Genomic DNA, 57,671 nt, shown 5'->3' with positions numbered 1-57,671 from the left:
GTCGGCGCGCAGCTGGGCGTTCTTCGTTTGCGCTTCGAAGTTCGACCAGTCCGGGCCGATCAGCTTTTTCGGGTCGACCGCGCGCGGCAGCGTGATGACGCCATTGACGGCGGCCGGCAGCGCAATGCCGGCCTGCTCGGTCACGCGGCGGCGTTCGTATTCAAGGTCGGCTTTCAACAGCAGGCGACTGCTGACGCGCCAGTCAAAAGCGCCGGCAATAAAGCGCCGGTTGCCATTGCCCACATTATCGAGGTAGGAACCAAGCGTGCCGCCGGCGGCGTTGATGCGCACGCCGAACTGCTGCTGTTCGCCAAAGCGGCGGCCCAGGTCGACATTGGCCACAGCACTGCCGCGCTCGTCGACCGACAGGCCAACGCTCGTGACGGGCTTGCTGCCGGCGCGCTTGGTCACGAAGTTGACCACGCCGGCCGGCGACGTAAAGCCGTAGTACAGGGCCGAGGCGCCTTTCAGTACTTCGACGCGCTCCTTGTTTTCCAGCGCTACCTGCGAAAAATTCATGATCGGCATCGAACCGTTGAGGCGATAGTTGGTGCGGTTTTCCACCGCGATGCCGCGGATAACCAGCTGATCCCAGGTTTCGCCGCCATTCTGCTGGCGCGTCACGCCGGCCGTATTGCGCACGGCGTCATACAGGCCGCCGGCAGCCTGGGCATCGAGCAGCTCGCGCGTGATCACATTGACGGTGGACGGCACATCCATGATATTGGCGCCGCGAAAGCTGCCCGCCTCAGTCGTCAACGGCACCAGACCCTGCGCCCTGGCGCCCGTCACCTGCACCGCCTGCAACGTCTGCTCCTGCTCGGCGTTGTCAGTCTGCACTGCCGTTTGCGCCTGGGCAGCAGCAGCGGAAAAAGCCATCGCACACGCGGCGGCAATGGGGGTGAGGATGGGAGCGACAGCCATAATATCTTTCTGATCGGTAAAAGCAAGCCGACATCATACCGAGAACGATTATCATTCGCAACCAATAGTCGGCATCGAGCACGCCATCCGGCGGTGACAGGCTAGTCACAGCATTGCTATAATCACATTCTTCCGCCACGCTATTGCGGCGGCATTGCTACGGACCATCAAGTGAACAAGATTAACAAGAAAAGCGCGCAGCCCCGTCGCTGGAAGCGCTGGCAACGTTGGAGCCTGGGCGCCAGCTGCGTGCTGGCCGTCTATGGTGCTGCCGGCTTCTGGCTGGCGCCTGCACTGATTCAAAGCCAGCTGCCCCAATTCGTCGAGAAGCAGCTGGCGCGCCAGGCCAGCATCGGCAGCGTCAGTTTCAACCCGTTTACCCTGCGCATGGTGGCGCACGACATTGCTTTCAAGGAAGCGCCGGCGGCCGGCAGCGCGCCGCTGTTTGAGCTCAAACAGTTGGTGGTCCAGCTTGAATGGTCTTCCATCGCGCGCCGCGCCTGGAGCATCGCCGACATCCGCCTCACTGCCCCCAGCGCCCATCTGTCCATTGCGGCTGACGGCAGTTTCAACCTGGCCCAGGTGCTGGCGAGCTGGCAGCAGAACCATCCCGACAAGTCCGAAGGGGCCATGCCGCGCCTGCTGATCAAGCATTTCGCACTGGAGCAAGGCAAACTGGCTTGGCAGGACCGCCAGGCCGGCTACGCGGATGACTTCACACCCATCGACTTCACGCTCGATAATATTTCAACCTTGCCTGACGCCCATGGCAGCTACCGCTTCAGCGCCGACGCGGCGCACGGCGGCAAGCTGGCCTGGCGCGGCACGGCCTCGCTGAGCCCGTTGAAGGGTGAAGGTGAACTGGTGTTGAGCGACGCCGCCCTGCCCGGCCTGGCCGCCTATCTGAAAGCCTATACCCGCGCGACGGTGACCAGCGGCACGCTGTCGGCCAGCCTGCCCTATGCGTTTGCCTATGCCGACGGCAAGCTCGATGCCAGAGTGCAGCAGGCCAGCCTGGCGCTGCGCGAACTGGCCCTGCTGCAACCGGGCCAGGCAGCACCCTTCGCCAGCGTCAGCGCATTGAAGATCAACGGCGTCAACGCCGACCTGGCCAGCAGGCACGTCAAGATCGGCCAGGTCGCGCTCGATGGCGCCAGCCTGGCGGCCAGGCGCGACGCCAGCGGCCAGCTCGACCTGGCGCAACTGGCGCTGCCGCGCCCGGCTATCTCGCCTGCCAAGGCACCTGCCCAGAGCGGCAAGTGGCAGGTCGACCTGCAGCAGCTCACGCTGAAACAGGTGAATCTGACTGCCACCGACCAGACCGTACGCCCGGCGCTGGCTGTCAGCGCGCGCGATTTGCAGCTGACGACGCGCGTGCAGCTGCAGCAGACGGCCAGCGGCCTGCAGATCGTGGCCGACGATGCGCAGCTGCAACTGACAAAGCTGGCCATGCAGCGCGGCGCGCAGACGCCGTTCTCGCTGGCCCAGCTGGGCTTTACCGGCGGCCGGCTCGACCTGGCAAAACACAGCATTAAACTGGGCACGCTGAACGCCAGCGGCGCGCAGATCGACCTGGCGCGCAGCAGCGATGGCAAGTTCGCCATTGCCAGCAATCTGCCCGTGTTCGCCACGGCACAGCCGCCGGGTCAGGCCAGCGCGCCGTGGACCACGCAGATCGACAAGCTGGCATTGAGCGGCTTTGGCGCGCGCTTTGACGATGCAGGCACCGGCATCAAGGCCACGCTGCAGGACGCTTACCTGAATCTGTCGGGCATCAGCAACGACACCAGGCAAGCGCTGCCGTTCGAACTGGGCGTGGCCCTGCGCGAAGGCGGCAACCTGTCGGCCAGCGGCCGCTTTACGCCTGGCAGCGGCGCGCTCGAGAGCCAGCTCAAGGTGGCGCAACTGGCGCTGGCACCGCTGCAGCCCTTGCTGGCGCAGCATCTGAAACTGACACTGGCCAGCGGCACGTTGTCGGGCAATGGCCGCTTGACGCTTGGTGGCGGCGTGGCCAAGTCGCCCAAGGTAGCCTATGCGGGCGCCGTCGAGATCGCCGGCCTGCGGCTCAACGAAGACGATGGCGACCGCTTTGCCTCTTGGAAAAGCGTGCGCGCCGATAAGCTCACCGCCAGCGTGGGGCCGAACTTGCTGGACATTCCCGAACTGCGCGTGATCGAACCGAATGCCCAGCTCATTATCGAAAATGACCGCAGCCTGAATGCCCAGCGGCTGCTGGTGCAGGCGCCGGCCACCACGCCGCCGGCGCCTGAGGCTGCACCGGCGCCCGATGCGGCCTTCCCGGTGCGCGTGCGCCGCGTGCGCCTGCAAAACGCCAAGCTCGATTTTGCCGACCTGAGCCTGCGGCCGCAGTTTGCCGCAAAAATCGTTGAATTGAATGGCGTCGTGACGGGTCTGTCGACACGGCGCGACGCGCGCAGCCAGATCGAACTCGACGGGCGCGTCGACGACTACGGCATGGCGCGCGTGCGCGGCCAGCTCAACCCGTTTGCCCCGACCGACAATACCGAACTGAACGTGGTGTTCAAGAATATCGACATGGTGTCGGCCTCGCCCTACACCATGAAGTTTGCGGGCTACAAGATCGCAGAAGGCAAGATTTCGCTCGATCTGCAGTACAAGGTGCGGCAGCAACAATTGGAAGGGAGCAACCAGGTCGTGCTCGACAAGCTGACCCTGGGCGAACGCATTGACAGCCCCGACGCCCTCAAGCTGCCGCTGGAACTGGCGCTGGCGATCCTGAAAGACAGCGACGGCCGCATCGACCTGGCGCTGCCGGTGTCGGGCAAGCTGAACGACCCGCAGTTCAGCTATGGCGCGGTGGTGTGGAAGGCGCTGGGCAACGTCCTGACGCGCGTGGTGAGCGCACCGTTTCGCGCACTGGGCAATCTGCTGGGCATCAGCGCCGAGAAACTGGCCAGCGTGGACTTTGACGCCGGCAGCGCCGCGCTGCAGCCGCCCGAACGCGAAAAACTGCTGCAGGTGGCGCAGATACTGGCCAAACGCCCGCAACTAACGCTGGCGGTACCGGCGCACTACAGCGATAGCGACGCCACCGCGCTGCGCGTGCAGGCCGTGCGCCGCGCAGTGGCGCTGCAGGCCGGCATCAAGCTCGAAGCCGGCGAAGAGCCGGGACCGCTGAACCTGGACGGACGCAAGATGCGCAGCGCGCTGCGCGAGGTGTATGCGGCGCGCCTGGGCAAGGCCGCGCTGGAAGCGAAGAAAAAGGCAGCCGAGGCCGCAGCGCCAGCCACCGCTGAAAAAGTGCCGGTGCTGCAGCGGCTGGGCAAGCTGATCGAAGGCGAACCGCAGGTGGCCGATCCGAGCGCCTTTTACACTGGCCTGCGCACCGAACTGGAAGAGCGGCAGGCGCTGCCGGCGGACGCCATGGCCACCTTGGGCCGCCAGCGCAGCGCCGCCATCATGGCGCTGCTGGCGCAGCAAGGCGTGGCAGCCGAACGCTTGCAGGCGGGTGCGGTAGAAAAAACCGAGGCGGCGCCGGGCGCACCGGTAGCGCTGAAGCTGGAGTTGGCGGCGCGTAGGTCGGATTAGGCCCCGAAGGGGCCGTAATCCGACAACATTGTTGGCGTCAGCGGTGTTGTCGGATTACGGCCCGAAGGGCCTAGGCGGCCCCGCCTAATCCGACCTACGCCTCCTCCTATTTTTTCTCCGGCAAAGCAAACGCCACCAGACTGTCCCCCATCTTGGTACCCAGCGAGCCATGACCACCAGCCATCACCACCACATACTGGCGGCCGGTCTTGTCTGAGATATAGCTCATCGGCGTAGCCTGGCCGCCGGCCGGCAGGCGCGCTTTCCAGACGACCTTGCCGTTGCGCACATCGTAGCCGCGGATATAGTAGTCAAGCGTGCTGCTGAGAAACGCCACACCGCCGCCGGTGGTGCTCATACCGCCCAGGCTGGGCACGCCCAGCGGCAGCGGGATCGGCACGGGCGCGCTGTCCATGGTGGTGCCGTTCTTGTGCATCCACACCTTTTTCATGGTGCGCAGATCGACGGCGGCCACATAACCCCACGGCGGCGCCTGGCAAGGAAAGCCCAGCGGCGACAGGAAGGGCTTGATCTCCACGGCAAACGGCGTGCCGGTCTGCGGCTGCAGGCCCATTTCGGTGCCAGTGCCGCCGGGCGCCGTGGCCTGCGCACGCGGTACCAGCCGCTCCAGGAAGCCCATATAGTCGGGATTGACGATCAGCAGCTGGCGCACCGGATCGACGGTCGCCCCGCCCCACTCGAAAATACCGAGCGGGCCAGGGGAAATAATCGCGCCCTCGATCTTGCCGCTGGCCACCGTCTGCGGCGTAAACGGGCCTTCATAACGGTGCTGGCGGAAGATGATGCGGCAGGCCAGCTGGTCGAACGGCGTGGTGCCCCACATATCGGTTTCGCTGATATTTTTCTTGGGCAGGAACGTCAGCTCCGAGAACGGCTGCGTGGGCGAAACGCGGTCGCCGGGCGCCACGTTGGCGGTCGGCACCGGCTTTTCCGGCGCCGGCACCACCAGGCTGCCGTCGCGACGGTCAATCACATAGATATCGCCGCGCTTGGTGGTTGCCACCACCGATGGCACGCGGCCCTTGGGCGTATCGATATCGACCAGCGTGGGCTGGCCGCCGATATCCATGTCCCAGATATCGTGGTGCACGGTCTGGTAGACCCAGCGCAGCTTGCCCGTGGCCAGGTCGAGCGCGACGATGGCGCTATTGTATTTCTCGCCGTTGGGATTGCGGTTGCCGCCCCAGGTATCGGGCGTTTCATTGCCCATCGGGATATACACCATGCCCAGCTTTTCATCGACGCTCGACACGCCCCAGGAATTGGGCGAGTTGTTGGTATAGGTCTTGCCGTCGGCAATCGGCGCCGTTTCTTCCGGGTTGGCAGCGTCCCAGTTCCATACCAGCTTGCCGGTGACCGGGTCATAGCCACGGATCACGCCCGACGGCTCGTCGGTTGAATCGTTGTCGGTTACGCTGGCGGCCATCACCACCATCTTTTGCGACACGGCCGGCGGCGAGGTGGGCATCAGAAAACCGCGCTTTTTCATGCCCATGCCGTGGTACAGGCCGATCACGCCGTTCTCGCCAAAGCTCTTGCACGCTTCGCCCGTATCGGCGTTGACGGCGATCAGGGTGGCATCCATGGTGGGTGCAAAGATGCGGCGCGGGCACTCCATGCCGGCCGCTTCCGGCGCCGGATCATCTTTCGCCCGGCCCGCATTGACGTCCCAGTAGGCCACACCGCGGCAGATCATGTGCTGGTAGGTTTTCGCGTCACGGTTGATTTTCGGGTCGTGGCGCCAGATTTCCTTGCCTGTGTCCGGGTCTAGCGCAATCACGATACTGTGCGGCGTGCACAGGTACAGCATGCCGTTGACCTTGAGCGGCGTGACCTCATTGGCAATCTCGAACGGGTCGTTCGGCCCCTTGAAGTCGCCCGTATGGAATACCCAGGCCTGTTCGAGCTTGCCGGCATTGGCTGGCGTGATCTGCGCGGCCGGAGAATAGCGGTCGCCATAGCCGGAGCGCCCGTACTGCGCCCAGTCGTTATGCGCCACGCCAGGGGCAATATCGCCCTGCGGCTGGGCCGTCATGTTTTCTTCGGGTACATTGCCATGCAGGGTGTAATAGTCCTGGAACAGCGACAGCAGGCCCACGCCGGCCGTCAGTACCACCGCGCCCATCAGGGCGCCCTTGCCACGCCGGCTATGCGCTGCAGGCGCCAGGCGGCGGTGGACAAACGGCAGCAGCAGCCAGACACCGGCCGCAAACCAGATATCGAGCCGTGGCAGCAGCTGCCACCAGTCGAATTTCACTTCATAGATCGACCACAACAGCGTGGCCAGCAGCAGCACGGCCAGGAAATTGAACGCGGCAGGACGGCCCCTGGCCACCAGCACACCGGTCATCGCCATGCCGATGCCGGCGATAATGTAGTACCACGAACCCTGCAGCGTCAGCAGCCAGACGCCACCGCCGGCCAGCAGCAGGCCGAGCAGAATAAAGACAATGCCAGTAATGACAAGCAACGGCCCCGGCCGCGTGGAGGGAGTCATGATATTCCTTTGGCAATAATGGATGGACTATGCGGGCGTAACCAAGCCTCACCATGCCATTCTTGCACCAAAGGCCCAACCATGGCACACGCCACGACCGTGTGCAGCGCTACCGTCTCTAACCCTCCTTGCCGTCCACGCGTGGCCGCCACAGAAAAGGCGCGTAAGTTACGGCATACAGCACAAAGGCCAGCGACCATAATGCCCCGGCAGCCACCAGCGCCGGTACCAGCAACGGCGCAGGTCCAACGGCCGCCAGCAAGCGCGCCACGGCACCCAGCTGCACCAGCCAGTACATGCACGCCTCGGCCTTGCCCGCTTTCAGCGGCCGCCCGGTATGGCCCAGCGTGGTGCGCGTCATCATGCCGATAATCAATCCCGCCATCGAACCGACCGTCAGCGCATGAAAGGCCGCGCTGGCCGGCACGATATGCACGCTGGCGAGCGCCAGCAGCACAAAGCCGAGGCCGATCCAGGCATATGACAGATGCAGTATCCATAACAGTGGCACGCGCAACGTGCGCTGCGGCTGCCAGGCCAGCAGATTGGCCAGCGAGACGCCTGCCGCGCACAGCGCCAGCGGCGCCGTGACCACGCCCGGCAGGCCGGCCAGCCAGCTGATGCCGGCCGCCGCCATCAGCGCCACGGCCACCAGCGCGCGCCTCGGATTCGATACTGGCGTCGCGCCCGGCGCGCCATTGCGGGTAAACATGGGAATGACGCGCGCACCGATCACCGACTCGATCACCACAATAATCAAAATAGCCGCCTGCACCGGCACGGCGGGCGACAGGGCCAGAGCGCCAAACGCGGCCACGTGATACAGGCCATTGGCCAACGCCAGCAGGGCCAGCAGACCAACCAGAAACAGATTGCGATGGTTGCCAGAACGCTGCAGCACTAGCAGCAGCGGCCAGGCCGCCAGCGGCAAAAACAGCCAGTCAACGAAGGCGGCAAACAGGCCCGGCGTCGCATACAGCAGCACGCGCCCGGCCAGCCACAGGGCCACCAGCGCCATCAGGTGCGCGCCGCGCGGCGTATCGAGCCCGGTCCAGTTGCGCCCGGCAGTAAACAAAAAGCCCACCACCACCGCCACCGCAAAGCCGAATACCATCTCATGCATATGCCAGCCCAGCCCTACCTGCAACGCGCCCTGCAACACGCCAAAGTAGCTGAGCAGCCACAGCGGCACGCTGATGGCGGCAAACATGGCGGCCAGCAGATAGAACGGACGAAAACCCAGCTGCCAGACGGCATGGCCAGGTAGCCACGGCGCGGCAGTTTTTGCCGCTGGCGGCAAGGAAGGTTCGCTGATCGGAGTAATAGCCATAATGGACTCGCGCTTAAAAGATATATTTAATATGCTACTTTAAAGGCGGCGCTTTGGGTATTGGACAAAATGACTAGTCGTAGGTTGCCAGTACAGCCCTATATAATAAGCACATCGATAAGCACATCGTGACCCGACGCTGCCCCATGCTGACCATTGCCTTTGAAACGCCGGACCAGCCCGAAGTGCTGGCCCTGATCGCCGACCTCGACGCCTACCAACTGACGCTGTATCCGCCCGAGTCCGTCTACGCGCTGGACCTGCAAACGCTGCTGCAGCCGCATGTGCGCTTTGCCGTGGCGCGCAGTAGCGGCCATGCCGTCGGCTGCGCGGCCGTGGTGCTTCAACCCGCCTACGGGGAAATCAAGCGCATGTACGTCAAGCCCGAAGCGCGCGGCCTCGGCGCTGCAAAACAGCTGATGGCGCTGCTGGAACAGGCGGCCCGCGACGCGCACTGCCGCCGCATGACACTGGAAACAGGCCCATCCCAGCCGCAAGCCATCTCACTCTATGCGCAGCAAGGCTTCCTGCAATGCGGCCCGTTCGGCGACTACGCCGACGACCCGCTCAGCGTCTTTATGCACAAGCAGCTGGACTAAGCTGAGCTGATCTGCGCAAACTGCCCTGCAACTCAGGGTCAGTTCCGCCATTGCGACACAACCTCAGCAGTTTGACTTCGCATGCTGCAAATCCACCGCTGCCTGATTGTGCTTACTGCCACCTATCTTCAGGTATTTTGCTCACGGATCAGGCCGTGTCCAAATGGCGGAACTGACCCTGAGTCGCTGCGCATGCCAGGATTTATTGGTTTTGCCCATCATAGGTCTCCAGCGCCGCCGGAACGGCGCCGATCACTACCGCGCCGGCGGCAGGCAGGCCGACCAGTACGGCGCTGAGGACCTCCTGCCGGGTGGCGCCATGCGCTTTGGCCGACAGCACATGGAAGGCCAGCCCGGACAGGTTACCGGTGGCGGCCAGCACCGCGATATAAGCCAGCTCACCGGTCTTCTTGTCGAGCGCACTGGCCGCTGCCAACGCTGCAGCCGCCTGCGTCCACGCTGCTGCGTGCTGTGGTGCTTCGTGCATAAAGGTGGAAAATGCTGCTGAAACGCTCATCAAGTGCTCCTTGTCTGGCTGTAGGTGATGGTGGCTACTTCAGTTGCCGATGCTCGACCGCATACACGGCTGCCTGCACGCGGCTGTTGAGATTGAGCTTTTTCAGCACGTTCTGCACGTGGATCTTGACGGTGCTTTCGGCCAGATCCAGCGTGCGGGCGATGCCCTTGTTGCTTTCGCCGCGCGACAAGCAGTCGATAATCTCCTTTTCGCGCGGGGTGAGTTTATCGAGTTCCGACACCGGCTCTTCGCGCCGCGTACCGGCCTGCAGCTGGGCCACCAGCTTGCCCGTCATCGCTTCGGCGATCACCACTTCGCCGCTAGCTGCGCGGCGGATCGCGCGCACCAGGTAGTCGGCGTCGATATTCTTGATCAGGTAGCCGCAGGCGCCGGCGCGCAGGGCCGTGGCCAGGTCGTCAGCGTCTTCCGACACGGTCAGCATCACGATGGCGGTATCGGGACAGTCATGCTGCATCAGCTGCAGCGCTTCCACGCCCGACATGCCGACCATGTTCAGGTCCAGCAGGATCACATCTGGCTGCAGCTGGATGGCGCGCTTGATGCCTTCGACGCCATCGCCCGCCTCGCCCACCACGGAAAACTCGGCGTGGCGCTGCAGCAGCGAACGTATGCCGCTGCGAAACAGGGCGTGATCGTCCACCAGCATGACGGTAATCGGTTGATCGACAGTTTCCATATTCTGCTTCCCTGTAAAGATTCAAGCTGCGCGGCGCTGTTCACGCGCCAGATGCAGCTCGACGGTGGTGCCGCCGCCAGGCTGGGCGTGCACCTCGAAAGTGGCGGCGATGCGCTGTGCGCGTTCGCGCATGATGTGGATGCCGACATGGCTCTCTGCGCGTTCGAGCACCTCGGCCATGTCGAAACCCACGCCATTATCGCTGACCGTCAGTGCGAAGTCCTGGTCGTCTGCCAGGCGTACCTCGACATGCGTGGCCTGCGCGTGCTTGCGGATATTCGACAGCGCTTCCTGCACGATAAACAGCAGCTGCAGCTGCTGCTCACGCGGGAACGGCGCGCCGTCGACATCGGCCAGCAACTCGGCGGCAATGCCGGTCTGGCGGCGGAATTTGTCAAGCGCCGCACGCAGCGAGCCGATAAGGTCGTCTTCCATCAGCCGGCTGCGGAAATTGAGCAGCAACTCGCGCACATCATCATAGCTTTCCTTGATACCGGCTTGCAATGCCGGCACAATGGCCTCGACTTCGCCATAGCGCTCCTTCCTGACCGAGTCGTCCAGCATCTGCACCTGCAGGTTCAGGAAGTTGAGGCTTTGCGCAATGCTGTCATGCAGGCCTTGCGCGACCAAATTGCGCTCTTCGGAGATCGCCATTTCACGTTCGCGCGCGGCCAGGCGCAGGTTTTCCAGCGCCACGCCGAGCAACTGGCCCAGCGTTTCCAGCAGCGCCAGCTCGCGTGCGCTGAAGGCGCGCGCATGGCGAAAATGCAGATTGAAAAAGCCCAGTTGCTGCTCGTGCGCGTGGATCTGGAACACCGACACGGTGGCAAAACCTTCGCGGTGGCAGCGCAGCTCATGCGCCTTGTCGATGCGGCGCATGTCGTGGACCTTGGCCACTTTCTGCTCGACCGCCGTGCCGCACAGGCAGTCGCCCACCTTCAGACAGTGTTCGGATGCCACCAGCTCTTCCGACAGGCCGTGATGCACCACCATATGCAGGTTGCCACGGTCAAGGTCGAGCACGCGCACGGTCGAACCGTCAGCATCAAAATAGGCGACAATGCGTTCCATAAAGCCGCCGCACAGCGCCTCCAACGGCTGTGGGCGCTGCAAGAAGGCCGAGCTTTCATACAGCAACGCCAGTTCGCGGTTGCGGTATTCCAGCGTGGCCGTCTTGCTGCGCACCCCCTCTTCCAGGTTGCCATACAGCGCCTGCAGGCGGTCGGCCATCTGATTGAAGCCGCTGGCCAGCTGGCCGAATTCGTCATTGCTTTCCACCGCCAGGCGCACGCTGAAGTCGCGCTCCTTCATGCGCTGCATGCCCATCCGCAGGCGCGTAACGGGCTCGATAATGAGCATGAACATCAGATAGATCATGGTCACGGTGCCGACTATGGCCATGCCGACCAGCATCAGCTGCGAGCCGCGCAGCCAGAAGGTGCGCTGTTCGCTGTCCTGCTCGATCAGGCGCACCAGCTGGTTGACCTGGTTGACGAAGGCGGCCGCCTGCAGTTCAAAGGCATGCGCCTGGGTACTGGTGTTGCTGGCCAGCGCGGCCGGCCGCAGCTCGCTGTGCCAGCCATCCTTGATGCGCGCGAACTCCTGCTTGATGGTCGGTGTGGGCGGCAGGAACAAGGGGCGCTGCGGGTCGCCGCGGCCGATGCGCTCGAGCGAATCGTCGATCACGGCGACCTGCTGCTGCGCCGTGCCGCGGGCGTCGCCGGCCAGCAGCAGCGTAAGCTGATAGGTCTGCATGCGCAGCCGGCCCGTTTCATTGATGGCGGCCGAGCTGCCTTCGAGCTGCCACGACAGGTACAGCGTACAGGCAATCGCCGACAGCGCCAGGATCAGCATGCCCAGCAAGGCGCCAACGATCTTGGTCGACAGTTTTTGCCAGGAGGAGATCATCTGATGAAAACGCATGCTGTCCTTATATTTTGCATTCTGAACGTCCGTAGGTCGGATTAGGCCCCAAGGGGGCCGTAATCCGACACCATTGTTGGCGCCTGCGGTGTTGTCGGATTACGGCCCGCAGGGCCTAATCCGACCTACGATCCGCCATCCGCCCTGCAGAAACGCAGTCACTTTATCCCCCCGTCTGCGCCATAAAGCGCACGATCTTGTGCGGCTGCGTGTTGAAATCGTGCTGCTGTGGCTTCAGTTCGATGGCCGTGCGGATGGCCATCTCCAGTTCGGCGTCGCTGGCGCCGGCGCGCAGCATGGGGCCGAATTCAAATTTTTCCTCCTGCCCCAGGCACAGGTACAACGTGCCATCGACCGACAGGCGCACGCGATTGCAGCTGGCGCAGAAGTGCTGCGACATCGGCGTGATAAAGCCGATGCTGGCGCGTCCGTCCGGCGTGGCCAGGTAGCGCGCCGGCCCGCCGCCCAGTTCCTGCGCCTGCGCCACCAGTCCAAAGCGTGCAATCAGGCGCTCGCGCACGTCAGCGAGCGGCATGTACTGCGCATTGCGGCCGGTCGCACCCATCGGCATGGCCTCGATCAGGCGCAGCATGAACTGCTGCTCGATGCAGAAAGCCGCCATGTCTTCGATCTGGCCGTCGTTGACGCCGCGCATGGCCACCATATTGATCTTGATCGGATCAAAGCCGGCAGCCTTGCCGGCCATCAGACCGTCCAGGATCGGCTGCAGGCTGTCGCGCCCGGTAATTTGCTGCATGCAGGCGCGGTCGAGCGAATCGAGGCTTACATTGATACGGTCCACCCCGGCCGCGCGCAGCGCGCCAGCGTGCTTGCCCAGCTGCGTGGCGTTGGTCGACAGCGACAGGTCCTGCAGACCCGGCAAGGCTGACAGCCTGCCAGCGAGCTGCGGCAGATTGCGCCGCAACAGCGGCTCGCCGCCGGTCAGGCGCACGCGCCGCGTACCGAGCCGCACGAATACGGCCAGCAGGCGCTCGATTTCATCGAACGTCAGCCAGTCTTGCGGCTCCTCGAAGCCCCGAAAGCCCTTCGGTATGCAATAACTGCAGCGCAGGTCGCAGCGGTCTGTGACCGACAAGCGCAGATAATCGATAGATCGGCCAAAGCGGTCAACCAACATGGCCCTACTCCTTGCAACAGACACCCACTGTGAAGCCGATTGTAACGGCTGAAGAAAAAACTGGCTGTGCCCCAAAAGGGCTAGCGAACTAGCCCTTCTGGCCTATTGCACCAGCGGACTGCTTGTGCCTTCGAGCTCGACGCCTTCCACCCCGCCGCGCCCGACCAGCAGATGCAGGTACTGGTGCACGGCGCGCTGCCATGACGCGCGGCTCAGGCGATCGGCGATCTGCGCTTGCACCGCCTCATACGCGATGGCCTTGCCGTCCACACGGCGCAGTACCTGCACCACGTGGTAGCCAAAGCGCGTTTCAAGCAGATGGCCGGCCAGCTGGCCCTGTTCCAGGCGGAACAGCAGCGCATCGAATTCCGGCACGCTCTGCCCTGGCGAGAGCTGGCCCAGGCTGCCGCCGACTGCACCGGACGGACAGTTCGAGTACTGCGCCGCCAGTTCGGCAAAGCGTTCGGGCGACTTCTTGAGCTCGTCCAGCACCGCCTGCGCCGTGCCGCGCAACAGTTCCAACGGCGCCTCAGGCGTGACCTGGAACAGGATATGGCGCGCTTCGACCAGCGCCCCGCTGCGAAACAGCTGCGGGTTTTGCGTGTAGAAGGTGCGGCAGGCTGCGTCATCGGCCAGCGGCACCTTCACCGCGTGCTCGAACAGCAATTCGACCAGTGCGTCGTCGCTGTCGGCCGACAGGCCCAGGCTGCGCGCCTCGTCAAGCAGCAGGCGGCGCAGCACCAGCTCGTGCACGGCTTGTTTCAGCGGGTTGCCCGCTGCCTGGTGATGCGGCAGTTCCGATTCGATGGCGTCGTCATCGATGTCGACGCCGTTGACCGAGATTCCCATAATGATTCCTTTCTGCGGTTCGGTTAGCGGCGGCGTACCAGCTGCCAGGCCCGGCCAAGATAGGCGATGGCGCCAAAGCCGCTCCAGATATGCACCAGGCGGGTGAACGGGAAGATCACGAACAGCGACATGCCCATGAACAGATGCAGCTTGAATACCAGCGGTGCGTCAACGATAAAGCCGGCGGCATCGGCGCGCAGGGTCACGATATGCTGGGCCCAGTTCATCAGTTGCACCATCATATGTCCATCGAGGTGCGAGCTCGATGCAGCGATGGTCGACAGGCCCAGCAGCAGCGTGCCCAGGATCCACAGCATCACCAGCTTGTCGCCCGGCGTGGTGACGGCGCGCAGCCGTACATTGCTGAAGCGGCGCACCAAGAGGATCAAGATGCCAGCCAGACAGATGGCGCCCATGATGCCGCCGGCGGTCATGGCAACCACCTGTTTGAGGCTGTGCGTGACGCCCAGCGTATCCCACACCACCACGGGGGTGAGCAGGCCGACGGCATGGCCGCCCAACAGGCCGATAATACCGATATGGAACAGGATATTACCGAGGCGCAGGCTGCCGCGATGCAGCAGCTGGCTTGAATCGGACTTCCAGGTGTATTGTTCGCGGTCAAAGCGAACCAGGCTGCCGAGGAAAAAAATCGCCAGCGCGATGTACGGGTAGATCCCGAACACGAATTGTTCAACATAGTGGTTCATGGTGGACTCCATGTCAGGCAGCCGGCGCGTCGGTGCGCCTGGTCTGCGGGTGAAAATGCACGGGATGGACGCCGCCCGGGGCCTGGCGCAGCAGCGGCTCGACGCCATCGGCGCCGGGGCCAAAGGTTTCCAGCGCTTCGTCCATGTCGCGCACCGGCGGCTCGGACAGCATTTCAGCCGCCACCGGACTCAGTTGCTCAAGCAGCGCAAAGGCTGGTGCATACGGATTCGCGTTGGCCGCCAGCTTGCGCCCGATATGGGCCAGCACGTGCACCGCGTCGCCGAGCAGCGGCGCAGCCGCCTGGTCGCCAATCTGCGCCAGGAACTCGAGGAACAGCGGCACATAGTCAGGCAGGTCGTCACCGACCATCTGCAGGCCGTGGCGCTTGTATTCCTCCATCAGGTCGACCATGGCCTGGCCACGGTCGCGCGATTCACCGTGGATATGCTCGAACAGATGCAGCGAGTGCGACGGATTGCGGTCGAACGTGGCCACATATTGCTGCTGCAAATCGATCAGCCGGTTTTCATTCAGGTGCGCCAGCAAGGGGCGCAAAAGCTCCTGCTGCGCCGGGCTGGCCGCCAGCGCCGCGTCGATCTGCGGCAGGTGGGCAATCAGCTCGGGTTCCGGATACATCAAGAGCGTTGAGACGATGGTGTAGATATTCATGAGAATGCTCCTTATGCGCCGCTGGCGTTCTTGCGCGATTTGGGCATCTGCATGAAGATGGCCGAACCGTGTTTTTTCTTCCCAAACAGCGTCGCGTCGCTGACGCCGTCCGAGCAGCCGTTGCCAAAAGTGAAACCGCACGAACCCTTCTCGTTAAAGCTGTCCTCGACCACTTCCTTGTGGCTACTGGGGATCACGAAACGGTCTTCGTAGTTGGCAATGGCCATGATGTGATACATGTCTTCCACCTGCGCCTGGCTCAAGCCCACCTGTTTCAATACCGTCAGGTTTTCCACCTTCTCGACTGTTTTACTGCGCATATAGGCGCGCATGGCCAGCATGCGGTCGAGCGCCGAGATGATCGGCGGCTTGTCGCCGGCCGTCAGCAGGTTGGCCAGGTACTGCACCGGGATGCGCAGGCTTTGCGTATCGGGCAGCACGCCATTGACACCGAGCTTGCCCGATTCGGCTGCGGCCTGGATCGGCGACAGTGGCGGGATGTACCACACCATCGGCAGCGTGCGGTACTCGGGATGCAGCGGGAACGCCACTTTCCACTCGACCGCCATCTTGTAGACCGGCGACTTGACGGCAGCAGCGAGCCAAAGGTCGGGGATGCCCTGGCGGCGCGCTTCTTCAATCACGGCCGGATCGTGCGGATCGAGAAACAGGTCGAGCTGGGCCTGGTACAGATCGGCTTCCTGCGGCACCGAGGCTGCCGCTTCGATACGGTCGGCGTCATACAGCAGCACGCCCAGATAGCGGATACGGCCGACGCACGTTTCCGAGCACACGGTCGGCTGGCCGGCCTCGATGCGCGGGAAGCAAAACGTGCACTTCTCGGCCTTGCCGGACGACCAATTGTAGTAAATCTTCTTGTACGGGCAACCGGAGATGCACATGCGCCAGCCGCGGCACTTGTCCTGGTCGATCAGCACGATGCCGTCGTCCTCGCGCTTGTAGACCGAACCCGATGGACAAGAGGCCACGCAAGCGGGGTTCAGGCAATGCTCGCAAAGACGCGGCAGATACATCATGAAGGTGTTTTCAAAGGTGCCGTACATCTCTTTTTGCATCTTGTCGAACAGCTGGTCCTTGCTGCGCTGGGCAAATTCGCCGCCCAGGTCGTCCTCCCAATTCGGGCCCCACTCGATCTTGTCCATCTTCTTGCCGGTCAGTACCGAGATCGGACGCGCCGTCGGTGGCGTCTCCGACAGCGGCGCGTTCTGCAGGTGCTCGTAGTCGTAGGTGAACGGCTCGTAGTACTCGTCGATGGCCGGCAGGTTCGGGTTGGCAAAGATATTGGCCAGGATTTTCAGGCGGCTGCCCTGGCGCGGCTCGATCTTGCCGCTGGCCGTGCGGCGCCAGCCGCCGTTCCATTTTTCCTGGTTTTCCCACTGTTTCGGGTAACCGATGCCAGGCTTGGTTTCCACGTTGTTGAACCACGCGTATTCCACGCCATCGCGGCTGGTCCAGACATTCTTGCAGGTGACCGAACAAGTGTGGCAGCCGATGCACTTGTCCAGGTTCAGCACCATGCCGATTTGCGCTCTGATTTTCATACCATGCTCCCGTGTTCTGTCTTCAGTGGCCCTTCGAGCCAGTCAACCTTGTTCATTTTTCGTACCAGCACGAATTCATCGCGGTTCGAGCCCACCGTGCCGTAGTAATTGAAGCCGTAGGCCAGTTGCGCATAGCCGCCGATCATGTGGGTCGGCTTGGTGACCGCCCGCGTGACCGAGTTATGGATGCCGCCGCGCTTGCCGGTCATCTCCGCGCCAGGCACGTTGACGATTTTTTCCTGGGCGTGGTACATCATGGTCATGCCGGCCGGGATGCGCTGGGACACTACCGCGCGCGCCGTCAGCGTGCCGTTGACGTTGAACACCTCGATCCAGTCGTTGTCGACAATGCCCGCTTCTTTCGCATCGATTTCCGACAGCCACACGTGCGGGCCGCCGCGCGACAGCGACAGCATGCGCATATTGTCCGAATAGGTCGAATGGATGCCCCACTTCTGGTGCGGCGTCAGGAAGTTCAGCGCCAGCTCCTTGTTGCCATTCGGCTTGCTGCCCAGCATTGCCTCGGTGGTGCGGGTATTGATGGCTGGCTTGTAGACACAGAAGCCTTCGCCAAAATCACGCATCCACAGGTGATCCTGGTAGAACTGCTGGCGGCCCGTCAGCGTGCGCCAGGGGATCAGTTCATGCACGTTGGTATAACCTGCCGTGTAGCTGACTTCTTCGCTTTCCAGGCCGGACCAGGTCGGCGAAGAAATGATCTTGCGCGGCTGCGCCTGCACATCGCGAAAACGAATGCTGTCATGCTCGCGCGGCAGCGCCAGGTGGGTGTGATCGAGGCCGGTAATGTCGGACAAGGCGGCCCAGGCTTTCACGGCCACGTGGCCATTGGTTTCCGGTGCCAGCGTCAGGATCATTTCGGCGGCATCGATGGCGCTGTCGAGGCGCGGCTGGCCTTTCGAGACCCCCTCAGCCTGCACCGTGCGGTTGATGCCGCGCAGGACATCGACTTCATGGCCGGTTTTCCAGGAAATGCCCTTGCCGCCGTTGCCGATGGTTTCAAGCAGTGGGCCGATCGAGGTGAATTTCTTGTAGACGTCGCGGTAATTGCGCTCAACTACCGTCATGCTCGGCATGGTCTTGCCGGGCACCGGCTCGCATTCGCCGGCGCGCCAGTCTTTCGGATCGAAGGGCTGGCCCAGCTCACCGGGCGTATCGTGCATCAGTGGCGACAGGATAATGTCCTGCTGGGTGCCGAGCAGTTCACCGCCGATTTCCGAGAATTTCTCGGCCAGGCCCTTGTAAATCTCCCAGTCCGACTTCGATTGCCACAGCGGCTGCACGGCTTCGGACAGCGGGTGGATAAACGGATGCATGTCCGAGGTATTGAGGTCGTCTTTTTCATACCAGGTGGCCGTCGGCAGCACCACGTCGCCATACAGGCAGGTGGTCGACATGCGGAAGTCCAGCACCACCAGCAGATCGAGCTTGCCTTCGACGGCCGGGCGCACTTTCACCTGCTGCGGCTTGAGGCAGTCGGTTTCATCGCTGAGCAGGCCGTTCTGGGTGCCCAGCAGGTATTTCAGGAAGTACTCATGGCCCTTGCCCGAGCTGCCCAGGATATTCGAGCGCCACACAAACATATTGCGCGGGAAGTTGGCCGGATTGTCCGGGTCATCGCACGACAGTTGCAGCTGGCCGGACTTGATCTGGTCGAGCGCGTAAGCTGCCGGCGCCTGGCCTGCCGCCCTGGCCGCCTTGGCCACTTCGAGCGGATTGGTTTGCAGTTGCGGCGCCGACGGCAGCCAGCCCATGCGCTCGGCCTTGGCGTTATAGTCGAGCAGTGTCATCTGGCCGGTGGACTCGGCCGCCGATGGCGAAGCAATCTCGCCGGTGGCCAGCTTTTCATGGCGCCACTGGCTGGTGTGGGCATAGAAGAACGAGGTGCCGTTCATCTGGCGCATCGGGCGCACCCAGTCCTGGGCAAACGCCAGCGGGGTCCAGCCGGTTTGCGGACGCAGCTTTTCCTGGCCCACGTAATGGGCCCAGCCGCCGCCGCTCTGGCCGATACAGCCGCACATCATGAGCATATTGATAATGCCGCGATAGGTCATGTCCATGTGGTACCAGTGATTGAGGCCAGCACCGACAATCACCATGCTCTTGCCGCGCGTCTGATCGGCGTTTTCGGCAAACTGGCGCGCCACCGTAATCACATCGGCGCGCTTGACGCCCGTGTGTTTTTCCTGCCAGGCCGGCGTGTAAGGCACGTCGTCGTCATAGCTGTCAGCCACGTTCTCGCCGCCCAGGCCACGGTCGATGCCGTAGTTGGCCATGGTCAGGTCGAACACGGTGGCCACCAGCGCGGTGCTGCCGTCGGCCAGTGGAATGGTCTTGACCGGCACTTTACGCAGCAACATGTCGGAGGCGTCCTTGCCGCCGAAGTAGGCAAAGCCCACTTCGGTGACGGCGTCGCTGTCGTCGATCAGTGACAGCTTGGGTACGATCGGTGCGCCGCTGCCGCCGGCTTTCTGCTCCAGGTTCCATTTGCCCGACTCGCCCCAGCGAAAGCCGATCGAGCCGGCCGGCGCCGTGATGGCACCGGTGGTTTCATCGATGACCAGCGTTTTCCATTCGGGGTTGTTGGCTTCATCGAGATTGTTGGCCAGGTGCGAAGCGCGCAGGAAGTAGTCGGGCACCAGCGTGCCGTTGTGCTCCTTCAGCAGCACCAGCATCGGGAAATCGGTGTACTGGCGCGCATAGTCGCGGAAATAGGCGGACTGGCCTTCGCTGTGGAATTCCTTGAGAATCACATGGCCCATGGCCAGCGCCAGCGCGGCGTCGGTACCCTGTTTCGGGGCCAGCCAGATATCGCCGAACTTGACCATTTCGCCGAAGTCGGACGACACGGCCACCGTCTTGGTGCCCTTGTAGCGCACTTCCGTGTAGAAGTGGGCGTCGGGGGTGCGCGTCATCGGCACGTTCGAGCCCCACACCATCAGGTAGGTCGAGTTGTACCAGTCGGCCGATTCGGGCACGTCGGTCTGTTCGCCCCAGACCTGCGGACTGGCTGGCGGCAGATCGCAGTACCAGTCATAAAAGCTCAGCGCCACGCCGCCGATCAGCGACAGATAGCGCGTGCCCGAGGCGTAGCTGACCATCGACATGGCGGGAATTGGCGAGAAGCCGACGATGCGGTCCGGGCCGTATTTCTTGATTGTCAGCGCGTTGGCCGCTGCGATGATCTCGTTCGACTCATCCCAGGTGGCGCGCACGAAGCCGCCCAAGCCGCGGATCGATTTGTACTGTTTTGCGCGCTCTTCGTTCTGGCTGATCCAGTCCCAGGCGGTGACCGGGTCCATGGTCTTGCGCGCTTCGCGCCACATTTCCATCAGGCGGCCGCGCACCATCGGGTATTTTACGCGCTGGGCCGAATAGACATACCAGGAATAGCTGGCGCCGCGCGGGCAGCCGCGTGGCTCGTGGTTGGGCAGGTCGGGACGGGTGCGCGGGTAATCGGTCTGCTGGGTTTCCCAGGTGATCAGGCCATTCTTGACATAGACTTTCCAGCTGCACGAGCCGGTGCAGTTGACGCCGTGCGTGGAGCGCACGATCTTGTCGTGCTGCCAGCGCTGCCGGTAGGCGTTTTCCCAGGTGCGGTCTTCATCGACCACGGCGCCATGGCCGTTCGAAAACGGCTCGGCTGGCTTGCTAAAGAATTTAAGACGGTCCAGAAAGTGACTCATGCTACCTCCACACATGCGCTGTAAACAGCGCCAGGTCATTGATACTCAAGAAGCAACGCAACCAGCGCGATGGCTCTTGCGTCGATATATTCAGTCTATCGAGTGGACCTGCGCGGCGGTATTGGCAAGAAGTCGGTTTCGGCCACCAGGAGTGCATAGGCGGCTAGTCACTATTGCCTATGGGCGCGCCGGGCCTGCTGCGGTATACCTGTCAGCCTTCATCAGCCACAAGGAAACACCATGAGCATTACCGATTACGCCAGCCTGCTTGAACGCGCCCGCCAGCAGGACCAGCCGCAGCGATTGCTGTTCACCTTCACCCAGGCGCAGCCCCAGCCGGACGGCCAGGGCAAATCGCTGTCACCCGTAATGTGCGCCGACAAGCTGCCCGAGGAACTGGGCAGTTTCGAACAGCTGGTGGAAGAATCAAAACAGATGCAGACCCACTGGGACGTGGTCTTTGTCGGTGCGCTGGGCGGCAGCGCCGGCCAGGCGCCCGCATCGAAAGACTGCGAAGCGCCACTGCGCGCCATGGTTACCGCCATCGAACAAGGCAGCATCGGCCATTTGCTGGCGTTTGACCGGGATGGGGAGTTGCTGAGGTTTGGCTGACCATGTCGGGTTACGCGACTGACGCCAAAACAGTAGGTCGGATTAGCCGCGAAGCGGCGTAATCCGACACCACCTCGGTCAAGGCCAACAATGTTGTCGGATTACGGCCCGCATGGCCTAATCCGACCTACGTTTTGCGAGCGGATGGTCACCCATCCTTCCACGGCCGCTGATGCAGATGGCGCGCCCGCTCGATCGGGCACACCAGCGGCAGGAACTGCTGCTGGCGCGGTGAGTAGGCCATCAGGGCGCCGGTGTCGATGTCGAAATACCAGCCGTGCAGCTTGAGCGCGCCCTGCTCTACCCGCCGTTTTAGCCACGGGTAGGTCAGCAGGTTGTCGAGCGACTGCAAGATGCTGGCCAGCTCACAGGCATGGTGCTGCTCGCGTGGCGAACGGTGGCCCAGGTCGCGCCGCACGCGCTGCGCCACCGGTTCGGCAATGCGCATCCACTGGCCGACAAAGTCGGTCTCCTGGTCTTGCGGGCGCGGCTGCGGCTCCATTAACGCCCGGATGCCGCCGCAGCGCGCATGACCGAGCACGATCACACGCGCCACCTTGAGCTTGCAGACGGCAAACTCGATGGCCGAACTGACGCCGGGCGGCGCACCGGGCGTACAGGGCGGCACTAGGTTGGCGATATTGCGCACCACGAACATGTCGCCCGGGTCGCTGCCGGTCAGCAGCATCGGGTCGACCCGTGAATCGCAGCAGCCGATCAGCAGCGTGCTCGGATGCTGGCCATCGCGCAGGCTGTCATACAGCGTCTGCGGCTCGCCAAAATACTGCTGCTGGAACAGGCTGAAACCGTTGAGGAATTTTTCCAGTTCTTCCATCATCATCACACTTCAGCAAGGCATCGCCGCGTTTTTGCGTGCATAGCACCACCACGTGATCGCAATGCAGCTCACATAAAAGCCGATAAAGCACCACAGCGCTGCGTCCGGGCTGCCGGTGAGGGCAATCGAGGTGCCATAGCTTTTCGGGATAAAGAAGGCGCCGTAGGCTGCCACGGCCGAAGTAAAGCCCAGCACGGCGGCGCCTTCCTTGTTGGCGTCGACAATGGCTTGCTCCTGCTCGGCCTTGGACTTGCCGGCGGCTGCGCGCTGGCGCTCGGTCAGGAAAATCACGGGGATCATGCGGAAGGTCGAGGCATTACCGATGCCGGTGCCGGCAAACAGCAGCATGAACATCCAGAAAAAACCGGTGAAATTACCTTCGACGCCGCCCTGCGGCATAAACTGCAGCACGCCCAGCACGGCGGCGATCATCAGCCAGAACGACCAGAACGTGACGCGCGCGCCACCGAGCTTGTCGGCGATTACGCCACCGGCCACGCGCGCCAGCGCGCCGACCAGCGGGCCGAGAAACGCGTAGTCGAGCGGGCTGACGGTGGGGAACTGGATCTTGATCAGCAGCGGAAATGCGGCCGAATAGCCGATAAACGAGCCAAAGGTACCGGTATAGAGCCAGCACATCAGCCAGTTGTGCTTGCGCTTGAAGATCACCGCCTGCTCAGAAAACGAGGCCTTGGCCGAGGCCAGGTCATTCATGCCGAACCAGGCCAGCAGGGTCGACAACGCAATAAACGGCACCCAGATAAAGCCGGCGTTTTGCAGCCACATCTGTTTGGTGGCGCCAGCCTTGGTCCAGGTCAGCGAGTCGCCGCCCCACGCACCGAAAATGGCCATGGTGATCACCAGCGGCACCACGAACTGCACCACCGACACGCCCAGGTTGCCCAGGCCGGCGTTCATGCCCAGCGCAAAACCCTTGCTCGACTTGGGATAGAAGAAACTAATATTGGCCATCGACGAGGCGAAATTGCCGCCGCCAAAGCCGCACAGCAGCGCCAGGATCAGCATGGTCGGGTAGCCGGTATTGACATCCTGCACGGCAAAGCCGATGCCGATGGCGGGAATCAGCAGCGAACCGGTGGAAATGGCGGTCCAGCGGCGCCCACCGAAGATCGGCACCATGAACGAATAAAAAATGCGTAGCGTGGCGCCGGACAGGCCCGGCAAGGCGGTCAGCCAGAACAGTTGGTTGGTGCTGTAGGTAAAGCCGATATTGGGCAGGTTGACCACCACCACGCTCCATACCATCCAGACGGCAAAGGCCAGCAGCAGCGCAGGTATGGAGATCCACAGATTGCGCCCGGCGGTGGCCTTGCCGGTCTGTTGCCAGAAAGTCGGGGTTTCCGGCTCCCATGTGTTGATCAGATAACGGCTCATGATGTTGCTCCTGCAGGTTGTTGAGTTTTAAGAGTTGCGCCCTTGCCGAGCTTGGACGGCTTGAACGAGAAATGCATCCAGATCAGCGACACGCAGACGGTGCCGTACAACAGCATGAAAGCCGACGAGCGCACACCGGTCAGGTCAACCAGCGCGCCGAACAGCACCGGCAGCACAAAGCCGCCCAGGCCACCGGCCAGGCCGACCACGCCCGAGACGGCGCCGATATTGTCGGAAAAGTCGTCGCCGATAAATTTGAAAACCGAGGCCTTGCCCACTGCCATGGCAATGCCGACCACGAACAGCAGGACGGTGAACCACAACGGCGACAGGCCGACATGGAAAGCCAGCGGGCCGCTTACCGTCTCGATCACCATCTGCGTTTGCGGATACGACAGCAGGAAAAAGCACACCCAGCACACCCACATCACGGCCCAGGTCACCCTGGCGGCGCCGTATTTGTCCGAGATCCAGCCGCCCATCGCGCGCAATACACCGCCTGGCAGCGAGAAGCAGGCAGCCAGCAAGGCGGCGTGCTTGAGGTCGAAGCCGTATTCGGCCACGTAGTATTTGGTCATCCACAGCGCCAGCGCCACATAGCCACCGAATACCACCGAGTAGTACTGGCAGTAGCGCCACACGCGCGGGTCTTTCAGCACCTTCATCTGCGCCGTGAAGCTTTCGCCAGACGGCGCCAGATGCGACTTGTCGGTATAGGAAAACAGCCAGAAAATAATGGCCGTGGCCAGCATGGCCACCGCATACACCTTGGGCAGCATCTGCCAGCCAAAGGCGGCTACGATACCCGGGGCGACAAACTTGGTCAGGGCCGAGCCGGAATTGCCGGCGCCGAAAATGCCCATCGCCAGACCCTTGCGCTCCTTGCCATACCAGCGCGCCACATACGGCGTGCCAACCGAGAACGAGCCGCCGGCCAGGCCGACAAACATGCCCAGCAACAGGAAGTGCCAGTAGGCGGTAGCGTAGGCGATCAGGTAGATCGGCAGCACGCTGGCCAACATCAGCAGGAAGAACACGCGTCGTCCGCCGTATTTGTCGGTCCAGATACCGAGCGGCACGCGCACCAGCGAACCGGTCAGCACCGGCATGGCCGCCAGCAAGCCAAATTGTGTTTCGGACAGCCCCAGGCTGGCCTTGATGGGGATGCCCAGCACTGCAAACATCATCCAGATGGCAAAGCAGATGGTAAAGGCAAAGGTACTGCTGGCCAGCACCGAAAACTGCTTGCGTCCCAGGCTGGCGTCGTTGATAGGAATATTATTTTTATTACTGTTTAAGGTAGCCACGATGACTCTCCATGAATGCACCGGCCAGTTGGCCAGCCGTCCCGACCAGCTTACGTGGCGCGCACCTCCGGCACTATCGGCCACAGGGTGGTTTTGGCAAGGCAATCTGGATAGGCGACTAGATAGAAGTGACTAGTTGCGCTGTGCCTTGACGCCAGGGATGGTGAAAACGGCCAAAGGCGGCTATGCTGGCGCCTCTCACCAAAACAAGGCACGGCATGGATTACCTGGCTCTCAAACACTTCCATATGGGCTGCGCGGCAGCCAGCGGTGCGCTGTTTCTGCTGCGCGGCCTGTGGATGCTGCGTGCGTCGAGCGCGCTGCAGCAGCGCTGGGTCAGGATCCTGCCGCACCTGGTCGATACGGCCCTGCTGGTCAGCGCCATCACGCTGGCCGTCTGGAGCGGCCAGTCGCCAGGTAGCCAGCCGTGGCTGGTCGCCAAGCTGGTCGCGCTGGTCGCCTATATCGTGCTGGGCACCATCGCCATCAAGCGCGGCAAGACCCTGGCCGTGCGGGCGACCGCCTTTGTGGCGGCGCTGCTGGTGTACGCCTATATCATTATGGTGGCGGTCAGCAAGCAGCCCTGGCCGCTGTAACGGATTTGCTGTCAATCCGGCATCGCTTCGCATACACTAGCGCGCGCAGCATTGCCGGCAACATGGCCGCAGCTGCACCTGACTATTTGAAGGATGCAGATTGCCCGTGCCACTGACTTGCCGCCCTGTTAAACCCGTTCAACGCAGCCGCCACTGGCTGCGCACCCTGCTGCTGTCCGGCGCCGCCGCGACTTGCGAAGCAAGCGTGCCCGATGTGCCCAGTGTGCTTAGCGCGCCCACCCTGCCCGCCCTGCAGGCCCGGCTGACCGGCACCAGCACCGCGCTGCTGATCGACGGTGCGCTCGACGAATCGCTGTGGCGCGATGCGCCCGTCCACGATACTTTTTACGAATACCTGCCCGAGAACGGCCGCGATGCACCGCCCGCCTTGCGCACCACGGTGCAGCTGCTGATCGAGGACGGCGCGCTGGTGTTCGGCATCCGCGCCTGGGATTTGTCGCCGGAAAAGCGCCAGGGGCTGCTGGCGCGGCGCGACAAGGTGGCGATGGACCAGGACTTTATCGGCATCTGGCTCGACCCCAGCGGCCATGGCCGCGCGGCGCAGTTCGTGCGCGTCAATACGGCCGGCGTGCTGACCGACGGCATCTACCGCGCCGACGAAGACGAGTCCGACCTGGGGCCGGATTTCCCGATCGAGGCGGCCGTGCGCCTGCTGCCCGACGGCTACAGCATGGAAGTGCGCTGGCCGCTGGCCAGCCTGCGCTTTCCCTACAGCGACGGCAAGCCATGGCGCGTGATGATCGAGCGCAGTGTGCCGCATGCGGGCGGCATGCTGCTGACCAGCACACCGCTAAAGACCGGTGACCTCAGCCATATCGCTGCGCTGCAGCCCATAGGCGACATGGGCGACACGGTCGAAAGCGTGCGCGACCGGCGCTTTATCGAGCTGCGTCCCGAGCTGACGCTGCGCGCTAACGACGAGCGTAGCGACAGCGACCGGCGGCGCGCGCGCCAGGCCAGCCTGGGGCTGGACATCAATGCGCGTCCGCGCGCCGACTGGGTGCTCAACGCCACCATCAACCCCGACTACTCGCAGGTTGAAATCGACGAGCCGACCTCGAACGGCGCCAGCCGCATTGCGCTCAGCCTGCCGGAAAAGCGCGGCTTCTTCCTGGAAAGCGCCGACGTGCTGGCGCTGCCGCTGGCCGGCTTTTATTCGCGTACCGTGGCCGATCCCGAATGGGGCCTGCGCGCCACCTGGCGTGCCGCCACGCTCGACGCCACCGGCATGAGCCTGCGCGACCAGCCAGGCGGCGTGGTGCTGCGCGGAGGCCCTTATGAAACGGCCAGCTTCGAGCAGACCGGCCGCACACTGGCCAGCCTGCTGCGCGCGCGCTGGCATCGCGATGGCCTCTTGCTGGGCGCCTTTGCCTCGCAGCGCGGCTATGGCCGCGCCGGCGCCAACAACGTACTGGGCTTCGACGGCCAGTGGCGCGGCGACGGCCAGCAGGCCAGCTGGCTACTGATGCAGTCGAATACCAGCGCAGGATTTTCCGACGAAGCGCCGGCAAAACGCAGCGCGTTGCGGCGCGGCCTGTACGGCTCCGGTAAATTCACGCATATCAGCGATATCTGGTGGAACGATGTGCTGGTCGAGGCGAGCAGCGGCGGCTTTGTCAACGACAATGGCTTCGTGCCGCAGACGGGCGTCGTGAAGATCACCGGCAATCTGAACCGGCGCCTCGGAGCGCGCCACCCGGCCATCGGGCCGCTGGCGCTGGAGCTGTACGAGGTTGAGGCGCAACTGGGTCTGCATGAAATGCGCACTGTCAGCGACCATAGCGCTAATCAAGCCGGCGGGCAGGTGGTCGAGCGCAGGCTGCAGCCGGGCCTGTGGTTCCGCGGCCCGCGCCAGCTCGACTTCTGGAGCAAGCTGGGCTTCGACCAGCAGCGCGCCCACCGCGACGGCCGGCTGCACAACACGCCGGCGCTGCACTTCGGCTTTGCCTCGTCGCCACTGCCGTGGCTGTCCAAATTCAACGCCGAGGCCACGCTGGGGCGCCAGCTTGACGTCGACGCCGACCGCGTCGGACGTGGCGGCAACGTCACCGTCGAGACCGGCATGCGCTTTGCGCTGGCGCGCGGCTGGTCGGTCGAGCTTGATCAGCGAGTCAACCGCGCCTGGGTGCAAGGCACGCTGAGCCAGCCGGCCTTTGCCGACACCGGCTGGCGCTCGCTGGCCATGCTGCACCTGAGTGCGCGCGACTCGCTGCGCCTGCTGGCGCAAAACACCCGGGCGGCGCGCCGCGATGACGGCGTGAGTGGCCTGGCGCCGTGGGCCGACAAACAGGCCCACCGCTCGCTGCTGTACCGCCACCTGTGGCGCCATGGCCGCACGCTGTCGGTCGGCTTCACGCATGACAGGCAGCACCCGCCGTCGCTTGTCAACAAGGCGGTGACGGTGAAGTTTCAGTGGGAAACTTGAAGCTGCGCCCCTGTTCACACAATTGCTGCAGCAATCTCGCCGGCCTGCGCTAGAATCTGGCTGCGTCGCGCCGTCTGACAGGCGGCAGAGGCGACACGATAACAAACCCCTCAGGAGTAATAGTGAGCTTATTAAGAACCAAGAATCTGGATGAGATGATCGCCCACAGCAAGAAGCCGGGCGGTCTGGCCAAGGTGCTGGGGCCGTTCGATCTGGTACTGATGGGCATCGGCGCCATCGTTGGCACCGGTATTTTCGTGCTGACCGGCACCGGTGCGCTGACGGCCGGCCCGGCGCTGTCGCTATCGTTCGTGATTGCCGCCGTGGCCTGCTGCTTTGCCGCGCTGTGCTACGCCGAATTTGCCTCGACCGTGCCGGTAGCCGGCTCGATCTATACCTACAGCTATGCCACGCTGGGCGAGCTGGCGGCCTGGATGATCGGCTGGGACCTGCTGCTCGAATACGGGCTGGCGGCCGCCGCCGTGTCGGTCGGCTGGTCTGGCTACTTCCAGTCCTTTTTGTCCGGTTTCGGCCTGGATCTGCCGGTCGCGCTGACGGCCGCGCCCGGCGCCCTGCCCGGCGTGACCACCATCATGAACCTGCCAGCGCTGGCCATTATGCTGATCCTGACGGCCATGCTGGGCTGGGGCGTGCGCGAATCGGCGCGCCTGAACAACATCATGGTCGCCGTCAAGATCGGCGTGGTGCTGCTGTTTATTATCTTCGGCGCGCGCCATGTACAGCCAGCCAACTGGCAGCCGTATATGCCGTTCGGCATGAATGGCGTGATGAGCGCGGCCGCGCTGGTGTTCTTTGCCTTTATCGGCTTTGACGCCGTGACCTCGGCGGCAGAAGAAGTCAAGAAGCCGTCGCGCGACCTGCCGATCGGCATTATCGGCTCGCTGGCCGTGTGCGCCGTGCTATACGTGGTGGTGTCGGCCATCATGACCGGCATCGTGCCGTACCAGAAATTTCTCGGTGTCGACCATCCGGTTTCGCTGGCGCTGCAATACGCCGGTGAAGACTGGATCGCCGGCTTCGTCAACCTGGGCGCCGTGCTCGGCATGACCACCGTGATCCTGGTAATGGCGTTTGGCCAGACCCGCATCATCTTTGCCATGTCGCGCGACGGCCTGCTGCCGCGCCGCCTGTCGAGCGTGCATCCGCGCTTCCAGACGCCCTTCTTTGCCACCTGGCTGGTCGGCATCGTGTTCGGCCTGATCGCCGCCGTGATACCGCTCAACATCCTCGCTGAACTGATCAATATCGGCACGCTGGCGGCCTTTACCATGGTGTCGGTGGCGGTAGTGGTGCTGCGCAAGAAGCGCCCCGACCTGCCACGCGCCTTCCGCTGCCCGGCCGTGCCGGTAGTGCCGGCGCTGGCCGTCATCTTCTGCGTGGCGCTGATGAGCTTTCTGAGCTGGCACACCTGGCTGTTCTTCGGCATCTGGCTGGTGCTGGGTCTGGGCGTGTATTTCGGCTACGCGCGCAAGCGTTCGCTGTTGCATACAAAATAACGCAAACTGGCAAAAAGCGGGGTCAGTTCCGCCATCTGGACACAAGCTGAGCTGTAGCACGCGCCTATTCATCACCATAAAGATGAGGCTGTGTCGGATTGGCGGAACTGACCCCGAGTTCTCTAATCCGAGGCAACACCTGGGCACGCTGTTGCGACACGTGTTGTCGCCGCAAGCAGTTAAGATGGCAGGGTACCGATTCCGAAAGCTGCCATGCATCCCTTCCCCAAACTGATCAAACAGCTCGACCAGAGCGCAGACCAGCTGCAGCGTGCGCGCCTGCGCACCATGCAAGCGATTGCCGCCGGCCTGCTGCTCGTTGCCGCGCTGCTGTTCGTGCTGGCCCATACGCAGCGCGCGAGCCACCCGGCCTGGGGCTATCTGGAGGCGTTTGCCGAAGCGGCCATGGTGGGCGCGATTGCCGACTGGTTTGCGGTAGTGGCGCTGTTTCGGCATCCGCTGGGCATCCCTATCTGGCATACCGCCATTATTCCCAACAGCAAGGACCAGATCGGCCGCAGTCTGGGCGCCTTTGTTGAAAACCACTTTATTACCGAACAGGGCGTGGCCGAACGCATTGCCCAGGCCGACCCGGCCCAGCTGCTCGGCAACTGGCTGCGCCAGCCGGACCATGCAAAGCAGCTGGGGCAGTCGTCGGCCGGCGTGCTGCGCCAGTTGCTGGGCATGCTCGATCATGAACAGATGCGCCGCCTGGTGCAGGAGAAAGCCACCAGCTATCTCGGTGAACTCAATCTGTCGAGCGTGGCGGCCGATAGCCTCGACGCCCTGATTGCCGACGGCAAGCCGGATGATATGCTCGACTTCCTGCTCGACAAATGCGCCGCTTATCTGGAAGACGAAAGCCATCACGATACGATCGGCGACTTTGCGCTGGGCGCCTTCAAGATCGACAACGCTTTGTTGCGTCGTGCGCTGAAAGCCTACCAGCCGCGCATGATTGCCTCTTTGCTGGACTATACGGTGGCCATCGGCATCGACCGCCAGCATCCCATGCGCGAAAAAATCGCCGGCTGGATCGCCGACAGCGCGCTGCATCTGAAGGCCGATGAACACTGGCAGGCTACGGTGCGCCACTACCAATTGCAGGCGCTGGCCAGCGACAAGGTGCAAACCATGCTGGGCGAATTATGGGATACCGCCAGCGCCCGCCTGCTGGCCGATTTGAACAGCGAGCAGCCGGCGCTGGCCGCGACCATTGCACGCCTGGCGGAAAACACCGGCAAGGTGCTGGCCGACGACGCCAAAGCGCGCGACTGGCTTAACGGCGCCATCGTGAAAGGCAGCAGCAGCCTGGTGCGCCGCTACCGGGGCGAGGTGGGCGACTTTATCGAAGCGCAGCTGGCGCGCTGGACCCGCGAACAGATGAGTGATCGCATCGAACTGGCGATCGGCCGCGATTTGCAGTTTATCCGCATCAACGGCACGGTGGTGGGCGGCCTGGCGGGCCTGTTGATCTACACTATCACGCAGCTTTTGTAACTAATAATATTTTTATCATTTTCATTTCATGTAAGTAATCGTTTCCCAAAGCGCCTATAATGCGGAACCGCCCGGCATTCCGCTGCGCATCCAGGAGCACGGCATGAACCGACTTTCACTCGCAGGCACAGAACTTGACTACTTTCATATCTGTGCCTTTTTCAATAGCCGCGATGAGGAATACGCCGTACTGGGGCCGTATTACAAGGAAGGCATCGATCAGGGCGAAAAAAACCTGCACGTCGTCAATCCTGCCATGCTGAGCGATCACCGCTCGCGCCTGGAGTCTGCCGGCATCGATACAGCGCATTGCGAAGCGTGCGGCCAGCTTGAAGTATTGCGCTGGGAACAGGCTTACCTCGATGAAACGGGCAGCTTCAGCAAGCAGCGCATGCTTGACGCGGTCGACCATATGACCGGTGCCGGTCTCGACGCTGGCTACAGCCGCATACGCATCATGGGCGACATGGCCTGGGTCTTCGACAAGATTCCCGGCGCCTCTGCCATCCTGGAATACGAGGCGGAAGTCAATGATGTGCTGTCGCGCAACCGCCAGCCGGCGGTATGCGTCTACGATATCGCCAAACTGTCCGGCGCCATGATGATGGATTTGCTGCGCACCCATCCCCTGACGCTGATCGGCGGCGTGGTGCAGGAAAACCCGTTCTACACGCCATCGCATGAAATGCTCAAGGAACTGCGCGCCCGTGCTGCTGCCTGAGTCTGACAAGCCGGCCTGCCCTGCGGCCAGCCTGGAAGCGGAACGCGGCATGCGTGACCTGCTGGGCCTGCTGTCCCTGTCGGCGCTGTGGCAGGGCCGCGATGGCGCGACGGTGATGGAGCAGATGCTGAGCGCAGTCGAACGGCTGGTGCCGATCCGCTTCGCCTACGCCCAGGCGCGCCTGCTTGATGGCGAACAGCCCACGGTGACGGCGCGCGTGGCCGGTGTCCCCTTGAACCAGGAAGCGTGCCTGGTCTGGCAGCACAGCACCAGCGGCTGGTCCAGGACGGTCAATGTGGGACGCCCGGATGACTTGTTGAGTCCCACGCCGATCGGCGACATGCAGATTTCGCGCATGGAAATGGGCGTCAGCACTTTGCAGGGCACGGTGTGGTTCGGCTCGGATCGCCCCGGTTTTCCATCCACCACCGAACTGGCCATCCTGCGCGCCGCCACCTCGCTGGCTGCCACCGCCATCCAGGCGGCAAAAATTGCGCATGAACGCAACCAGGCCAACCAGGCCAAGGATGAATTCCTGGCCATGCTGGGCCATGAACTGCGCAATCCGCTCGCGCCGATCCGCATGGGCGCCAGCATGCTGCTGCGCGATGGCGTCACGCCTGAACAGGTCAAAAAAACCGGCCTGATCCTGGAACGCCAGGTCGGCCATATCACGGGCCTGGTCGACAGCCTGCTCGACGTGTCGCGCCTGGCCACGGGCGCCGTGGTGCTGGCCGAGAGCGAAGTGGACATGAAGGAGGTGGTGCGCGACGCGTTTGAGCAGATTTCACCGCTGATCCATGCCAAATCCCATCAGGTAGTGCTGTCGCTGCCCGAAGAGAATGCACCGGTGTTTGGCGACCGTAACCGGCTGGTGCAGGTGGTGGCCAATCTGCTCAACAATGCCGCCCGCTACACACGCGCTGGCGGACGTATCGCGCTCGACCTGACGCTGGTCGGCCAGCAGGTATCGATATGCGTCAGCGATAACGGCATCGGCATCGAAGCGGCCATGCTCAAGCGCGTATTCGAGCTGTTCACCCAGGCCAAGCGCTCGGCCGACCGCTCTGAAGGCGGCCTGGGCGTCGGCCTGGCGCTGGCACGCCAGCTGGTGGAACTGCATGGCGGCACGCTGCAGGCGCGCAGCCAGGGCCTCGGGCACGGTGCCCAGTTCGAGGTACTGCTGCAGCGCCGGCTGTTGCGGGCGCCGGTCGCGCCGCCATGCCTTCCTCTGCCTGCAACGGCAACAGCGCCTGCCTGCCAGTCGGGCCTGAACATCGTGGTAGTGGACGACAACCGCGATGGCGCCGATACACTGGCAGAAATGCTGCAATTGCTAGGCCATCAAGTGAGGGTCTGCTACCATCCGCGCGACGCCTTGCTGATCGCAGCCGACGTGGCAGCCGAGGTCTATCTGCTCGATATCGGCCTGCCGGAAATGGATGGCTACGAACTGGCGCGCCGGTTGAAACAGCAACTGGGCGGCAGGCGCCATACGCTGGTGGCGCTGACCGGCTATGGCCAGGCCGACGACCTGCGCAAGGCGCGCGAGGCCGGATTTGACCAGCACTGCGTCAAGCCGATTTCACTGGAAAAGCTGCAGGCGATACTGAGCCAGGCAGGATACTAAGTCAGGTAAACAGTTCGCCGTAAAAAAAAGGCTTGCGATCAGTCGCAAGCCTTTTTTCATGGTGCCGGCATGGCGCCGGCACATTTGGATCCGATCAGATGGTATCGAGCGCAGCGTTCAGGCTGGCGCTAGGACGCATCACGGCATCGGTCTTGGCAACGTCCGGCAGGTAGTAGCCGCCGATATCGGCTGCTGCACCTTGTGCTGCCAGCAGTTCTTCAACGATCTTCGACTCATTTTCGCTCAGGGCCTTGGCCAGCGGCGTGAAATGGGCTTTCAGTTCGGCGTCGTCGTTCTGCGCGGCCAGTGCCTGCGCCCAGTACAGGGCCAGGTAGAAGTGGCTGCCACGGTTGTCGAGCTCACCGGTACGCGGCGATGGCGACTTGTTATTGTCGAGCAGCTTGCCGGTGGCTTCATCGAGCGTCTTGGCCAGGATCTTGGCTTTTTCATTGCCGGTCTTGATGCCCATGTCTTCCAGCGACACGGCCAGCGCCAGGAACTCGCCCAGCGAATCCCAGCGCAGGTGGTTTTCTTCGACCAGCTGCTTGACGTGCTTCGGAGCCGAACCGCCGGCGCCTGTCTCGTACATGCCGCCACCGGCCATCAGCGGCACGATCGACAGCATCTTGGCCGAGGTGCCCAGTTCCAGGATCGGGAACAGATCGGTCAGGTAGTCGCGCAGGATATTGCCGGTCACCGAGATGGTGTCCAGGCCGCGCGCGACGCGCTCGAGCGTGTAGCGCATGGCGCGTACTTGCGACATGATCTGGATATCGAGACCCTTGGTGTCATGATCCTTCAGATATACCTGGACCTTCTTGATCACTTCGTTCTCGTGCGGACGGTACGGGTCGAGCCAGAATACGGCAGGCATGCCCGAGTTGCGTGCACGGGTGACGGCCAGCTTGACCCAGTCGCGGATCGGTGCGTCCTTGACCTGGCACATGCGCCAGATATCGCCCTCTTCCACTTCTTGCGACAGCAGCACTTCGCCGGTGGCGATATCGGTGATGTTGGCGGTACCGGCTTCCGACACTTCAAAGGTCTTGTCGTGCGAGCCGTATTCTTCGGCTTGCTGCGCCATCAGGCCCACGTTCGGCACGGTGCCCATGGTCTTCGGATCGAAGTTGCCATGCCATTTGCAGAAATTGATCATTTCCTGGTAAATGCGGGCAAAGGTCGATTCCGGCATCACGGCCTTGGCGTCTTTCGGACGGCCGTCGGCGCCCCACATTTTGCCGCCGATGCGGATCATGGCTGGCATCGATGCGTCAACGATAATGTCGTTTGGCGAATGGAAGTTGGTAATGCCCTTGGCCGAATCGACCATCGCCAGTTCCGGACGGTGTTCGTGGCAGGCGTGCAGGTCCTTGATGATTTCATCGCGCTGCGAAGCTGGCAGCGTTTCGATTTTTTCATACAGGTTGACCATGCCGTTGTTGACGTTCACGCCCAACTGGTCGAATACGGCGGCGTGCTTGGCAAACGCGTCCTTGTAGAAAATGCGCACGCAGTGACCGAACACGATCGGGTGCGACACCTTCATCATGGTCGCTTTCACGTGCAGCGAGAACAGCACGCCCGTTTTGTAGGCGTCGTCGATTTCTTTTTCGTAGAATTCGAGCAGCGCTTTTTTGCTCATGAACATGCTGTCGATGATTTCGCCAGCTTGCAGCGCAACCTTCGGTTTCAGGACGATGGTCTTGCCCGACTTGGTGACCAGTTCCATCTTGACGTCGCGCGCGGCGTCCAGAGTCAGCGATTTTTCACCGTGGTAGAAGTCACCGGCGTGCATGTGCGACACGTGGGTGCGCGAAGCCTGGCTCCACTCGCCCATCGAATGCGGGTGCTTGCGTGCGTATTCTTTGACTGCTTTCGGTGCGCGGCGATCCGAGTTGCCTTCGCGCAGGACCGGATTGACGGCGCTGCCGATGCATTTGCCATAGCGTGCCTTCAGGGCCTTGGCTTCGTCGGTTTTTGCGTCTTCCGGGTAGTCCGGCAGCTTGTAGCCCTGGCCTTGCAGTTCGCGGATGCACGCGGTCAGTTGCGAGACGGAAGCGCTGATGTTCGGCAGCTTGATGATGTTGGTGTCGGCGTTCTGGGTCAGTGCGCCCAGTTCGGCCAGGGTGTTGGGTACCTTCTGTTCATCCGCCAGGTATTCGGGAAACTCGGCCAGCACGCGCGCTGCAACCGAAATGTCGCTGGAAACGACGTCGACGCCAGCAGGCGCCGTGAATTTTTTGATAATAGGCAGCAGGGAATACGTCGCCAGCATCGGCGCTTCGTCCGTCAATGTATAGATGATTCTGGATTTTTGTGTTGCCATGTTGATTCCCTTGTCTACGGTGATGCTTGGTGGATAACTTGATTTAGTCCCTTGGTTCAGTCCGGACACAAAGTGACTCACTTTGCGCCAGACGGCTTGCATTGGCGCTAACGCCTTCCTTAGCCCACCACGTATTTTAGACTGTCCTTGTCAGATTTGTGTAATGCGGGGCGGCGATTCTTTCATCCAATTGCCAATTTTGCCTGGAAAACCTTTCATTTCGCCTGATTTCTCAAGCAGATTGATGAAAAAAAAGCGCCTGCTGATAGCAGGCGCTTGCGTCACTGACGACAAACTTATCAATCAATCCACTTTGCGGCGGCGCACCACAAGCCACGCCAGCAGCGCCAGCAGCACGATCACGACCGCAGCCATGCCGACACGCGCCAGCGCCAGCATGACAGGCGGCTCGCCGCCCTGGCGCAGCGCCTTGACGCGCGCCGCGTCGATACGCACCTTGCTGGCGCCAAATTCGCTGAGCACATAGTTGCTGATATCGGCCACCTGCACATCGCTCAGTTCATGCGCAAAACCGGGCATGCCCTGGCCATGTTCTGGCCAGACGCCTTCCATCACCGCCATGGCCAGGTTGTCGCCATTCGGGTAATGCAGCATCGGATGGTTGCGCAGCGCCGGCAGGCCGCGCATGCCGTCACCATTATTCTGGTGACAGGCGGCGCAGTTGTTGCGGTACAGCTGCTGGCCCGGTTTCAGCTGGCCGGCCATCTCGGCGATATCGCTGCCGCTGACCGGGGCCACAGGTGCCGACACAGCCGGCCTGCCAGCCGTCTGGCCATTACCACCGGGCAGCGTGCGCAGATAGGTCGCCATGGCCTGCACGTCCTGTACCGGCATCTGTGAAAAGCTCTTGTCGATCGCTTCAAGCATCGGACCGCCAGCCGTGGCGCCATTCGGTGCGTGGCCGCTCATCAGATAGGACACAATGGCCTGCTGGTCCCAGCTACCAATGCCGCTTGCCGGGTCCTGACTGATATCAGGCGCATACCAGGTGCCGAGCGAACTGCCGCGCAGGAAGTGCTCGATGCCGGTTTTTTCCGCCATCAGCGCATTGCGCGGCGTATGGCAGGTGCTGCAGTGGGCCAGGCCCTGCACCAGATAGGCGCCGCGGTTCCATTCGACTGATCGGGCCGGGTCGCTCTGGTAAGGCTTGTCGTCCAGATACAGCGCGTTCCACAGCGCCATCGAGAAGCGCAGATTGAACGGGAACGGCAGGCGCGTTTCGCGCGACGGGGTATCATCAGGCACCACGCCGTGCATAAAGTAGGCATACAGCGCCGCCACGTCTTCCTGGTTCAATTTGGCATACGCCGTATAAGGCATGGCCGGATACAGATGGGCGCCGTCAGCACGCTTGCCCAGCCGCACGGCATCGCTGAACTGCTGCAAGGTGTAGCTGCCGATGCCGGCCTTGACGGACGGCGTGATATTGGTCGCGTAGATCGCGCCCAGCGGGCTGGCTATGGCATGGCCGCCGCTGTACTGCGGCTTGCCGGTCTGCGTATGGCAGGCCATGCAGTCGCCGGCGATAGCCAGGGCCTTGCCGCGCGCGATCTGCTCGGCCGACGCTGCCGGGGCGGCCTGCGCTGTGACGCCGGCGCTGGCCAGCAGCAGTGCAGCAAATGCAGTTTTCAATAATTTATGCATGGCGGGCCTCCGCAAGAATCTTGTCGGCGGTACGCAGGGCCAGCGCCACGGCCGTCAGGGTAACGTTCGCCGTGCCGACGGTCGGCATCACGCCGGTGCCGGCCATAAACAGGTTCGGGTGGTCGTGGGCGCGGCCGTATTCGTCGGTCACACTGCTGGCAGCATCCTTGCCCATCGAGAGCGTGCCGGTAATATGCTGGCGGTTGCTGAAAGCGCCCTCCTTGCTGTGCTTGATATTGGTCGCGCCCAGCTGGGCGGCAATTTCATCGTAGCGCTGGCGCGTGGCGGCTGTGCCCTTGATGACGTACTCGTCCATATTCCAGTAGATGCTGGGCGTGGGCAGGCCCAGCGCGTCCTTCTTGGCCGACAGGGTCACGCGGTTGTCCGGGTCGGGCAATTGTTCAAGCGCGTTCTTGATGCTGACGCGGCGCGCAGCGCGCTCCATAATGATTTCTTCCATTTTTGCGCCGTAATAGCCAGCCTGGATCACTTCCTTGGTGACCGACGCGACCTGCGAGGCGTTCGAGATATCGATGCGGAACGGCGCATGCTCGCGGCGGAATTCGCCGTCGCGGAACTGGCCGATCGAACAGGGGCTGACAGGACCGCGGCCCGGCCAGACCGGCTCGTCCATGTCGAACGTCACGCCGATGGCCGGATGGTCGCACAGGTTGCGCCCGACCTGGTCGCTGCGGTTGGCCAGCCCGGTGGGGAACTGGTCGCTCTTCGACATCAGCAGCAGCTTGGCCGACTCGATGGCGTTGGCAGCGAGCACAAAGGTTTTGCCGGTCACGCGGTGGCTGGTCTTGTTCCAGTCGTAGTAGTGGACGGCCGTGATGGCGCCCTTGTCGTCGTGCTCGAAACGGTACACCACCGCTTCGGTGCGGATCGTCACGCCGGCCTGCTCGGCCGCTGCCGCTGACAGGCCGCCATGGTACTGGGCGTCGATCGGGCAAACCGGCATGCAGTTGTTGTTGCCGCAGCAGGCCGGGCGGCCGTCGAAACTGCGGCTGTTGCGCGCCGTGCAGTCGTCTTCGACCTTGAACTGGGGCGCCAGGCGCTCGGTAATGCGCTGCTGGTACCACGAGGCTGGCACGCGCTCCATCGGAAACGGTTTGGCGCGCGGCGAGCCGGTGTCGGGCGAGCCGCCCACGCCGGCAATCACTTCGGCTTCGTAATAGTACGGTTCCAGTTCGTCATAGCTGATCGGCCAGTCCTTGCCTACGCCATACTGGGTTTGCGTGCGGAAGTCGCTGGGCAAAAAGCGCCACATCTGCGCCGCCCAATGCCAGCTGGTGCCGCCCAGCATGCGGATATATTGCGCCTGGAACGCGTGCGGGCCGGTTTGCTCGATATATTTGTTCGCCTCCGGCGTAAATACCGGATGGGGCGCCATCTCCGAGAACGGATACGGCGCCATAAAGTCCGATTTGAAGGCCGAGTGGCGATAGCGCTCGACCAGTTCGGCGCGGCCCACGCGCGGGCCCGATTCGAGCATCAGTACGCTGTTGCCGGCCAATGCCAGCTTGCGCGCCAGCAGGGAGCCACAAATGCCGGCGCCGATCACGACGATATCGGCAGAGTCAGGTGTTTTCATGATTGTCTTCTTCAGTTCATTTCAGTCAGGGCCGCACTTGCCAGCTGCCGCAAGGGCCATAGGAGTAGCTTGGCGGCACCAGCTTGCCAGCCACCAGCAGGTTCGACAGGCCGTCGGTGTAAGTCACGCAGCGCGCCTTCTTGCCCTTGCCGACCGTGCCCAGATACCAGGCCTGCAAGATTGCGGCGCTCAGTGCCTGCTCGCCTTTCTGCTCTTCTGCAAACGCCAGCTTGCCGCCGTCGGCCAGGGCATTGAGCGCCAGCGCTGCCTTGAGCTTGCCCACACTGGCGGCAAAGTCCGGCGTGGTGTCAGCAAAGGCCTGGTACAGCGCCTGCGCCAGCGCCACGTTGACGGCCTGGTGGCCGCTGAGCTGCTGCGAGACGCTGATAAAATCATCGACAGCCGGGTCGCCCACCTTCAGGCCGGCCCTGGCCTGCTGCGACAGCAGCAGCTGGCCGGCGCCACCGGCCACCACCAGCGCGCCCAGGCCCAGGGCCTTCAGGGCACGCCGGCGCGCATTGTTTTCCAACTTCATGGGATCTCCTGTTTTATCGGATTGCCAGGCGCGTGCCTGGCAGTTTGAACACGCCCATCATCTCGCTCAAGCCAGCGGCCTGCTCCTGCATGGCCTCGGCAGCGGCAGCGGCCTGTTCGACCAGCGCCGCGTTCTGCTGCGTCACCTGGTCCATCTGCGTAATGGCCTGGTTGACCTGCTCGATGCCGGCGCTTTGCTCGGCGCTGGCCGCCGTGATTTCGCTCATGATGTCGGCCACGCGGGCAATGCCCGAGACAATATCGTCCATGGTGGCGCCAGCCTGGTCGACCAGGCGCGTACCTGCTTCGACCTTCTCGACCGAGTCGCCGATCAGCTCCTTGATATCCTTGGCAGCAGCACTGGAGCGCTGCGCCAGATTGCGCACCTCACTGGCCACTACGGCAAAGCCGCGGCCCTGCTCGCCGGCGCGCGCCGCTTCCACTGCCGCATTCAGTGCCAGGATATTGGTCTGGAAGGAGATACCGTCGATCACGGCAATAATGTCGACAATCTTTTTCGACGACGCATTGATCGAGGCCATGGTGCCGACCACTTCGCCCACCACCGCACCGCCCTGCACCGCCACCTGCGAGGCAGACAGCGCCAGCGTATTGGCCTGGCGTGCATTGTCGGCGTTCTGGCGCACGGTCGAGGTCAGCTCTTCCATCGACGAAGCGGTTTCTTCCAGCGAACTGGCCTGCTGCTCGGTGCGCGAGGACAGGTCGGCATTGCCGGCCGCAATCTCGGTCGAGGCGGTGGCGATGGTGTCGGTACTGGAGCGCACCTGGCCCACCAGGCGCTGCAGATTGGCGTTCATATGCGCCAGCGCATCCATCAGCTGACCGGTTTCGTCGTGCGAGTCATTGCGTATGTCAGCGCTCAGGTCGCCGGCGGCCACCTGGCGCGCCACCTCGACAGCACGCTGCAGCGGCACGGCGATCATGCGCGCAATAAAAAGGGCCAGCAGCACGCCGATCACGATATCGGCCGCCAGCAGGCCCAGCGTGATGTTGCGTGCCTGCTGGTACTGCGCTTCGGCGGCATCGCCGGCAGCGCGGCCCATCGCTTCGGTGCGATCGGCGATCTTGTCCATCACGTCGGCCAGCTGCGCCATGATATCGAAAGCCTTGCCTTCGGCCACCTTAATGGCCTGCTCCTTGTTGCCGCTGCGGGTCAGTTCCACCATTTTGGTACGCTCGACGGCGTAAGCAGCGCGCAGGTCGACCATGCGCGCATAGTCCTGGCGCGCCTCGTCGCTGATGACGGTCTCCTTGTATTTGGCCTGCAGACGGTCAACCTTCTTGACCATGCGCTCGACCAGCGCATCGAACTTGGTGGCGCGCTCAGGGTCGCTGGTCAGCAACTGCTCCATTTCATAACGGCGCTGAGTATTGACGGCCGACTTCATCGCCAGAATATGGCGCATCGACGGCAGCCACTGCCCCGACAGCTCGCTGGCCGCCGCATTCATGCGCCCCATCGCCACGATGGTCGAGCCACCAAGCAGCAGGGACAGCAGCAGCACCAGGCTGAATGACAGGATCAGTTTCCTGGCTATTTTTAAATCATAGAACCATTGCATGGTTTTTCCTTGTTATTTCACGTAGGTCGGATTAGCCGCGTAGCGGCGTAATCCGACAATATTGTTGGCGTCCGCGGGATTGGCGTCCGCGGTGTTGTCGGATTACGGCCCGAAGGGCCTAATCCGACCTACCGACCGTTCCGGATCTCAGCGGCGCCTGCGAAGAAACACTGCCAGCCCTATCAGCAGCACTACCGCCAACCCCATCCCCAACTGCGCCAGCAGCGGCAGATGCGACTGCGGCCCACCCTGGCGAATCACGGCCACGTCGGCCGGCTTGACGTTTGCAGCGCCGGTGCCGTAGCTGACCTGGATATAGTTGGCCAGTGCCGCGACTTCTTCATCATTGAGGCTGTTAAGCGCATTGGCCTGCTTGCCGAACGGCGGCATAAACACATGGCCTTCGGCCGTATGCCGATCCACACCGAGCAGGATGGTGGCCAGCAGGTTGCTGGTGTTGACGCTGGCCGAGTTATGGAACAGGCTCGGGTAGTAGCCGTCCTTTGTGCCTTGCGCATCAAAGCCATGGCAGGAAGCGCAGTTGGCCGAATAGAGCTGCGCACCCACCTGCTGGCCCTGCATGCCGGCCTGATAGCCCTTGCCGCGCAGCGCCACCAGCTCATTGCCAGGCTTGCCCTGGGCAAAGCGCGACACTTCTGCTGGCTGGCCACCATCGGTGGCAATCGCCGGCACGTCCTTGATATAGGCGGCAATCGCTTTGAGGTCATCGTCATGCAGCTTGCTAAAGCTCATGCTGATCGCTTCGGCCATGCTGCCCGCTGCCTGCGCCTTGCCAGGCACGCGGCCGGTACGCAGGTACTGCACAAGTTCCGCCTCGGTCCAGCTGCCGATGCCGGCCGTCGGATGCGAAGTGATGTTCGGCGCATACCAGGCGCCCACTTGCGCGCCACCGAGGTAGAGATCGCGCTTTTCCTGCATCAGCGCGCCGCGCGGTGTATGGCAGCTGCTGCAGTGGGCCGCACCTTCGGCCAGATAGCGCCCGCGCAGCCACTGGCTCGAGCGCTGCGGCTCGGGCTTCAGGGGCTGGTCGTCGAGGAACAGCGCATTCCACGCCTTCATCGAGGTGCGCACGTTCATCGGGAACGGCAGACTGGTGGCAGGCGTACCTTTTTCAACCGGCGTGACGCCCTGCATAAAGTAGGCATACAGCGCCTGCACGTCGTCGTCCGTCATGATGGCGTAGGCCGTGTAGGGCATGGCCGGATACAGCGGCGCGCCATCGGCGCGGATGCCCTTGCGCAGCGCATCGCTGAACTGCTGCAAAGTGTAGTTGCCAATGCCGTGCTCTTTTGATGGCGTGATATTGGTGCTGATGATATTGCCCACGGGGGAACTCATCACCACGCCACCGGCCATCGGCTGGCCCTTGTGCGCCGTATGGCAGGCCATGCAGTCCGAGGCAGTGGCCAGATAGCGGCCACGCTCGACCAGTTCGGCAGGGTATTGCGCCGGCGCCGCCATGGCGTTCAGCGAGGTCAGCGAGGTCAGCGACAACAGCAAGGCGGCTGCCTGCAAGGTTTTCAACAGTGCTTTCATTATGCCCCCCGCAGTTGACGCACCATCGCATCGGCGGCCTTGAAGCTGAGCGATACCATGGTGATGGTGCTGTTGCCGCAGGCCGTGCTGGCCATCGCGCTGCCGCCGGGCAGGAACAGGTTTTCATGGTCATGCGCGCGGCAGTCCGTATCGACCACCGAGTCGCGTGGGTCCAGGCCCATGATGGTGCTGCCCATAATGTGCTTGCTCTGTGCGAATTTCGGGCTGATCTTCATGTCGATCGCGCCCATCGCTGCGGCGATGCGCTTGCCGATCGGCAGCGAGTACTTTTCAGCCGCCCTGCGCGTATAGTCGCCCACGTCGTAATGAATGGCCGGCTTGGGCAGGCCGAGCCAGTCCTTCTTGTCCGACAGCGTCAGGCGGTTATTCGGGTCGGGCAGCACTTCGTGCGCCAGCACCACGTCGGCGGTGCAGGCGGTCAGGCGGCGAATTTCGCTGTCCAGCGCCGTGCCGACCAGGCCTTTTTTCAGCGCATTGAAGGTCACAAAGCGGTGGCGCGCAAAATTATTGAAGCGGAAATAGGCGCCCGCGTGCTCGGAGCGGAAGTCGCCCTGCGAGGTTTCCATAATGCCGCTGTTAACCACCGGCCCCACGCCGGCCCAGAACGGCTCGGCCAGGGTCAGCGTCATGGTCAGCTGCGGGTGATCCATCATGTTGCGTCCGACCTGGTCGGAACTGTTGGCCAGGCCGTTCGGGTTGCGCGGGCTGGCCGACATCAGCAGCAGCTTGGCCGTCTCGATGCCATTACAGGCCAGCACGAACAGCTTGCCGGTAATGCGGTGGCTCTGCTTGTGCTGGTCAAAATACTGTACCGCCTCGACGCGGTTGGCGGCGTTGGTCTCGACGCGATACACCACCGCATTGGCGGTAATCACGGCGCCTTTCGCTTCCAGGCGCGCCAGCGCGGTGGCGGCGTCGTACTTGGCGCCGACCGGGCAGACCGGTACGCAGTTGTTGTTGGCGCAGCAGGCCGGGCGGTCATCGTAGGGCATGCCGCTGTTGCGCGCCTGCGCGGTCGGGATATTGCTGTAGCCGAGCGTCTTGACGACGTCGGTAAAGCGCTGCTCGCCAGGGCCGAACGGCAGCGGCGGCATCGGGTACGGCTTCGAGCGCGCAATGGACGTGGCGTTTTGCGGCGGCCATTGCAGCTCCGGCTCGGCCGGGCCGCAGATGCCCAGCGCATATTCGGTGCGCGCGTAATACGGTTCGAGCGTCTTGTAGTCGATGGCCCAGTCGCGGCCTACGCCGTACAGCGTTTTCAAACGCATGTCTTCCGGCGTCAGGCGCCAGCAGGTGCCGGCCCAGTGCCAGGTCGAGCCGCCGGCATAGCGGATAAAGGTTTGCGCGTACTTGTCCGGGCCGCTCAGTTGCAGATAGGCGTCTTCCGGTTTTTCCGACGACGGCATCGGATGCGGCGCCCAGGGCGCAGGCGGGTAGCATGAAGAGGGATCGCCCTTCAGTGCCAGCGGCAGGTTGCGAAAGTTCTCCACCACCTCGGCGCGCGCCACGCGCGGACCTGCTTCAAGCATCAGCACGGACAGGCCGGCGTCGAGCAGAGTTTCGGCTATCGATACGCCGACCACGCCGGTGCCAACGATAATGACGTCGGCGCTAGTTGTATTGGACATAGTGATTTACTCTGTAAGTCGGTTAAAAGCTCGGCATCGGCGTAAGCGGCACGATAGGACGGCTCCACATATTCGGCCCCGAGAAGCCGTACGAGGGAATCGCTACGGCGTCGGCTGACAGCTTGTAGGTCAGCGCCTCTTCAAACGTGAACAGCTGCGCGTCTTTCTTCGGCGACGACGAGCCGCTGTACCAGGCCAGAATCACCCAGTGGGCGAAGTCCTGCAGCGGGCCTTCGGGAATATCGGCAAAAAAGTCTTCCACCGCGGCGGCCTTCTTGCTGGCGGCCAGCGCGATGATCTGCGTCATCATGCTGGCGCAGTCCGGGTACTGGGTAGCGGCAAAGGCCGCCATGCGCGCGCCGATACCGGCGTTGAGCCGGTGATTGACCAGCAGCTGCGACAGCTGCATGAACTGCGGTGTCAGCGGCGAAGATGCTGGCACGGAAGCGGCAACGCCCCACGCCGCCTGGCTGCCCCAGGTCACCCAGGCGCCGGAAATGGCCGCCGCGCCGAGTAAAAATTTACGTCTTGATAAAGCCATATTGTTCTCCCTGTTCTCCTGTGGTGGCCGGCGCAGGCCCCTGCCCGCGCCGGCAGCGGCTTAGAACGAGTGGCGCAGGCCGACCGTAAACACGTTCTGACTGCCGTTCGAGGACGGCGTGCCCACCTGCGAGTCGCCGACCACGGCCACCGCGTCAATCTGCGTGACACCGTTCGAGGCCAGCGTCTTGCCGCGTGCCTTCTGGTTTGCTTCCAGGATGTAGATCACCGTGCGCTTGGACAGCCAGTACGACTGCATCAGCGACAGCTGGCGGTAGCTGGCGCGGTCGCTGATGCCGTTGGCGCTGGTGGCGCGCGTGTAGGCGTAGCCGGCGCCCAGCAGCCACGGCGTGCCGGTCTGCCAGGTGCTGCGCACGGCAGCGGTATTGAAGATGGCGGTATCGGCAAAGCGCGACGACGCGTTCGGGCGGTATTGCACGTTACTGAGCGAGCCGCCCAGGCCCAGCGCGCCTTGCTGGTAGTGGACGGCAGCGGCCAGGTATTGCACTTCGCGCGCCGACAGATAGCCGGTATTGATCGGCGACTTCGAGAAGCTGCTCGACGACGACGGGTCCCAGGTAGCCTGCAGCGGACCGTTTTTCAGCACCTGGTAGCCCAGCGCGTAGCGCCAGTTGGCCACGTCATACTTGAGCGCCGCGCTCATGGCGCTGCCGCTGCCCTGGTGGCCGGCCTGCTCGCCCGATGCCACCATCAGGCCGAAGGCGGCGCCACGCCACTCGGGCGACATGTACTTGATCGAATTGTTGTTGCGCACGGTGATATCGAAACCGTCGATATCGCCGGGATGGGCGCCGGTCGCGCCGGTCACCACCGGCACCGGGCCGAGCGGATTGAGGAAGGTGAAGTACGGCGCGTACTGGCGGCCGGCCGTCAGGGTGCCCAGGCGCTTGTCGGACAGGCCGACAAAGGCGGCGCGGTTGAACAGACTGCCGCTTTGCGCTGCCGTGCCGTCATCGAGATTGAAACCGGCTTCGAGCTGGAACAGCGCCTTCAGGCCATTGCCCAGGTCTTCCGTGCCCTTGAAACCCAGGCGCGCGCCATCCTTGCTGCCGCTGCGCAGATAGGTGTTGGAGTTGCCCTTCTGATTGCTGGAATAGGCCACGCCGGCGTCAACCATGCCGTAGACGGACACGTTCGACTGGGCGGCAGCGGCGCCGCACACGCCGGACAGCAGCATGCCGCCCACGAGGGTAAATGTAGTGTGTTTCATATCAGTTATGCTCAAGGTCAAAAGCCGGATAAACCGGCCGGAAAACGCGCCAGAGTGCAGCGCAAAGTCAAGTCAGGTGGCCAGGCGCGAGGCGCCATGGAAAAACGTCGGGCAAAGCGGGCCCTGTCCGGCGGCTTCACGGAGGCGGCAATGCGAAAAAAATGGTGCGCCAGCGCGCTAAGCGCTGCTTTTGTACATCAGCTTTTCAGCCAGAATCACCAGCGGCGGAATCAGCAGCGCGACAAACATATTGTCGATGCCGTACGGGTTATCAAACAGATACCAGAATGTGGTCGCGACTGCGGCGGCCAGCAGCCCAACGGTGGCGCCGCGGTTGCTGGCAAAAAAAGGCAGATAGAAGCCGATAATGGCCACGATGGTGACCGACAGGCGCAGCGCGCGCGTGAAAAACGACAGATGCAGCAGGCCGGGCGCAAAACAGACGAACACCAGCGGCAAAAAGCCGATCACCACCGCCAGCCGGCGCGTGGTGATGAATTCGCGCTCGAGCGTCGGCTGGAAATGCGGCACATAGAAGTCGCGCACCACCAGCGAGGCGATCGCCAGCGCCACCGTGCTCACGCTGATAAAGATGGCGGCCACCAGCGACACGGCCACGAAGCCGGCCAGGTACACATTCATGCTTTGCAGGAAAATCGGCAGCGCATACAGGCTGGGCATGCCCGGATACAGATAGCGCGCCGCCACCCCGATCAGCCCGAGCGCCAGGCCGATCGGCACGGCCAGTACGGCCGCGATCAGGGTCGAGCGGCGCGCCGCATCGGCGCTGCGGGTCGAGGCAATGGCCTGGATAATATATTGGGTGGAAAAGATCGCACCGATATTGCCGATAAAGTAGGCGGCGATGGTCGAGGCGCCGATATCGCCGTCCCAGGTAAAGTAGAACGCCGGCAGCGCCTGCACGATGGGCTGCACGCCGCCCGTCATGGCCAGCGCCACCGCCAGCACCACCAGCACGCCCAGGTATTTGATGGTGCTGTGGACGATATTGACGTAAGCGAGACTTTTCATGCCGCCAAAGGCAAAATAAAAGGTGCTGACCACGGCAATCACCAGCGCCGCCATCGGCAGTTCGATGTGGAGCACGGTGGCAATCGCCGCCGCGCCGCTCAGGTAGTTGCCGACGTTGACCAGCAACAGCGCATAGATCATGATCAACGAGACGATCAGCTGGGTCGAGCGGCCAAAGCGTTTGGCAATCGCGCCCGAGATCGTGTATTCACCCGAGTTGTAGAGCTTGCGCGCCAGGAAAAACCCGAACAGCGGAAAGCCGATGGCGGCCGACAGCACGGCCCACGAAGCAGCCATGCCCGACTCGAACGCCGCCTGCGCCGTGCCGATGGTGGACTTGGCGCCGATAAATTCGGACAGCATCAAAATGCCCACCACCGCCGCCGGCATATTGCGCGCGCCGACCATGAATTCGCTTGAGGTCTTGCTGCGCGAACGCGTAGTCAGCCAGGCCGTCAGCACGATATAGCCCGTCACCATCGCAATGATGATGGCGGTATCGGTGGCGTCGAAGCTGTCCATTTCGTCTCAGGGCCAGGCGCTACAGCGAGGCGCCGCCGCAGATGGCGATCTGCTGGCCGGTAATGGCGGCGGCGGCCGGCGAGAGCAAAAAGGCGACCAGCGAGGCCACTTCCGCCGGTTCGATATAGCGCCCGATCGGCGGCAGCTGTGGCGGCGTGCCGGCGCGCGCCGGATCTTGCAGCATGGCCGTAGCGGTGGCGGCTGGCGCCACCACGTTGACGGTAATGCCGCGCGGCGCCAGTTCGGCCGCCCACGAGCGGGCCATGCCGGCCAGCGCGGCCTTGCAGGCCGCATACTGGCTGCGCCCGGCCGCGCCCTGCGCCACACGACTGCCGATCAGCACCAGGCGCGCGCCGTCGGGCATGCGCGGCGCCAGCGCATTGGCCAGCACTTCGGCCGCCTGCACATGCACGCGCCACATGGCCGCACCGTGTTCCGCATCGAGCTGGCCCAGCGGTGCCGTACGCATGAAACCGGCCGCATGCACGAGTGCGCCGACGACACCGGCGCTGGCCAGGCAACGCTTGAGCACATCGGTATCGAGCAGGTCGATCTGCAGGCTGGAAAAGCATGGATGGGCCAGCGTGGCCGGCGCCAGGTCCAGTCCCAGCACCTGCCAGCCATCAATCAGCAGCTGCTGCACGATGGCAGCGCCGATGCCGGCGCTGCTGCCGGTGACCAGCGCGCGCCGGTTTGCTGCCGGTACTGTGCTTGTTGCTACCTGTGGGTTCATGCTGCCTGCCTGTCAGGGATGAAAATGATGAGGCGTGTAGCCGCCGGTGGTCTGCAGCGACTTGGCCAGCTGCGCCGCCGCCTGCAGTACCGCCTCTTTGGTATCGGCCTCGAATTGCGACAACGTTGTGTGATAGGTGGGCGCCGCCACGCTGAGGGCTGCCACCGGCATGCCGTCGATATCGAACACCGGCGCGGCCACCACATAGACGCCCGATACGGTTTCCTGGTCCGACACCGCATAGCCAACGCTGCGCACATGGTCGAGGCGCGCCAGCAGCGCATCGATATCGGTTAGCGTAGTATCGGTCAGGCGCAGCAGCGGCTTGCCGTGCAGTACGCGCAACTGCACCTCACGCGGCATCCAGGCCAGGATCGCCTGCCCTACTGCACTGGAATAGGCCGGTACACGGCTGCCGATGCGCACATCGATGCCCAGCCTGACCAGGCCGGCCTGCACGCGCTCGGCATACATCACATCGCTGCCATCGAGCACGGCCACCGACGCCGCCTCATTGATTTCGCCCACCAGGCTGCGTAGGATGGGCCGCGCGCGCGTGCGCAAGTCCGAGCGCGCAATCGCGTGAAAGCCCAGATCCAGCACTTTGAGCGACAGGCGGAAATAGCGCGTGTCTTCAACCTTTTCAACATAGCCAATCGCCACCAGGGTATTAAGGAAGCGAAACGCGGTGGCGTTGTCCATATCGGCCTTGCGCGCCACTTCGGCCATCGTCAGTTCCGGCTCCTGCGCCGTAAATGCCTGCAGCACGCGAAAGCCCTTGGCCAGTGACTGCACGGTATTTTTCGCCTCGGCAGGCGCAACGGCGCCAGCGGCCGCCTTGGCGCCGCTTTGCTTGCTCAGCTCTATGTTCTTGTCCATGTCTATTGTTGCTCCATCAAAAATAATTCGGTATCCGAATTATAGTTTGACCGTAAGGCGGAAACGAAGCCTGGCTGGCGCTCGGCGCATGCGGCGAAAATTTCGCCTCCTGTCCGCATAACCGATCCATCACCTGCCACCTCACCGGGAAAAATTCGGAATGCGAATATTTATTCGATGAAACAATCAAACAGGACACGACACCGTTTTGCTACTGTAGTGGAAGAGTCTTGCTGCCGCCCCTGCCATATGGCAAGGTCAAAGCGGCATTGCATCGATGATTAATTCGGATTGCGAACTTTAATTTTTATTTTGAAAAAGTATAAGGGAGTTCGCAGTAAAGCTCAAGCAAAAAACTTGCCGAAGCTCAATAGGTAGACTAGGCAAGGCACTATTACTATGCTAGAAAATAATCGAACCATACCTGCGCGCGTCTGGCCAAAGAGGGGTTCGACGCCAAAGCAATAGTTCTTTTCTTGCAATTTTAATTTCCCCAATGTAATTATGCTGACATAATTCCTGCGTATGCTGCAGTTTTCATCTGCGGCCTGTCGGCTCACATCATGTCCATATCCAACCTGAAAACCGGTCCACGCGTGCTGTCTTCGTTTGTGATTGTGCTCTTCATCATGGCCTGCATTACCGGTGTCGCCCTGTGGCGGCTGCATGCAGCCCATGTCATGACGGAGTTTCTGGTCAATGACAAACTGGCCAAGCAACAACTGACTTCCGACTGGCTGGCAATGGCTGAGCTGAACGGCGTACGCGCCCTGTCGATCGCCAAGAGCGACAGCCTGGAAGTGGGCGAATATTTCCAGGCGCAGCTGACGAGCGGCGACAAGCTGGTCGGCGCCACCAAAAAACAGCTGCTGGGCCTGCCGCACACGCAGCAGGAAGACGCCCTGCTGCGCACAGCCGAAGCGCGCCAGAAAGCCTATCTGGACGTGCGCCAACAGATCTTCAGTTTCAAGGACATGGGCAAGACGCAGGAAGTGGAACAACTGGCCGAGTCGACTTTCAAGACCTCGTTTGCCGCCTACACCGGCGCGCTTGACAAACTGCTGGCCTTCCAGACCCAGCAAGCCAAAATGCTGGCCGGCGACTCGGCCACGCAGTACTACAGCAGCCGCGCCACCCTGCTCGCCTTTGGCGCGCTGGCGCTGGCATTGGGCGCGGGGCTGGCCTGGACCATTACGCGCAGCATCGTCGTCCCGATGCAACAGGCCGTCGCACTGGCCACCCGCGTGGCGCAAGGCGACCTGCGCGCGTTCAGGCTGCCGCAGCGCAACGATGAAATCGGCCAGCTGCTCAAGGCCCTGCATGAAATGACCACCCGCCTGGCCGACACGGTCAAGCAGGTGCGCGACGGCGCCCACACCATCGATGACGCCTCGAAGGAACTGGCGACCGGCAACCTTGACTTGTCGCGCCGCACCGAAGTACAGGCCGCCGCCCTGCAGGAAACCGCCTCTTCCATGGAAGAGCTGACGTCAGCGGTACAGCAAAACTCGGGCCATGCGCGCAGTGCCAATGAACTGGCGCTGTCGGCGTCGGCCGTCGCCAACAAGGGCGGCACCATGGTGGACGAAGTGGTGCAGACGATGGATGAAATCAGCGCCTCGGCCAGGAAAATTGTCGATATTATTTCCGTGATCGACGGCATCGCCTTCCAGACCAATATCCTGGCACTGAATGCGGCGGTGGAAGCGGCGCGCGCCGGCGAACAGGGCCGTGGCTTCGCCGTGGTCGCCTCCGAAGTGCGCAATCTGGCGCAGCGATCTAGCACGGCCGCCAAGGAAATCAAGACGCTGATCAACGAGTCGACCAGCCGCATCGAAGTGGGTGCCACGCTGGCCCACGCCACCGGTGACACCATGCTGGAAATCGTCGCCAGCATCGCCCGCGTGACAGCCATTATGTCGGACATCAGCTCGGCCAACGCCGAGCAGGAGTCGGGCATCCATGAAGTCAATACAGCCATCGGCGATATCGATTCCGTCACCCAGCAAAATGCGGCGCTGGTCGAAGAAGCGGCGGCAACGGCCGAAGCGATGCACAAGGAAGCCAATCAGCTGACGCAGCTGGTCAGTTTCTTCAAGGTCGACAACGGCTTGCAGGCAAACACCGGCGTGCAGCCGGCCATGCGCCTGGTCAGCAGCATCACTGCGCAACCGGAAAACATGGCGCCGTTGCAGCTGGCGCGCGCAGGCTGATCAACAGTTGCGCAGCCGGCAGGGGTGGTCAGGCTGGGTGCGCCGTTGTTTGATCAGCTGACGCCTGTGGCCTGGAGAACGTGCATCGAGAAAAGCCAGGCTGGTGATGCGGTCGATGGTACTCACTGGACGTAGGGATGCCACAATTTTACCGGCTCAGGCCAGCGGGTGATGGGTTTTTAGAGGTCGCCTCTGGCCACGGTTGGAGCGCGCAGCTTGAGTGATAAACGGCACGTGGCGACTAACGCTAATATTTAACCCACTTGCCCGCGTTCGATGGGCACGATATCGCACTAGGTCCTTTACTGATGGCGCTAGGCGAATTCACCGGGCCGGTCATATAACAAGTGGTTTTTCCCCTGATAGTTGTACTGTAGTAGATGATGCCCTCGGGTGTTACAAAGCGGCGATCTACTTCGTCATCTTTGGAAATGTAAGCGCTCGATAAGTCGTCTGAAAGTTTTTCGAAGCGGGATTTTGAAACTGGTAATGAAACAGCGATACCTGAACGCAGCTCCCTGTCAATCTTGCCGGCATTTTTTATTGCCCACTCAATCTTTTCCGCAGCTGAGGCAGATAAACCAGATTGTGAGGTAGATTCGACGACAGGTTCTGTCGGACTTGCTGCGAATGACTGCACTGCTTCATTATTCGCCAGAAAATGCGGAGTTAGCATGCCAGCGGCCCCTGGCTTACTGCGACGCTCACGTCCAAATGCTACGCCAGCATTGCCGGGTTGCTTGGCATCGTGGCGAGGCAGCTCAACAACTTTGTTTGGCCGCTGCGCATGCGGGTACACAGCATTAAAGAACAAGACGGGAAACGAAGTGGTGGACGGAGAGGTTCGAAAAATGCCACAACTACTCTGGAAAAAATGCCAGACAATAATATGCAAAGCAACAACAACTAATAATGTCAAAGCAGCCTGATACCTTATCCACAGTTTATTCAAAAATAATTGCTGTCCAAATGTGGCACTCAAATGACAACTCCTAAATATACTGGCTGAAAAATTCAAGATATACCACTGAATCACTATATCATTTTTAATCTGGTGGTCGACAGCACCGGCCTGAAGGTGTCTGGCGAGGGCGAATGAAAGGTGCGCAAGCACGGTTATTCCAAGCGCTGCATCTGGCGATGGGCGCGAACACCGGCCAGATTTGCGCCGCGCTGATGACGCACCAGGACGTTGGCGGTGGCGAGGTGCCGCCCGATTTGCTTGACCAGATCCCGGCCGGCACGCCGATCGGCGGCGTCGGCGGCGACTAATTAAACCCCGCTAGAATTAACGAAGTGGTTTTGGCTCACGCCGATATCCGCTTTGGGGTACGGATTCAAGGCGCGCCTGCCTTGGCCCGCATCGGCCAGGCAGGCACGCCACTCAGCCCTACGTACGCAGTGCCACCGCTGGAGCAAGGCGCATGGCAGCCAGGGTATGCTGCAGCGACGACAAATTCTTTGGCGAGCAATTTGGCGATGTCGATCGGCTGCGCACCATACAGCTTGCGCAACACGATTTCCCGGGTCTTGCGCTGCACGCTGGTAGCCGAAAGTATGTACATGCCCAGAGCAGCCAGTGCCGCAGCGATGAAGGTGGAGACATTGACAACCGCAAGGTAGGGAGCCATCTGCTGCTTGACGGAACGTTCCAGCAAGGTGCGCACCGAATTGATGTCAAAGACATGGTCGGCAAAGTGCTCCCGCCACTTACTCTGAATTGCTTGCTGGACGGCCTCGGGATCGCCACCCACCTTGACTGTTACCGTATGCGCTTTCGGCGACACCAGGTAGATAGTGGCGTATTGTTTAGACGTGATGGGCTGGGTGATGAGGTCTGCATTGACGCCAACAATCCGATAAGCAACGCCTTTAATGGTCAGGAACTGGCCGATTGCTGCGTCGGCACTGGCAAAACCAAATTCGTTGACGGCATTGCGGTCGATGACAATCAAGTTCGAGTTGTCAATCTGGTCGACTTTCGGATCGAAGACGCGTCCGCTCAGTGCCTTCACGCCGAACATGTCGAAGTACCCGGGACTGACGCGGGTACCCCGCATCAGTACGGTCTTGCCATCGCTGGTTTTCACTTCGCACTGGTAAATAATGCCTTCACCGATCGACTCCTCCGACGTGACGACATCGGCCACGCCCGGCAAATGGCGCACAGCGGCTACGAAGGATCGCGCCTTGGCCTCTGTCATATCAACCGGCATGATGAACGACAGCATGGGATCCGGATTGAAACCAAGGTCCATGCTGGACAAGTAGTTCATCTGCAAGGACATGCTCAAGGCAATGCTGGCAAAGCTCAGGCCAGTGGCAAACTGCACCACCGTCAAAAGGCGCCGCAAGAAAATGCCCTGGGCGCCCTCGCTGGCGGTGCGGCCGCCAAGTGCAGACACCGGCCGAACTTTCAAGGCGATCCAGGCTGGATAAGCACCGGCCAACACTCCCATCAGCAATGCCATGCCGACTCCGATCGCGATGCAGGCGAGGACATTGGCGGGGGTAAGCAAGTTGCCAAGCGCGCAGTGCAGTTGCCGGCGCGCGGCATGCGCCTGCACGAAGCCCCGTACCTGGCCATGCCGCCGTTGCTGGACGATCTGGCCGACGTGCTCGCGGCCGACGCCGATGCGCGTCCCTTTGCTTTTTTCGGCCATAGCCTGGGCGCGCTGCTGGCGTTCGAGCTGGCGCGCAAGCTGCGCGAGCAAGGCCGCCCGCTGCCGCAGCACTTGATCCTGTCCGGTAGCGCCGCACCATGGCTGCGCCCCCCGCTACGGCGCCTGCATGAACTGCCCGACCGTGAGCTGCTGGAAGCACTGCGCGAACTGGGCGGCACGCCATCGGCCGTGCTGGAGGAACCCGGCCTGATGGCGATGCTGCTGCCATCGATCCGCGCCGACTTTGCGCTGGTGGCCAGCTATCAATATCGCCCCGCCCCACCGCTGCCTGTCCCGCTGACCATACTGGCCGGCCGCGACGACCCGCTTGCCGGCAGCGCCGCCACGCAGGCCTGGCGCGAGACGACCAGCGCCAGCTGCAGCGTGCACTGGTTTGACGGCGGCCACTCTTTATCCACGAGCAGCAGGAAGCGGTGCTGGCCTGCCTGCGCCGCAGCCTCGCATGATCGCCTTTGATGAAGTCCACATTTGGCAAATCGACCTGACGCTGCCGCAGCCAGCCGCCTGGGCGGCGAGCCTGGATGCCGCCGAGCAGGCGCGCGCCGCGCGCTATGCCACCGCCGCCCTGCAACTGGCGTTCCGCCGCGCGCGGCGCCCTGCGCGCCGTGCTGGCGCATTACACTCACAGCAACCCCGCCGACCTCGCCTTTACGCAAAGCCGCTGGGGCAAGCCGGCACTGACAACCGGCGAACTGGAATTTAACCTCAGCCACAGCGACGACCTGGCGCTGCTGGCCGTCGCCTCCGCTGGCTGCCCGGTCGGCATCGACATCGAATCGCTGGAGCAGCACCGGCTCGACGTCGCCACGCTGTTCGACCTGACCTGCCACGACAGCGAAAAAGCCGCGCTGCTGGCCATCTCGGGCGACGCACAGCGCCACGCGTTCATGGCGCTATGGACCCGCAAGGAAGCTTATCTCAAGGCGCTGGGGCTGGGTTTGCAGGCCGACTTGCACGAAGTGACTTTCAGCCAGCATGCGCAGATCGGATGCTGGGGCGTGGATGGACAGGCGAGGCGCGGAAATGCGCCGTGGCAGGTGCGGACGCTGGAGATGGCGGGGGATATGTGGGCAGTATATGCCTGCCGGATACTGGCATGAAAGTAATATGGCCTCCGCGCTGCGCCTAAAAAATACGATTACACGAACTGAACAATTAATCCACGTCAATCAGCAAACACTTGTTTACTTGATGCTTCCATGCAATTCTAAAGCTTCCATTTGGGCTGTTGCAATTGTGGACCGAATGTTTTCCTGTAATTCATTGAGTCAAAGCCAAGAAACTTGCTTATATCACAAAGGAAATAAAATGAACGATTGTAAAGACACCTTGACGTTTGACAGCGAAGTTACGACGACTGACTACCTCGCCATTTCGTCTATCCTCTCGTTGGTCAGTCGGGAGAATTATGACGAGGTAAAAACGAAGTGGAACGCTATCATTCCAGAGTACTTTACGGGTAATTTTGATGATTTCAAAGTTGCTCGCTCAAAACTAACAATGCTCTTCTTCGAGTTAAACTATACGTCACTAAGTGCGCAGCATTTTAAAAGAGCTTTGTCGCCTGACGCTGCCAAAAACTATGCGGCATGCGTGGCAGAATCAGCAAATGATCCTATTGTCGCCTGGGTCGAAAAATACGACGACAACTTTGTTTACATTACTACTCAGAACCGTATGACTGATGTGAGAGTCCTTTGCAAAGTTGTTGGAAGTAATCAGCCGGTCGCCGAACCGAGCACCTTGGTGACTGGGGCCAGTGAAATATTAGTATTCCCATGGGTTCCACGCAAAGGCATCACGGTCTCAGTAAATGTATTGAATGTGGCAACTGAAAACAACTTGAAAGGTGTGATTATTCAAATTCCACCAATCATATACTTTGAGAAACGACAAGAGGTCATAAAAAAGGCGGTTGTCATTCACGCTGGAGCTGGGGGCCATGGTAGTACTGCTGGTAGTCCTGCTTATGGCTCCGGCGCTATTGTTGCAGATTTGGGTTTCTCAATTCGGCCAGAAACGCTTACTCGAACGCCAGCCGATTGGGTTGATGGACTATGCCCCACTTTTGCGTGGGTACCCATTCAAATCCATGACAAGATTGTTCGCTACGAGGGACGCGTTACTCATGCCGAGGCCGACAATGGCGATACACAACGAAACGTCGATTACACGTTCACAGTAGACACTGTACGGGAACATCTGGTCGAAATCAGCAGCGCTGCAGCGGAGGCAACAAGTTCATAGTTCCTCACGTATTTTCGCCTGCAATCGATGCTCTACGCTTCGTGCAAGACAATATTTTGCAGATAATGGAGGGAATAAGATAAATTACAGCAGAAAATTACACTTAACAAAAAAGCCGACCTCTAAAAGATCGGCTTTTTATGCGAGTGATTGATTTCACTAAGTATTCTTGGTGGGAAGTGCAAGTTTCGAACTTGCGACCCCTGCAGTGTGAATGCAGTGCTCTACCCCTGAGCTAACCTCCCGAAGCGAGGCGAATTATGGCATAGGTGACGACCGCCTTGCAAGGGGCTATGGCTGTTAAATACGATTTACTCTGTTTGCCAGGTCAATGGCGTACCAGACAGGCCGGCAATGGTGTGTGGATGGCGGCGCAGCCGATGCTACCATCGTGCGCATCAGTATCAGCCGAAAGCCGCAAATGCCCTACCCCACCACCCCCGCCACCCTTGAACGCGCCATCGAGATCGCTGCACGCACGCATGCGGGCCAGGTCGACAAAGGTGGTGCGCCGTATATCCTGCATCCCTTGCGCGTGATGCTGCGGGTGGCGCCGGGCGTGCAGCAGATCGTGGCGGTGCTGCATGATGTGGTGGAGGACAGCGATGGGCGTGTGACGTTCGAGGATCTGGCGTGCGAGGGCTTTGCGGCGGAGGTGATCGAGGCGCTGCGCGCGGTCAGCAAGGTCAAGGGCGAATCGTATGCCGATTTTGTGGCGCGGGCGGCACGCAACCCAACAGGCAAGGCCGTCAAGCTGGCCGACCTGCTGGAAAACAGCGACCTGTCGCGCATTGCGCAGCCCAGCCAGAAAGACCTGGAGCGGCTGGAGAAATACCGCGCGGCGATCGCTTATCTGCAAGCGAACTGATACTCCCCTACCCGTCACGACGATACGCTGCTCGATGCGTAGGCAGTAAAGTTTCCATCGAGCGCACGCGCGAACTCAATCCCTATATGCAGGCCAGCTTTGGCGCAACAAAAGCATTTACTCGACTGCGCCAGGACGGCACCGGAACGACGCAATTGTGGCGACGCTGGAACACAGCATAGGCAAGCGGCGTCCTTGTGAGAACGATTGATTTTAAGTAAGAATATGAGGTTTTTGCCAGAGCTGGCATTGATAGCTGCGTAGGTCGGATTAGGCCCCGAGGGGGCCGTAATCCGACAACGCCGCTGGCGCCTGATGTGACCACACCGCTGACGCCAACAATGTTGTCGGATTACGCGGCTTTGCCGCTAATCCGACCTTGTATTATTCCTCTCATGCAGTTGATGGTGATGCGAACAACATTAACCGCTGTCAAAATTCTTGGTAGGCATATCAAGACCGGGTAACTGGATGCCGTATCCGCCCTTAGGCTCAAAGCCAGCATCGTAGATCTCGCACCAGTTACCCACCCCTCAAT

The 57,671-nt window shown here is 62.1% G+C and carries 43 protein-coding genes, 1 tRNA gene and 1 pseudogene (1 of these 45 running past the window's edge); 15 read left to right on the top strand and 30 right to left on the bottom strand.

All coding sequences use genetic code 11. The annotated features are described in order from the left end of the window. A protein-coding gene (locus GCM43_RS22065; protein ID WP_226929612.1) for a TonB-dependent siderophore receptor crosses the window boundary here: on the bottom strand, positions 1-924 show its 5' portion. 1,203 nt of this gene lie to the left of the window's left edge; only the first 924 of its 2,127 coding nucleotides appear in the window; its start codon is at positions 922-924; its stop codon lies beyond the left edge, outside the window. Between the two features lie 171 nt (positions 925-1,095). Between GCM43_RS22065 and GCM43_RS22060 the strand changes: the two genes are divergently transcribed. Next, positions 1,096-4,494, top strand: coding sequence for a DUF748 domain-containing protein (locus GCM43_RS22060; RefSeq protein ID WP_226929611.1), 3,399 nt, complete (start codon positions 1,096-1,098; stop codon positions 4,492-4,494). Positions 4,495-4,600: 106 nt separating this feature from the next. Here GCM43_RS22060 and GCM43_RS22055 read toward each other — a convergent pair whose 3' ends face one another. Then, positions 4,601-7,012, bottom strand: a complete 2,412-nt coding sequence (locus GCM43_RS22055; protein ID WP_152248043.1) for a membrane-bound PQQ-dependent dehydrogenase, glucose/quinate/shikimate family — start codon at positions 7,010-7,012, stop codon at positions 4,601-4,603. A 118-nt stretch (positions 7,013-7,130) separates the two neighbouring features. Then, positions 7,131-8,342 carry an NnrS family protein gene (locus GCM43_RS22050; protein ID WP_152248042.1) on the bottom strand — a complete coding sequence of 404 codons (1,212 nt, stop codon included), beginning with the start codon at positions 8,340-8,342 and terminating at the stop codon, positions 7,131-7,133. 146 nt (positions 8,343-8,488) lie between these two features. On the opposite strand from GCM43_RS22050, the gene GCM43_RS22045 reads away from it, so the two are divergent. Continuing rightward, positions 8,489-8,941: a GNAT family N-acetyltransferase gene (locus GCM43_RS22045; RefSeq protein ID WP_152248041.1), complete on the top strand. Its 453-nt coding sequence runs from the start codon at positions 8,489-8,491 to the stop codon at positions 8,939-8,941. A gap of 202 nt (positions 8,942-9,143) precedes the next feature. Here the strand turns inward: GCM43_RS22045 and GCM43_RS22040 are convergent, their stop codons facing one another. The 9 genes from GCM43_RS22040 to GCM43_RS22000 all read right to left on the bottom strand — a co-directional run bounded on the left by GCM43_RS22040 (position 9,144) and on the right by GCM43_RS22000 (position 20,711). Beyond that, positions 9,144-9,458 carry a carboxymuconolactone decarboxylase family protein gene (locus GCM43_RS22040; protein WP_152248040.1) on the bottom strand — a complete coding sequence of 105 codons (315 nt, stop codon included), beginning with the start codon at positions 9,456-9,458 and terminating at the stop codon, positions 9,144-9,146. 34 nt (positions 9,459-9,492) lie between these two features. Then, complete coding sequence (locus GCM43_RS22035; protein WP_152248039.1) at positions 9,493-10,155, bottom strand: response regulator; 663 nt, start codon at positions 10,153-10,155, stop codon at positions 9,493-9,495. Between the two features lie 21 nt (positions 10,156-10,176). Continuing rightward, positions 10,177-12,078 (bottom strand): type IV pili methyl-accepting chemotaxis transducer N-terminal domain-containing protein, encoded by a 1,902-nt coding sequence (locus tag GCM43_RS22030; protein ID WP_152248038.1) that lies wholly within the window; start codon positions 12,076-12,078, stop codon positions 10,177-10,179. 163 nt (positions 12,079-12,241) lie between these two features. Next, positions 12,242-13,216, bottom strand: a complete 975-nt coding sequence (moaA, locus tag GCM43_RS22025; RefSeq protein ID WP_152248037.1) for a GTP 3',8-cyclase MoaA — start codon at positions 13,214-13,216, stop codon at positions 12,242-12,244. Positions 13,217-13,318: 102 nt separating this feature from the next. Then, a complete protein-coding gene (locus GCM43_RS22020; RefSeq protein WP_152248036.1) occupies positions 13,319-14,065 on the bottom strand; it encodes a peptidylprolyl isomerase in 747 nt (248 codons plus the stop codon). A 23-nt stretch (positions 14,066-14,088) separates the two neighbouring features. Beyond that, positions 14,089-14,775, bottom strand: a complete 687-nt coding sequence (gene narI, locus GCM43_RS22015; RefSeq protein WP_152248035.1) for a respiratory nitrate reductase subunit gamma — start codon at positions 14,773-14,775, stop codon at positions 14,089-14,091. A gap of 13 nt (positions 14,776-14,788) precedes the next feature. Next, positions 14,789-15,445: a nitrate reductase molybdenum cofactor assembly chaperone gene (gene narJ, locus GCM43_RS22010; protein ID WP_152248034.1), complete on the bottom strand. Its 657-nt coding sequence runs from the start codon at positions 15,443-15,445 to the stop codon at positions 14,789-14,791. 11 nt (positions 15,446-15,456) lie between these two features. Next, complete coding sequence (gene narH, locus GCM43_RS22005; RefSeq protein WP_152248033.1) at positions 15,457-17,007, bottom strand: nitrate reductase subunit beta; 1,551 nt, start codon at positions 17,005-17,007, stop codon at positions 15,457-15,459. Further along, a complete protein-coding gene (locus GCM43_RS22000; protein ID WP_152248032.1) occupies positions 17,004-20,711 on the bottom strand; it encodes a nitrate reductase subunit alpha in 3,708 nt (1,235 codons plus the stop codon). The genes narH and GCM43_RS22000 overlap by 4 nt, the downstream gene beginning before the upstream one ends. Positions 20,712-20,951: 240 nt before the next feature. Here GCM43_RS22000 and GCM43_RS21995 point away from each other — a divergent pair, with 240 nt between their 5' ends. Continuing rightward, positions 20,952-21,323 carry a ribonucleotide reductase subunit alpha gene (locus GCM43_RS21995; RefSeq protein WP_152248031.1) on the top strand — a complete coding sequence of 124 codons (372 nt, stop codon included), beginning with the start codon at positions 20,952-20,954 and terminating at the stop codon, positions 21,321-21,323. Between the two features lie 148 nt (positions 21,324-21,471). Here GCM43_RS21995 and GCM43_RS21990 read toward each other — a convergent pair whose 3' ends face one another. Genes GCM43_RS21990 through GCM43_RS21980 form a run of 3 tightly spaced genes read right to left on the bottom strand, consistent with a single transcriptional unit; the run spans position 21,472 to position 24,812 of the window. Continuing rightward, positions 21,472-22,158, bottom strand: coding sequence for a carbonic anhydrase (locus GCM43_RS21990; protein ID WP_152248147.1), 687 nt, complete (start codon positions 22,156-22,158; stop codon positions 21,472-21,474). A 12-nt stretch (positions 22,159-22,170) separates the two neighbouring features. Further along, positions 22,171-23,556 carry a NarK family nitrate/nitrite MFS transporter gene (locus tag GCM43_RS21985; protein WP_152248030.1) on the bottom strand — a complete coding sequence of 462 codons (1,386 nt, stop codon included), beginning with the start codon at positions 23,554-23,556 and terminating at the stop codon, positions 22,171-22,173. Beyond that, the gene (locus GCM43_RS21980) at positions 23,553-24,812 is read right to left on the bottom strand and encodes an MFS transporter (protein WP_152248146.1); all 1,260 of its coding nucleotides are present in this window, start codon (positions 24,810-24,812) and stop codon (positions 23,553-23,555) included. Before GCM43_RS21980 ends, GCM43_RS21985 begins: the two co-directional genes overlap by 4 nt. A 269-nt stretch (positions 24,813-25,081) precedes the next feature. Between GCM43_RS21980 and GCM43_RS21975 the strand changes: the two genes are divergently transcribed. The 6 genes from GCM43_RS21975 (at position 25,082) to GCM43_RS21950 (ending at position 33,273) form a co-directional block, all read left to right on the top strand. Further along, complete coding sequence (locus GCM43_RS21975) at positions 25,082-25,459, top strand: SirB2 family protein (RefSeq protein ID WP_152248029.1); 378 nt, start codon at positions 25,082-25,084, stop codon at positions 25,457-25,459. Between the two features lie 106 nt (positions 25,460-25,565). Next, positions 25,566-27,905 (top strand): DOMON domain-containing protein, encoded by a 2,340-nt coding sequence (locus GCM43_RS21970; protein ID WP_193315701.1) that lies wholly within the window; start codon positions 25,566-25,568, stop codon positions 27,903-27,905. 122 nt (positions 27,906-28,027) lie between these two features. After that, complete coding sequence (locus GCM43_RS21965; protein ID WP_319636968.1) at positions 28,028-29,422, top strand: amino acid permease; 1,395 nt, start codon at positions 28,028-28,030, stop codon at positions 29,420-29,422. A 213-nt stretch (positions 29,423-29,635) separates the two neighbouring features. Then, positions 29,636-30,922, top strand: a complete 1,287-nt coding sequence (locus GCM43_RS21960) for a DUF445 domain-containing protein (protein WP_152248028.1) — start codon at positions 29,636-29,638, stop codon at positions 30,920-30,922. Positions 30,923-31,025: 103 nt separating this feature from the next. Beyond that, positions 31,026-31,643 carry an MEDS domain-containing protein gene (locus GCM43_RS21955; RefSeq protein ID WP_152248027.1) on the top strand — a complete coding sequence of 206 codons (618 nt, stop codon included), beginning with the start codon at positions 31,026-31,028 and terminating at the stop codon, positions 31,641-31,643. Next, entirely contained in the window at positions 31,630-33,273 is a 1,644-nt protein-coding gene (locus GCM43_RS21950) for a hybrid sensor histidine kinase/response regulator (protein WP_193315700.1), read from the top strand. Before GCM43_RS21955 ends, GCM43_RS21950 begins: the two co-directional genes overlap by 14 nt. A gap of 94 nt (positions 33,274-33,367) precedes the next feature. Here GCM43_RS21950 and GCM43_RS21945 read toward each other — a convergent pair whose 3' ends face one another. The 12 genes from GCM43_RS21945 to GCM43_RS21890 all read right to left on the bottom strand — a co-directional run bounded on the left by GCM43_RS21945 (position 33,368) and on the right by GCM43_RS21890 (position 49,121). After that, on the bottom strand, positions 33,368-35,599 hold the full coding sequence (locus GCM43_RS21945; RefSeq protein ID WP_152248025.1) for an NADP-dependent isocitrate dehydrogenase: 2,232 nt from the start codon (positions 35,597-35,599) through the stop codon (positions 33,368-33,370). A gap of 303 nt (positions 35,600-35,902) precedes the next feature. Continuing rightward, positions 35,903-37,264: a cytochrome c gene (locus tag GCM43_RS21940; RefSeq protein ID WP_152248024.1), complete on the bottom strand. Its 1,362-nt coding sequence runs from the start codon at positions 37,262-37,264 to the stop codon at positions 35,903-35,905. Then, positions 37,257-38,861 (bottom strand): GMC family oxidoreductase, encoded by a 1,605-nt coding sequence (locus tag GCM43_RS21935; RefSeq protein ID WP_152248023.1) that lies wholly within the window; start codon positions 38,859-38,861, stop codon positions 37,257-37,259. The genes GCM43_RS21940 and GCM43_RS21935 overlap by 8 nt, the downstream gene beginning before the upstream one ends. Positions 38,862-38,886: 25 nt before the next feature. Continuing rightward, on the bottom strand, positions 38,887-39,396 hold the full coding sequence (locus GCM43_RS21930; protein ID WP_152248022.1) for a sugar dehydrogenase complex small subunit: 510 nt from the start codon (positions 39,394-39,396) through the stop codon (positions 38,887-38,889). A gap of 13 nt (positions 39,397-39,409) precedes the next feature. Beyond that, positions 39,410-40,978 carry a methyl-accepting chemotaxis protein gene (locus GCM43_RS21925; protein ID WP_152248021.1) on the bottom strand — a complete coding sequence of 523 codons (1,569 nt, stop codon included), beginning with the start codon at positions 40,976-40,978 and terminating at the stop codon, positions 39,410-39,412. A gap of 147 nt (positions 40,979-41,125) precedes the next feature. Further along, positions 41,126-42,535: a cytochrome c gene (locus GCM43_RS21920; RefSeq protein WP_152248020.1), complete on the bottom strand. Its 1,410-nt coding sequence runs from the start codon at positions 42,533-42,535 to the stop codon at positions 41,126-41,128. Then, on the bottom strand, positions 42,535-44,184 hold the full coding sequence (locus GCM43_RS21915; protein WP_152248019.1) for a GMC family oxidoreductase: 1,650 nt from the start codon (positions 44,182-44,184) through the stop codon (positions 42,535-42,537). The genes GCM43_RS21920 and GCM43_RS21915 overlap by 1 nt, the downstream gene beginning before the upstream one ends. Positions 44,185-44,206: 22 nt before the next feature. After that, positions 44,207-44,725, bottom strand: coding sequence for a sugar dehydrogenase complex small subunit (locus GCM43_RS21910; RefSeq protein ID WP_152248018.1), 519 nt, complete (start codon positions 44,723-44,725; stop codon positions 44,207-44,209). Positions 44,726-44,785: 60 nt separating this feature from the next. Beyond that, positions 44,786-45,955: a porin gene (locus GCM43_RS21905; protein WP_152248017.1), complete on the bottom strand. Its 1,170-nt coding sequence runs from the start codon at positions 45,953-45,955 to the stop codon at positions 44,786-44,788. A gap of 177 nt (positions 45,956-46,132) precedes the next feature. Next, a complete protein-coding gene (locus tag GCM43_RS21900) occupies positions 46,133-47,509 on the bottom strand; it encodes a sodium:solute symporter family protein (RefSeq protein ID WP_152248016.1) in 1,377 nt (458 codons plus the stop codon). A 19-nt stretch (positions 47,510-47,528) separates the two neighbouring features. Continuing rightward, on the bottom strand, positions 47,529-48,242 hold the full coding sequence (locus GCM43_RS21895) for an SDR family NAD(P)-dependent oxidoreductase (RefSeq protein ID WP_152248015.1): 714 nt from the start codon (positions 48,240-48,242) through the stop codon (positions 47,529-47,531). A 12-nt stretch (positions 48,243-48,254) separates the two neighbouring features. Then, a complete protein-coding gene (locus tag GCM43_RS21890) occupies positions 48,255-49,121 on the bottom strand; it encodes an IclR family transcriptional regulator (protein ID WP_152248014.1) in 867 nt (288 codons plus the stop codon). A 563-nt stretch (positions 49,122-49,684) separates the two neighbouring features. Here GCM43_RS21890 and GCM43_RS26525 point away from each other — a divergent pair. Continuing rightward, positions 49,685-51,334 carry a methyl-accepting chemotaxis protein gene (locus tag GCM43_RS26525; RefSeq protein WP_152248013.1) on the top strand — a complete coding sequence of 550 codons (1,650 nt, stop codon included), beginning with the start codon at positions 49,685-49,687 and terminating at the stop codon, positions 51,332-51,334. A 247-nt stretch (positions 51,335-51,581) separates the two neighbouring features. On the opposite strand, the gene GCM43_RS21880 is transcribed toward GCM43_RS26525, so the two are convergent. Next, positions 51,582-52,448, bottom strand: coding sequence for a hypothetical protein (locus GCM43_RS21880; RefSeq protein ID WP_193315714.1), 867 nt, complete (start codon positions 52,446-52,448; stop codon positions 51,582-51,584). Here GCM43_RS21880 and GCM43_RS21875 point away from each other — a divergent pair. Further along, a pseudogene (locus GCM43_RS21875) lies at positions 52,383-52,603 on the top strand (transposase); the annotation flags it as partial. The gene GCM43_RS21880 and the pseudogene GCM43_RS21875 sit on opposite strands and share 66 nt — an antisense overlap. 68 nt (positions 52,604-52,671) lie before the next feature. On the opposite strand, the gene GCM43_RS21870 reads toward GCM43_RS21875, so the two are convergent. Beyond that, a complete protein-coding gene (locus GCM43_RS21870) occupies positions 52,672-53,901 on the bottom strand; it encodes an ABC transporter permease (RefSeq protein WP_152248011.1) in 1,230 nt (409 codons plus the stop codon). On the opposite strand from GCM43_RS21870, the gene GCM43_RS21865 reads away from it, so the two are divergent. The 3 genes from GCM43_RS21865 to GCM43_RS21855 all read left to right on the top strand — a co-directional run bounded on the left by GCM43_RS21865 (position 53,890) and on the right by GCM43_RS21855 (position 56,265). Next, entirely contained in the window at positions 53,890-54,474 is a 585-nt protein-coding gene (locus GCM43_RS21865) for a thioesterase II family protein (RefSeq protein ID WP_152248010.1), read from the top strand. The two genes, GCM43_RS21870 and GCM43_RS21865, sit on opposite strands and share 12 nt — an antisense overlap. Before the next feature lie 95 nt (positions 54,475-54,569). Continuing rightward, positions 54,570-55,118 carry a 4'-phosphopantetheinyl transferase family protein gene (locus GCM43_RS21860; protein WP_193315699.1) on the top strand — a complete coding sequence of 183 codons (549 nt, stop codon included), beginning with the start codon at positions 54,570-54,572 and terminating at the stop codon, positions 55,116-55,118. 7 nt (positions 55,119-55,125) lie between these two features. Beyond that, complete coding sequence (locus tag GCM43_RS21855; protein WP_152248008.1) at positions 55,126-56,265, top strand: hypothetical protein; 1,140 nt, start codon at positions 55,126-55,128, stop codon at positions 56,263-56,265. A gap of 170 nt (positions 56,266-56,435) precedes the next feature. Here GCM43_RS21855 and GCM43_RS21850 read toward each other — a convergent pair. Then, positions 56,436-56,510, bottom strand: a tRNA-Val gene (locus GCM43_RS21850). Positions 56,511-56,686: 176 nt separating this feature from the next. On the opposite strand from GCM43_RS21850, the gene GCM43_RS21845 reads away from it, so the two are divergent. Continuing rightward, a complete protein-coding gene (locus GCM43_RS21845) occupies positions 56,687-57,133 on the top strand; it encodes an HD domain-containing protein (RefSeq protein ID WP_152248007.1) in 447 nt (148 codons plus the stop codon). Positions 57,134-57,671: the final 538 nt, after the last annotated feature.

Origin of the sequence: Janthinobacterium aquaticum (assembly GCF_009208565.1) — a bacterium.
Classification (GTDB): Bacteria; Pseudomonadota; Gammaproteobacteria; order Burkholderiales; family Burkholderiaceae_D; genus Janthinobacterium.
The sequence above is the reverse complement of the archived record's forward strand: the minus strand, read 5'-3'. Positions and strand labels throughout refer to the sequence as shown.

Excerpts from the sequence above, each read along its gene's own strand:
- GCM43_RS22055 (WP_152248043.1), bottom strand. The coding sequence starts at position 7,012 with ATGACTCCCTCCACGCGGCCGGGGCCGTTGCTTGTCATTACTGGCATT.
- GCM43_RS22050 (WP_152248042.1), bottom strand. The coding sequence starts at position 8,342 with ATGGCTATTACTCCGATCAGCGAACCTTCCTTGCCGCCAGCGGCAAAA.
- GCM43_RS22045 (WP_152248041.1), top strand. The coding sequence starts at position 8,489 with ATGCTGACCATTGCCTTTGAAACGCCGGACCAGCCCGAAGTGCTGGCC.
- GCM43_RS22040 (WP_152248040.1), bottom strand. The coding sequence starts at position 9,458 with ATGAGCGTTTCAGCAGCATTTTCCACCTTTATGCACGAAGCACCACAG.
- GCM43_RS22035 (WP_152248039.1), bottom strand. The coding sequence starts at position 10,155 with ATGGAAACTGTCGATCAACCGATTACCGTCATGCTGGTGGACGATCAC.
- GCM43_RS22030 (WP_152248038.1), bottom strand. The coding sequence starts at position 12,078 with ATGCGTTTTCATCAGATGATCTCCTCCTGGCAAAAACTGTCGACCAAG.
- moaA (WP_152248037.1), bottom strand. The coding sequence starts at position 13,216 with ATGTTGGTTGACCGCTTTGGCCGATCTATCGATTATCTGCGCTTGTCG.
- GCM43_RS22020 (WP_152248036.1), bottom strand. The coding sequence starts at position 14,065 with ATGGGAATCTCGGTCAACGGCGTCGACATCGATGACGACGCCATCGAA.
- narI (WP_152248035.1), bottom strand. The coding sequence starts at position 14,775 with ATGAACCACTATGTTGAACAATTCGTGTTCGGGATCTACCCGTACATC.
- narJ (WP_152248034.1), bottom strand. The coding sequence starts at position 15,445 with ATGAATATCTACACCATCGTCTCAACGCTCTTGATGTATCCGGAACCC.
- narH (WP_152248033.1), bottom strand. The coding sequence starts at position 17,007 with ATGAAAATCAGAGCGCAAATCGGCATGGTGCTGAACCTGGACAAGTGC.
- GCM43_RS22000 (WP_152248032.1), bottom strand. The coding sequence starts at position 20,711 with ATGAGTCACTTTCTGGACCGTCTTAAATTCTTTAGCAAGCCAGCCGAG.
- GCM43_RS21995 (WP_152248031.1), top strand. The coding sequence starts at position 20,952 with ATGAGCATTACCGATTACGCCAGCCTGCTTGAACGCGCCCGCCAGCAG.
- GCM43_RS21990 (WP_152248147.1), bottom strand. The coding sequence starts at position 22,158 with ATGGAAGAACTGGAAAAATTCCTCAACGGTTTCAGCCTGTTCCAGCAG.
- GCM43_RS21985 (WP_152248030.1), bottom strand. The coding sequence starts at position 23,556 with ATGAGCCGTTATCTGATCAACACATGGGAGCCGGAAACCCCGACTTTC.
- GCM43_RS21975 (WP_152248029.1), top strand. The coding sequence starts at position 25,082 with ATGGATTACCTGGCTCTCAAACACTTCCATATGGGCTGCGCGGCAGCC.
- GCM43_RS21960 (WP_152248028.1), top strand. The coding sequence starts at position 29,636 with ATGCATCCCTTCCCCAAACTGATCAAACAGCTCGACCAGAGCGCAGAC.
- GCM43_RS21955 (WP_152248027.1), top strand. The coding sequence starts at position 31,026 with ATGAACCGACTTTCACTCGCAGGCACAGAACTTGACTACTTTCATATC.
- GCM43_RS21945 (WP_152248025.1), bottom strand. The coding sequence starts at position 35,599 with ATGGCAACACAAAAATCCAGAATCATCTATACATTGACGGACGAAGCG.
- GCM43_RS21940 (WP_152248024.1), bottom strand. The coding sequence starts at position 37,264 with ATGCATAAATTATTGAAAACTGCATTTGCTGCACTGCTGCTGGCCAGC.
- GCM43_RS21935 (WP_152248023.1), bottom strand. The coding sequence starts at position 38,861 with ATGAAAACACCTGACTCTGCCGATATCGTCGTGATCGGCGCCGGCATT.
- GCM43_RS21930 (WP_152248022.1), bottom strand. The coding sequence starts at position 39,396 with ATGAAGTTGGAAAACAATGCGCGCCGGCGTGCCCTGAAGGCCCTGGGC.
- GCM43_RS21925 (WP_152248021.1), bottom strand. The coding sequence starts at position 40,978 with ATGCAATGGTTCTATGATTTAAAAATAGCCAGGAAACTGATCCTGTCA.
- GCM43_RS21920 (WP_152248020.1), bottom strand. The coding sequence starts at position 42,535 with ATGAAAGCACTGTTGAAAACCTTGCAGGCAGCCGCCTTGCTGTTGTCG.
- GCM43_RS21915 (WP_152248019.1), bottom strand. The coding sequence starts at position 44,184 with ATGTCCAATACAACTAGCGCCGACGTCATTATCGTTGGCACCGGCGTG.
- GCM43_RS21910 (WP_152248018.1), bottom strand. The coding sequence starts at position 44,725 with ATGGCTTTATCAAGACGTAAATTTTTACTCGGCGCGGCGGCCATTTCC.
- GCM43_RS21905 (WP_152248017.1), bottom strand. The coding sequence starts at position 45,955 with ATGAAACACACTACATTTACCCTCGTGGGCGGCATGCTGCTGTCCGGC.
- GCM43_RS21900 (WP_152248016.1), bottom strand. The coding sequence starts at position 47,509 with ATGGACAGCTTCGACGCCACCGATACCGCCATCATCATTGCGATGGTG.
- GCM43_RS21895 (WP_152248015.1), bottom strand. The coding sequence starts at position 48,242 with ATGAACCCACAGGTAGCAACAAGCACAGTACCGGCAGCAAACCGGCGC.
- GCM43_RS21890 (WP_152248014.1), bottom strand. The coding sequence starts at position 49,121 with ATGGACAAGAACATAGAGCTGAGCAAGCAAAGCGGCGCCAAGGCGGCC.
- GCM43_RS26525 (WP_152248013.1), top strand. The coding sequence starts at position 49,685 with ATGTCCATATCCAACCTGAAAACCGGTCCACGCGTGCTGTCTTCGTTT.
- GCM43_RS21865 (WP_152248010.1), top strand. The coding sequence starts at position 53,890 with ATGCGCCTGCACGAAGCCCCGTACCTGGCCATGCCGCCGTTGCTGGAC.
- GCM43_RS21860 (WP_193315699.1), top strand. The coding sequence starts at position 54,570 with ATGCCACCGCCGCCCTGCAACTGGCGTTCCGCCGCGCGCGGCGCCCTG.
- GCM43_RS21855 (WP_152248008.1), top strand. The coding sequence starts at position 55,126 with ATGGCCTCCGCGCTGCGCCTAAAAAATACGATTACACGAACTGAACAA.
- GCM43_RS21845 (WP_152248007.1), top strand. The coding sequence starts at position 56,687 with ATGCCCTACCCCACCACCCCCGCCACCCTTGAACGCGCCATCGAGATC.